Below are 57671 nucleotides of genomic sequence, written 5' to 3'. Positions count from 1 at the left end.
CATGGCATGGTAACGAGCCATCAATCCAATTAAGCAAGCTTGTTCGGGCAAGCCTAACTCAGCGCGAACAGTGACTCTTGCTTCAACTGATGGTGTGAAGAGCAAGGTATCAACGCCATTGGGAATTACACAGCTATTGCTCTTGGAATAACCTAATGCTTCGTGCTGGATCTTACTAATTTTAGAAACATGAACAACATTAGTATCTAGCTTTGATAGGTAAGCACACAATCTAATAATTACTGCTGTCAATTTTTTTTCAAAGGCTAATGAATAAATTGAACATTGAATACACCAGACAATAGGCATCTTTTGCTCGCAGAAAATACTAGCCACCTGTGCTGCCAGATTCGCATGATACATCCAGCCTTGAACTATATCAGGATTGAGTTGACGCACTAAGCGAATTAATTGCTTCATCGCTGATAGTGCAGGTGTCCCTGCGTTCATCCCAATAGTATAGACAGGTATGCCCAAAGCTTGAATGCGATCGCCCACCGTGCCATTATCCATCAATGAGACGACTACCGGAGTAAAGCGTTCTCGGCTCATCCTAGACAGGAGCTGATAAAGCATCATTTGAGCGCCGCCGATAGAGAGATCAGTAATGATGTAAACGATTTTCATAACTTGCATCTAGCTTGAATATTAAAAGCTAGCTTACTTCTCAGTATCATGACAGCAACTGGCAACCATCATGGAAACGTAATGCTTCTCTAAACGTTCTAACTGACAATACTAAAGTTAAAATAAGAAAAAGCACAACTTATTGCTATGTTTACATTATCAGGTGAATGAGGATTTATAGCTATCGCTCTTCTGTCAGACTCAGAAAATTACGTTCAAAGCAAAAGCCTAAGAGCTTTTTCACATAACGATTTGAGTGATGAGTTTCTATCAGAAACTCGAAAATGTAAACCAATTGGAAACTCCGCTTCTATAAGGGTTACAGCGTTTGCGATAGCGAAGCGCTGATCACCTAAAGTGACAGAAGATCTATACTTTGCGGTGTTGCTCTAAATCAGTAAATTCAGTTGTTTTTTATTTACTTGTTTTGATTCTAAATTTGAAAGTAACAAAAAAGAATAAGAACAAAAATATTAAAATTATAAGATTGTAAATTACCAACTTAGGCATACCACTTACTGAGTAAGAACCTAAAACAAATATTGTATACGCATAAAATGCAGAAAATCCTTTGTCAATTTCTATAATGGATTTAAAAAATAAATCTACTACTCTAAAAATATAACCTAATGTAAATGCAGTGAGCATAACACCTGGTACAGACAAGCTATACATTCCAAAAGCAATAATTCCAGGTGGCACACCCCAAGTCAATACAGGTATTTCAGGGTAGTAATCATAATACATAGAAGTATTTAAGCGATGAACTTCAAGACCTGTTGTAATATTTAGTCTTGAAGGAAGTAAATCACTAATTCCTGTATAAAAATCTCTAAAAAATAACAAAGGATAGCTACGCTCTATACTTAACTGAAGCGAAATCTGTCCCGAAACAAAGTAGTCTACAGATTTCAAATATAGATTAGTTGAACTATCTTTTAAAAATGTTTCATATTGACCTTGCCCAAGTGAACCAGAAAGTAGAGCCGAGGCTATTCTGAATGGTACCGCAAGAATTCCTTCACTTTGGAATACTCTATAAGCAAGAATAAACACTTCATCAAGGATAGGCAATCCCAAAAAAACAATTGCTAAGAATAGAAATAAATACGTTAGATAGAGTTTATTCTTTTTAATACTGAATGTAAAGTAAAAAATTAATCCTAGACCAATAAACTTTAGCTTTGATACTGAAATGAATAAATTACTAACTATAATAACTACCAAAGGAATCAATAAGAGAAAAATCAATTCTGTTTTTGTTTTACGTTTTTTGTAAAGATAATATATGAGGGGAATGAATGCTAAATCTATAAATCTTCCAACGAAAGCAAACTTACCGACCATATCGTCGCTAAGAAGACCTGCCCGGTTAAGATCTAAATTATATATAAATGATGAAAAACCTCCGAATTCTTGAATATAAACTAGTAAAGAAATCAGTGATAGTAAAGATAAAAAGTAAGACGCTACTCTATATACAGCTATTCCATTAAACTTGCGGATAGAGAGTTTCACTAACTTTTGTAAGCCACCTCGGTAAGCCACACCTCCAATAAAAGCGAGTATGAATATCAGTGTTGTAAAAAAAGAAGAAAAACTCACGAACCTTGAGGCTGGAGTCAAGTGAATTTCAATTCCAGATTCATACATTTTACTCCCAAAAAGAATAATATTTATGGGAACAAATATATATGTTATTAGAATTTGTAGCGCGAAAAAGTTTTCAATATTCCAAAAGTTATTCCTGATTTTTAGGCATACATAACTTGAATAAGCTAAGAATAATAAACAGTATGAAAGAAGCAGCATATCCACTTATCTATCCAAAGAAAAATTACTAGGAGACTGCTCTAAACTAGACACTACATTTTGAATTAGTTTATTACAGTTAAACTCTAAAAGAATTCTTGAACGATTTTTTAACTTGAGGACAGGATTTTTGTATTGCTGTTCTTTTATCAAGCTCCTCCATCCTGCTACCAGCGCTTCGGAATTCCCCGGTGGTACGACTATACCCACATTTTCAACAATCCATGCTGAGTCGCCTACATCTGTTACCACGCAAGGCACACCACAAGCCATTGCTTCGCCAATGACATTAGCAAATCCTTCTCCATAAGCAGAAGAAGAACAAAGAATATCGAGAGCATTATATACCGCAGACATATCTACACGTCTTCCCGCCCAGATTACCTTTTCAGAAATATCTAGCTGAACAGTTAATTGATAGAGTTCCTGCGTGTAATCCTCCAAGCCACTACCCACACAGACAAAGCTCACATCTTGTCTGTCTTTGCATAGTAGAGCTGCTGCCTTTAGAAAAGTAGGATGGTCTTTCATTGGAGCTAGTCGCCCTACTAGACCAATTAAAATAGTATTTTCCGAAAGACACCATTCTGCCCGTACCTTTTGCCTTGCTTCTATGTCTAGATTAAAGCGTTCAGTATCAATGCCATTAGGAATAACGATCATCTTATGAGCGGGAAAGACATGCTCTAAATAGTAAGAATGACCTGCTTTAGAATTCACAATAATCAGGTCAGCAAACCGAGAAAGAAAGCATTCCCAAGGGAAGAGTATACGTGATAGCCAATCAGAATGGCTTAAATCCATATTAGATACTCGCACACCCCAAACTATTTGGGGTGTCCTCAAAAAAGGTTTGAGAAAAATAGTCAGTAAATTTGCTGTTTCTAGATAACCATGAAGTACATCAGGCTTTATGAGCTTTAGATGATGAACAAGACGCCAAAAGAAGGAAAACAAATCCCAGCGTCCTTGCTTTTCTAAACAGATCAGACGAATACCACTATCCTTTAGCTCTGGCTCGAAAAATCCATCTGGATAAAAGTATAAAATTGTAATATCGAAGCCTTCTTTTTTGAGAGTTTTGGCAAGAGTAACTAGTTGTTTTTGGGCACCACCACAACGAAGAGATTCGATTAGAAAAGCGATTTTTCTCATTGCTTGACAAAAACGAACTGATTATTTCCCAAACTCCCTAAAGTAGTGAGCAAGTTTTTCAACATAAATCCTCTGTCCTGGTAGAACTTGAAGATTTCTTCCGGTTTGGCTACCTCATAGGGATAGCCGCCTAGCCAATCATACCAATCATAGATTATGGACATTCCTCTTGATTTTTTATACTCTTTGTAGCGTAATATTGGGTTTCTAAGCTTCACAAGATCTATAGCTAAACCCATAAGAATGAAATAGGAGATGAACAACATAGACACTAAAGTTCTGCCGACAATCCCAGAACAATAAAATTGCTTAACTTTGAGCCAACGCCTAGATGCACTACCCTGGTCGTTATAAATAGCAAGGCACAACTGCCCTCCATCAACTACTGGTAAGCTGGCATTGTCCAGTGCTTGCCACATTGCACCCGTATGGTGAAGTACTCCCCAAGAATAAACGATGTCAAACTGGCGTAATGATTTGATGTAATCGATGTTTAGTACTGACCCTTGTTCAATAGTCCAGTTGGAATCTTCAGGAAAGTATCGCCCTTTGAGTTCTTGCGTACAAGCTACTGATTGAGGATCGTAGTCAAAGGAATGGACTTTTGCCCCCAATCGACGTGCAGCAAGAGAGAACAAACCACTGCCAGAACCGATATCAAGAAAGCTTTTACCTTGTAAATTCTCTACCTCCAACATTTCTTGGAGAGATTTCTCAGCTTCGGCAATGCGCTCATCATTAAGGACTGATAAAAAGCGCTTCCAATTTTCACCAAACTGAAAGCGATCGCCCTGCTTTACTTCCTCTTCAAAGGTGATTTTCATAACTCTATGTCCATTAATACAGATTGCTAATTTTTTCTCACAAAGATGGCTTTTGCCTGAAAATTCCTAACAAGAAAGGGAAGCAAGGGAAATTTCCTGGTTAGGGAATAAAGGTATCCTGTTGAGTTAGGGTGATGTTTAATTAAAAGTTCTTCAACGAAAACTACATCTTGAAAATGGTTAGTGAAATGCTTTTTTACTTCTGCGGGAGAGGGATAATTAGTTTCTTTATTAAGATATTCAAAATTAAGGTTAGCAACGGTTCTAAAGTCCAGCCCTTGTTGAAATTGATTTCTTATCCCCAATAAAGCCCAAAACAATAAATAATTATATCCTTGAAAAGCTCCTGCAAGCGGTACGAATACATGACCTTCAATTATTCGATACTTGGGAGGAAAGAAGTGCAAACTACAACCACCCGGTTTTAAAACTCGCTTAATCTCTCCCAAAGCTTCTGAAAAATTTTGCACATGCTCAAATACTTGATCACTGAAGACAAAATCAAATGTATTATCATCAAAAGGAATTCTATAGTTGTTTAGATCCAACTTGTGAAAACTACTAGAGATGGAAGGACTTGTTTCCTCGTGCTGCAATAAATTTTGAATTTTAGTATACGAGTCTTTTATATCAACACCAAAGGTATTTAAGCCGTGCTTTCTATAGTGATAAACCAAGTATCCCGAACCACAACCAAAGTCCAAAATCATTGATTCAGAGTTAAAGTTTACTCCTAAATCGCTCAATATATTTTGGTGGTATTCAAAACGCTCTTCACTTTCCTTAACTTCCTGCTCGAAAGTGCTTATCATAACCTCTCCTCAACAACTTGAGCCAAAAGTTTTTCCCAGATGCTCATTACCTTTTCTAAGCTAAACCGTTCTACCACTTCTGGCGCACGGCTAGATAGACGTTTCCGTTCTCCCTCATCAGACATTAGGCGATCCATGGCTGCGGTTAGCGCTTCTACATCTTGGTTCGGCACTAGGATACCATCTACACCATCCCGAATAATCTCCCTTGGTCCACTAGGGCAATCACTGGAAATAACGGGAACTCCACAGGCCATTGCTTCACAGAGTGCATTGGGAAAACCCTCAAAGCGAGAAGACATGACAAAAATCTCGGCTTGCATGAGAACTTCATATGGATTCCTCACTACTCCAGGAAGATGAACCCGACTAGACAATCCTAAGCTTTCACGGAGAGATTCAAGTTCTGTGCGTAATTCTCCTTCTCCCAGAATTGTCAAAGTCCATTCAGGATAATGGTCTTTTAGACGAGCAAAGGCTTGTAGTAAAAGGTCAAAGCCTTTCTGCCTTGTAAGACGCCCCATAGCGAAAAGCGATCGCCCAACCCATAGCCCGCCTGATGTATTCTTTCTCCTGGTGGGGAATACAACCGGGTTAGGAATGATACACGCACGTTTTTGCTGCCCTGATGAGAAATAAGTTAATGCGCCTTGAGTTTGAACGACAAGGTGATCGGCGAAGGGATAAGTCCATCGGCGTAACTGTTCCCAAATTCTACCGATGGAATACAAGGCTGGATCGATACGCTCTGAGACTATCACAGGGATTTTCAGCGATCGCTTTCCCCAAGGGGGTTCCTGAAGGGTAATGGTTCCGAGGGAAAACCGTATAGCTAGCAAAGTCAGCACATTGACTTGATCCATAAAGCTAATGACAGCATCAGGATTACTGTTAGCGATCGCTGATTGTAGGATTTGAATACGTTTCAGATTCTTCCAGATGCCGACAAATAAGTTAGAGGATTCGCCAGCAATACTTAGGGGTATATGACAAACACGGGAATCTAGGTCATAAAATGGCGGTTTTGTTCCGTCATCAAAAGTCAAGATTGTAATTTTCCATTTCTTGGCAACCCAGTAGTTAGCCATAATGGACATCACTCTTTCTGCACCACCGGAGGATAGGGAAGAGATGACTAATGTTAACCGCATTTATTTTGGCAACTAATAAAACCTTACTTACAAACTTTTTTTATTACACTAGAGCTAGAACTTACCAACATATTCCAGCCCCCATGGTTTCACGTTTAAATCACGTCCTAGAAGCCGCTTTACAAAATTTTTGCTATTTTGCGGTAAAAGATCTTTTAGTTTATTTATAGTTACCTCTTCCACCTTTTCTGTTGTACTCGCATTTCCCATTTTTCCCCCTTCAACTTGCCCCGAAAACTCACCTTGCTGTGGAAGTTTGTCAATGCTTGAGGTGCTTGTCTTCTGAGCTGAGAAATATACAGCGATAGGCTGATTATGAATCACATTTGGATAAGACTGTTGAAAATCCCACTTCCAGCAGTCGCACTTGCTGTTGTAGTTATTCTGGAAGTTCGAGCGCTTGACCTCCAAAAGAAAACCTTCCAAATTGGTAAACCCATTAACTCCGTAGTAATCATAAAACAGGGTAGGACTAAACTGATAAAATCCATGACCCAGGCAATTCGAGCCTGGACTGATATGGATAACTGTACCACCAGGCTTCAGCATACAGTTCACGTTCTGTAATGCCTGCTTCACATCAAACACATGCTCTAATGTTCCGCCATCTATAATCAATCCAAACTTCTGTGCAATGTCATTTTGGACGCTAAAATTTAAGTCCGCTACATAGTCTGCATTTTCATAGTGGGATACATCCAGAGCAAAAACGGACAAGCCTCCAAGAGACTGGAAAACTATGCGATCACTGGTAAACTTGGACATTGAATCTGTTGTATCAATCCAATTGGGTATGTTTGTCGTCAACGGTTGATTTGGGTCAATTGGTTGAGGCTCAATTCCTTCGGATATTAGGATTTCTCGTACTTGTTCATAGGTGGCATAAACAGCCTGACGACCAAGTGTTAATACAGGCCCTTGAAAGGGCTTAAGTTTATGTTGGCGAGCCAGAAGTCGAATATATGATTGAGTCAGACCCATCAGGTATCTCTCCTATGTCAAAATTTCGGGTAAAAGCCCTAGAACGAACTTACTGTTATTAGAGTGGACATATGCACTCCACCTACTACGAAAAGATTAAATCTTTTTGTTCTATCTACCCATTTCCCCTGTCTGTTTTCAAGTCAGCAGATAAACTCAAGAATTAGAGCGATGGACTATCACTCTCAGGCTGATGCCATTTTGCACGAAAGCGAAACCAAATAATTGTGGTCCACGGAAGGGCTAATATTGAAATCACAAACAAGTATGCTGCCGCTGCCCCTGTAGCCCCAAAGCGACTGCCTAATCCCCACACAAGGCAACCAATTGCTACGCTGGAAACCACGCTGGAAACCACCAATGGCTCTTTCTTGTGAGCCCGTAGATAAGCGGCTTGACATTGTATGAGCTGCATCAGAATTGTCGCTAATAAGAACAGGCTTGTAGGCACTGAGCCAAGCAGCCGCTCGGCTAGCGGCACTTGCAAGAGATGCAGACCGTATACCAAAAGCCAAACGAGTATGCTGCCCCCAGTGACAACGACCATCGACACAAGCGAAACCCTCCGCCAGAAACGATCCAAAGCAGCATAGTCTTTCTTGGCAATCAGCATACCAAAACGCGGCACTTTCGGGTAAACCCACGCAAGGGCTATCCCTTGAATCACGTTCACTATCTGCCAGCTCATCCCCATCTTTCCTGCTACGGCTGCACCGTGATAGTGGAACATGACTGGGGTAAACAACGAGTAGGCAAAGTAATTGACTACTCCCTGAAGCGCCAACCGCCACTGCATAGGCCAGATTTCACTTTTCCAATGAATACGAACTCCTGTTGCAGGTTGGAAGAAAGGTTTGAAGAAACGCCGATAGCGTACCAAGAGCAGGTAAAGGTCACACAATAAGCTCACCCCAGAGGAGGCAACTGTCGCCCATAGCTCCCCGCCCAAGGTAATGGTTAACCACAACGCCAGGTTACTCAGTATCGATTGGATCAGCCTGAATTTGTTGATTGTCTCTACCTGATTGCATCCTTCTAAAAGGGAATTAAACGGCAATCCCCACAACAGTAGACCAGTCAGAAACACCAGCACCAACCAAGGTGCTTGCCACTGAATATCGGCAACGGGGGTTTGCGAAAAGAAAACAAGGCCAATCGTCCCTATCCCGACTACAAAAACGGCACTGACAACTGCATACCACCTAAAAACCAATTGCCCTAAACTGACTAGCCGTGATAATGCTTGGGGATTACCCACAATGTAGCCAGCACTATCCAACCCTAGGTGCGCCCATTCGTGGCTAGCCACGTTGATGATGACCAGATATAAGGCTAATTCGACGAAAGACTGGAGTGCTAGCAGACTGGAAAAAGTGTAGTAGAAGCCTTGGACATCAAGCGAAAAATAGCGTGTGAGCAGCAGAATGCTAATTGGTCCAGCCAGCAACTGCCAGCCCCGATTCAGCAACACAAAGAGAACTGCCCGGTCAATCTCCAGCTTCTGCAATAACCGACGCAAATCAGCTATCATTTCGCTCCCAAACGCTCCAAACAAATTTGGGCGGCGTGTTCCGGTGAGCAATATTTCTCGACATATTGCCGGGAGAGCAATCCAACACGCTCTCGTTCTGCTGGATCAAGTACAAGGCGTTGCAGTTGAGCGCAAACTTCTTCAGGAGTGACAGCTTGACAGATAGGCGCAGGAACTCCTATCCGTTTCTCCATAATTTCAGGTCTACCATTTGCGATGATGGGCCGACCCGTTGCCATTGCATCCAAACCTGCCATTCCAATCACGCTCAACCCAAACTGCTCAAAGATGATATCTGCTTGTTTGTACTCAGCCCACACCCCAAGTTGACTCATTTCCTCTAACCATGTAACTTGTTCAGCAAAACCTTCTTCTTCAATCAAGTGCATGGTTTCTGCGACATGCATTCCCTTTTTAACCAAGCGGATATCGAGTGGGATGTGAGTGGTTCGTGCAAATAATCCCAATCCACGAATCATAATGTCTGAGCCTTTGTAGTCTAGTTCGCTAGTGCCTAGTGCTAATGGCTTCTTCCAGGTCAACCGCGTAGCACAGAAAGTCCGCAGGGGTTGGTTATGAGGCAGGGGTTCTGGATGGATTTTCTCCAAGTCCGTCATCAGGAAGAATATCCACTGCGAATCCTGAATGCCGATTTCCTTAAGTAAGGCATCTCCCTTAGGAATCAGACCTGGTCCAACATAATTGATGGTTGTGGCAGAACGGATACCGGCGCGTTGTGCAGAAACCAGCCGGGTGTACACATATTTTCTCCACATACGCCGTAGAAAAACGGGCTTTCGATGAACTGCTGTGACAAGCTCATCTATGGTTTGAAGATTCCCATAATATTCCAAGTCAGATCCTGTCAATAAAATAACTGCTGGACGGTCAATATGTAATAACAAAGAAGGACCAAGACCATTTAAGATGACAGCATCACAATTTTTGAGCAAGCTGATGATTTTGGCTCGTTTGGGAGTGGGAAACGCAAAATCCCATAGGCTTACAGGGCTTACATCATAAACCCACTCAGGGTAAGGCAAGGTAATATCGTCGTAACGATACTCCGGGCGATACAACCGCTCAGGGCTATCTACAATAAAAAGAATTTCATGCCCCATCCGGCGCAAGGCTCGCGCCAGAATGAAGGGATAGTTGTTAGTATTGCCCAAAAATCCAATTTTCATTCAGCGGTGATTAAATGGGTGGTTTTACTTCTTACTACCTTGAAAAGCTTTGTCAGTAGAATGGGTCAGTAGATTTTCACTGATTTCACGACCCTTTGTAACCACAAGCCGTAGGATTTGACAGATTTTGCTAAGTTCGTCTGCCCCAATAGCTGCGCCTGTAGGCAGAATTAGTACCCGTTTTGTAAGTTTTTCAGTTTCGGGTAACAGCAGCCCCGCGTGAGGAAAGTAAGAACGGTAAGGTTCCATGCGGTGACAGCCTGGATAAAAATATCTCCGAGCTAAGATATTTTCAGCCCACAGAATTTTTATTAGATCATTCCGGCTGACTTTGGTAATGGCTTCATCAATTTCCAACACGATGTATTGGTAGTTGCACTGCTCATTTTCGTTATAAGCGAACAGATGCACTCCTGGTAAGCCAGCCAGTTCACGCTGATACTGTTTGTAGTTGCGATGGTTGTTCGCTACAAATTCGTTGATAGTCTCAAGCCCAGTCAGCCCCATGGCAGCGGAGATCTCGTTCATTTTGCCATTCGTGCCAACATAGATGACGTTGTCATACCCAGCAAAGCCAAAGTTTTTCATCAAGCGAACTTTAGTCGCTAGTTCATCATTGTTGGTTACGACTGCGCCCCCCTCGAAGGTGTTGAGAAATTTGGTTGCATGAAAGCTGAATACTTCGGCTTCACCAAAGTTCCCAATCATTGTTCCTTTGTAGGAGCAACCAAACGCATGGGATGCATCAAACATTAACTTCAGGTTGTGCTTCTGGGCAATCTCTGTCAAAGTCTCCACTTCACAAGGCTGACCCCATAAATGCACTCCAATAATGCCGCTTGTGCGGGGCGTGATCATGGCTTCTAGTCGCCAAGGGTTGAGAGTGTGAGTTTGAGGGTCAACATCACAAAAGACAGGTGTAATCTCTTGCCACTGGAGTGCATGGGCTGTAGCAATGAAAGTAAACGAAGGTACGATTACCTCACCTGTAAGTCCTGTAGCTCTAATTGCAATCTCCAGTGCTACAGTTCCACTGCACATAGCAATGCAATGCTTAACACCCAGTCTTTCAGAGACTTGCCGCTCAAATTCCTGGACATAAGGACCATTATTGGATAGCCACTTTCTATCCAGCAAATCGTTGATGCGCTCTAGGAGGCGATCGCGATTTCCAATATTGGGGCGTCCTACGTGGATCTTTTCGCTAAATGCAGGTCTGCCACCGAAGATAGCTAGTTCCTCTAAATTTGATTTCATCATGTTTAACTGTAAACGCCCCAATAGTTCATAAAGCCTTTTTTAAAATAAAACCCCTCAGCGCTGTTGAGTAAATTCTGATCAAACAGCCTCTGCACCAAGTCCCCATTTCTTCTAAACCAAAACCACATCCTTGAGGGAACATGATAAATTGATGCATCGTAACCCCAATCCTCAAAAAGTATTTGCATACTTTTATTAGTAAAAAATGAACAATGTGGAGGGAGTAAGTAAAACCAGTCTGGAGTTCCTGGAATTACCTCATTTACTAAAGTGTGAATTACTAAGACCCCTTCATCTGACACTAAACTATTAATGGAATCTAAAGTTTCTCTTTCCCGAATATGTTCAAAAACGGAAGTATTGATAACAACACTATATTGTTGAGTCTGTAACTCAGTATCCTTCAAGTAGCTTGGGTTCTGCTTCATATAACGATCATATTTGAGAGTAGGCAGGTGATTTTTTTCAAGAAGACTTGCCAGGTTGCCATCTCCACATCCATAATCAACCCAGGCTTTAGACTTTGGCAATATATCTAAAGCCGCTAATTCAGTTAGTGAAACAACCTGAGCCTGTAATCTTTCAAACCACCGAGGATCATCCGGATTATACTCCTGATTTTGATATGAAGAATGATAATCTACATTCAGAACTTCCCATTCATCATTTGACATATCATAATGGGTTTTAGACAAGACGAAGCCACAATTTTTGCATCTCCAATAGTCAACCCTTTCAAGTCTATATTGACCCTGGAAATCCTTAGAGAAATAGGGTAGAGTCGGTGAGTTACAGATTAAACAATCATGCTTTAATCTCATTGTTCACCCCATATTGAAAACCTTGTAAAAACATTTCTTCTATCAAGCCACTCTCCTTTGTTTGCTTAAGTAGTAATCTAAGCAACGTTGGGAGTAACCTCGTATAACCAGCTCCTCTAAAAACTTTTCAATTGGATAAAGTTCTTCACTTAATGTTACGCTTCCAGAAGATGTATCGTATAAGGCGAAATTTAATGTATTGATATATTTACGATTTTGACCAATACTTCCGCAATTGATAATAATTTTATCTGAGCGTTCAATCTTGAACTGATGATGGGTATGACCGATAATATAATTGCGTGTAACGTCTATATCAGAATCCATATATATTTTCTTGTTTTCTACCGTATGTGTACATAGAAATGAACCAATTTCATAAGCTTTAGTAAGGTTAGTGATCAGATCTCTTCGAGAGAAAAACTGAATAGATTTATCAAAAAATTCTTGCACTAGGGGTAATTCATGCTCAATGGATTCAACACCGAGAAAAAGTTTTTCATGATTTCCTTCAATCAGTATGAGTTCCGGCAATGAATAAATTAGTTCAAGGCACTCATCATTCCAAGGTCCATAATTTACCACATCCCCTAAACAAACATAAGCATCCGAACGATTTTTAGTACACTCCACGAACTTTTCGAGAGCTGGGAGATTGCCATGTATATCACTAAAGATTGCTATCAACACTTAACGCTTGCTCCATCTGCTTTCGCAACTTAGCTAGTCCATCTTTTAATGAAAGAGGAGAATAATTCCATGTTTTAGCAGCCTTTTCTATAGATAATGCGGGAAAGCTGGCTGGTATAGAATCAAGAGGTGGTTTAACATCGATAGGCACCTCTTTCTCCGGGAAGGTATCAACTACTGCTTGAGCCAATTCGATTACTGAATAAGCACGACCTGAACCCACATTGTAAATTCCAGAATCGCCACTTGTTAAGGCAGCTACGGCGAGTTGTACTACATCTGATACATATACAAAATCGTAAGTAGGTATACCACCATCCCAAACTTGGAGGGGTAATCTTTCAAGTACGCATTTCATAAAACGATAGACTACTGCCTTCTCTGGCATACCAAAACCATAGCAGGAAGCCACTCGTAACGTGATGGCTGGTAAGTTGTTGAGATACCTCAGGTGTTCTAAATACAATTCACCTACCAGCTTGCTTGTAAGGTAGTAAGTTGCTCTTTTTGCAGGATATAAAGGAGCATTCTCTGAAACTGGTGCTTCCGAATACTGATGCGCTTGCCCTGAGGAGAAGAAAATAAATCGACGGCTATACCGTTCAACGGCAAACTCTGCTATACGCAACGTTAGCAGACTGTTTACCTGCAAACATCTTTCTGCGTACTCTGAGTCTTCATAGTTAGGAGGAATATAAGCTGCTAGATGACAAACTGCATCAACTTGTGATACAGCATTACGAATAAAAGTCAAATCATTGATATCGCCCTGAATCACTTGCAATGCATCAGATTCGAGGTGTTTCGGCAAAATTCGCTCATGGACTAATGCCAGTACTTCCCAACCATCATCCAAAAGAGCGCTGACTAAGTAACGACCAACAAAACCAGCAGCCCCCGTAACTAAAACTCGCCCATGAGTATTAGCTACTGAACTCCTCATAACCGACTCCCATTGCTGCTAATTGTGCCATGATCTTGAAGCTCCATAATGCGAGCGTTTTCAACTACAAGTTCTTTCCAGTAACGGAGGATAGAGACTTCCCGAATTTCATAAGTTGGAAGCTTTCCGTACAATAAGTAATCAGCAATCATCAATGGTTCATTGAAGCCAGCCAAAGTTCGGCTATATGTTGTCCCTGAACAGCGAGCGTTTATTTCAAAGATGTAAGGTTCTCCATCTTTTACTCGTAGCTGAAAATTACAGGAACCGAAGGGTTTGAGTACTTCAGCCACATCTTTGATATAAGTATTTATGTATGAGTCGTTAACGACAAAAGCTTTATAAGTATCCCCCTCTCGCAGTATCCTTCTCATGACAATCGAGCCATAGCAACGACCTTCAAAATTAACGGTTCCACAAGTATATTCATCTCCTTCTATGTATTCCTGGGCAACATAGTTATTCAAATCAAGAGAGGAGAGTTTTAAAGACAGCTCCGATCCATTAGAAATAACAAAGACTCCTTTTGAACGAGCTCCACCTTTCCTCGGTTTTATAATTATTGGAAAAGGTAAGTAGTGAGTAATATTATCAGATAAAGGAAATGTCAATGGGGCTTTAAAGCCAGAATTGGTTAGAAACTGATAAGTTTGTAGCTTGTCGTCAGCTATTTCAACTATTTCGGGTGGGCTGACAATCGGTATTATTCCCATCTCTCGGAACTTATGAGCTTCTCTAGAGAGTACAAGCAACTCGGCATCAAGACCAGGAAAAATTAAAGAGCAATTGTTGCTTTGGCAAATCTCTATCAACCTTTCTATGTATCCAGGAGCAGAAACATATGGCACACTGTAGGCTTTGGTGACTGCGTACAGACCCGTACCTAATAGTTCTCCATCAACTCCGATTACAGTATAGGGAGTATCTTGTAAGCTCTTTATGATACTTTGCCCAACACCACCACCAACACCAGTAACTAGAGCTACCGTCATATTTCCTCCTTCCATAACAGCACTGCAGCCACCAGGGCAATACCAACACTCTCACATTCAAAAGAGTATACAAGTGTTTAGGGCAAGGCTTGGAAATCGCGATCGCGACTGGCTAAGCTGTACTGTATGCTAACTCTAGTCTCAGCTACTGGAGGGGAAGTAATTGGCACAACATACTAAACATCGGTTAATTGAGAACGAAGATTTAGCTCCCTTAATAGAAATCATCCAATTTCTCAGTCGCAACTGGAAATTTTTAGGGTTGGTAACTGTTGCCCTATCGGCGATTGCGATCGCACACTCATGGCTCAGTCCTAAACAATACCAGAAACAGTTAACTCTGTCAGTCAAACCCTCCTCTATCCCTCTGTCAGTTCAACCATTCCCAGCAATAGATGTTCATCAAACCGGAGCCTTGGCAGTCGAGTTTTTAGAGAGTTTTCACGCAGACGAGATTAGTGCTACCGCTCAATACAATGCCGAGACACAGAACATTGCTCTAAACTTGCAGTCTCCAAATGCAAGTTCTCTGAACACCGTTGCTCCCAAAGTCGTTAGCCAACTAAACACAAAGTTTCAACAACCCCTGAGCCAGACACTGGCAAGTAGCCTAATGGTTACTGAACTACAGCTAAGCCGACAAAAGCAGACTTTAGCCCAATTCCAGCAATTTGCTGCTGAAATTCCACCCACCAGTACACCAAAACTACAGGCGCTGGAGGCACAGCAGGCTAACTCTGTTGCCACCATTGCTGCCTTACAGTTTGACAAACACTTCCTACAGCAGGGTCAGAAAAATTTGGCTGACTTGACTGCAAAAGTTATGCCAGTGCAGATTTTGAGCGAATCTGAAGTACAGCAGCCGCGCTCTTCAGGGCAGCAGGTGGTCATCGCTGTGATTGGTAGCTTCATTGCCGCTGTTGTCGCTGTTATCATCCGCAACCAAATCCCACAGTTGAAAAGTGTATTATCAAAAGGGCAAATTGATAGGGACACAGATCTTTAAGCAAGGATTATGATAGACGATTGCCGCCAATGTTTGCTGGGATAAGTCTTCTATGCCCAAGCAAGTTACATTCCCCTCTGTCAACCGACTGGGGCAACTAACCCTGGATGGTCTTATTGCCTGGTTGGCTTGTAGTCTCGCCTTCGTGATTCGCTTTGACGGAGACATTGCAGAAACTCACCAATCCTTGGCATGGATTCTGCCTCTGGTTGCTATTCCCGGTCGTCTCCTCGTCCAAAGAGGCTTTGGCTTGTACCAACAAGTCTGGCGTCTGTTTGGTCTCAAAGATGCCGTCTCCCTTTTCCATGCCGTCACCCTTTATTCCCTTCTCGTTTTAGTTGTTACCCGCGTAATTATTCCCTACGTTCAGCCGCTTTGGGGAATTCCTCTAGGCGTAGCAGTAATTGACTGGAGTTTGTGCCTGCTAGGGATGGTTGGCTTACGCTATGCTCGTCGGTCGTCAGTTCAGCGCTATCTAATCCGCCGTCCCCGTTCGCGTCATTCTGAACGACGTTCTCAGGTTCTCCTGGTAGGAGCAGGTAGGGCAGGTTCCCTAATTGTCCAAGAAGTTCGGCAAAACCCCCAAGTCAATTGGGAGATTGTCGGATTTGTCGATGACGATCCAACGAAGGTAGGCCGAAAAGTCGAGGGGGTGCCAGTTCTCGGATCTTCTTCTGAGATGGTCGCGATCGCTCAACGCCTGAATGCCGATGAAGTGTTGATTTCTATGCCTTCTGCTAAGGCGGCACAAATCCGTGAATTAGTCAACTTAGCGCATGGCACGTCTTTGAAGCTGAAAGTTTTACCCGGACATTCAGAGATTTTGTGCGATCGCAATCTCACTCCCCAAGCTAGGGAAATTCAAATCCAGGATATTCTGGGACGCCCTGAAATTAAATTGGACTTCGCAGATGAATTTAATTCACAATTTCCTTCAGCGCGATCGCAAATCCAAGCACGTACTGTCCTCGTCACTGGTGCAGGCGGTACCATCGGCTCGGAAATTTGTCGTCAGTTGGCTCGTCTGGAACCTAAACAGCTACTACTACTAGGGCGCGGCGAGAACAGCATCTTTAATATTGAGCAGGAATTAAGGCGAGACTTTCCCCATTTGATAGTCACTCCCCTCATTGCCGATATTCGCCATCAAGCTCGTATCGAACGGATATTCAAGGATTGGAAACCAGAAATTATTTTTCATGCCGCTGCTCATAAGCACGTCCCCCTGATGCAGCATAACCCCACAGAAGCCCTTGAGAACAACGCCCTTGCTTCGGCTCACCTGGCGACGTTGGCTGATGCCTGTGGGGTTGAAACCTTTGTACTTATTTCTACCGACAAAGCCGTTGATCCCTCTAGCTTTATGGGTCTGAGTAAGCGCTTGGCTGAACTAATGGTCAAGGCACATGCCGCCAAAAGTAAAACCCGCTTTCTCGTCGTGCGCTTCGGCAATGTTCTGGGCAGCCGTGGCAGCGTCGTACCGATTTTTCAAGAGCAAATCGCCAGAGGTGGCCCCGTCACTGTTACCGACCAAGCCATGACCCGTTACTTTATGACCACTCCTGAAGCCGCTCAACTGGTGATTCAAGGTGTAGCCGTAGGGCGATCGGGTCAAACCTTAATTTTAGATATGGGTCAGCCAGTTAAGATTTTTGACTTAGCAGAACAAATGGTCTACTTAGCGGGTTTTACTCCAGACGTTGATATCCCCATCCAGATTACGGGCTTGCGTCCTGGAGAGAAGTTGCACGAGTCTTTGGTATGCTCTACTGAAAACGTTATCCCCACAGAACATCCCAAAATTCTGGCTGTATTAGGTCAACTCCCGTCACCAGAAGCGCTGTCAGAAACGATCACCAAGCTCTCGGAAGCTACCAACAGCGACCTACCCCCCCAAAAACTCTGGACTTTGGCTAAGTACTACACAGCTATCCTAGAAGTCTCGAACAAAATTGATAGTTCTCTAAATCAATTGGCATAGTCTGAACAGATAGATAGAAATAAACCTAACCTTCTGTTTCCTCTACTCTTTATAAAACTTTAAATACTCGTATTAAGTTATCCGTAAAAACTAACTCAAAGTCTTGAGGATTCTTAGTAACCCATTCAATAAAATTTGCAGAATAGTAGCGTTGGGTTCTCGCATGATCTATACGCCAATGACCCAGTACAGCACCCACCCAACTATGCAATTCTTCGGTTTGAACATAAAGAATCACATAACATATTTTTTTACTCTTTATTGAATTACGAAAGCTAGAGTAATCTATTGTATCATTATCAGATACAGTAGAATCTACTGATGGCACATTATCTAGTTTAATATCTCTACGGTTTGTAACTATATAGAAATATCCAGTTCCCACTAAATAAGTATTGACATACGAATCACTCAGAACATAACTCATAATCGGAAGGTAGGCTGGATTGGGGTAGGGATCGACACAGCTTTTCGGCGTATGTAATCGCAGGTATTCAATAGTTGGTTGTAAATTTGAGCCATCGAGCCTTGGATCGACTTTTAGTCCTAAATGCCTCACCTTTCCATATACTGGATATCCTGGAATCCCGGACAATGAAAATAGAATTAAAATCACTATGTACGGCAATATTTTATTTTTCAATAAAATATTTGCTTTAACCATCAAAACGTTATCTATTTTGCGAATTTTATTATGCAAATCTTGAATAAAAATTACAATAAAAATCCAATATATAGAACCGTAAATTAATCGAGAAAAAACATCTGTAGGGATAAAGCGGAGTAAAACCTCAATTGACAGTGGATTATAAAGAATAACAATTGACCATATACATAAGCCTGCCATAATATCGAGATTTCTATTTGGAGAGTTGAATAATAATATTAAGGCGGCACTGAGTATGGCAAACCAACCTAATCCCCCAAGCATTAAATTCAAATGCTGGAATTGAAGTAAATTTATGTTCAATCCAAATAGTTTATAGTAGCTAATCAAAGGAGACGCTATGTTTTCAGAAAGCACCTCTCTTTTAAAGAGTATAAAAACAGAAACAGTTATTACCATAATAGTAACAAGTGCCATAATATTCCTAAAACGGGGAGTAATACCTTTGTAACGAAAGAGCAACAAAGTAATACAAATCCCGACCATTCCATTGAGTTGCAAAAGTGTTTCCTGAGGATGATTTTGCCAACAAAAAGCGAGTAGTGGCGGTAATAAAAATAAGTATCGCCATTCTTCTTTTGAAAAAGTAGAAATAATTAGTATTAAACCTTCCAGAAAGATGATATAGGCTAATAATGTGCCAGCAAGTACAGTATATCGGTAAAAGCTAATAGCATTATAACCAAAAAAGCCTAGAGACATTAGACCTCCAAGCTGACTCAAAATAGTATTATTAGTAAGTATTTTAGTGATGCGAATAAATTGCCAAAATAGTATTCCTTGTAAAACTGGAGAGAGGAACAATAATCCTGTTCTATTGCCAAAACTAAGACCAGAAGGTTGTAATAACCAATGTTCAAAGAAGTAAACGAACCGAGAAGAGTAGTAACTATCTGAATAAATATAATTCATCCAACGTGCTTTTTCCCAACTCTGAATAAAAGCCAAATGGTCTACTGGATCAGAAGGAAATTCTAGATAGGGCCCAACATATATCATTGCTCCGATAAAGACACCCACTAGCAGCAGCGTCCACGGATCAAGGGGCAAGTCTATACGTTGTCGTTGCCATACCGATGCATGAGGATTAGAGAGGTACCATACTCCAGCCAGAGTTGGAACAAGCAGAGCTATACCCGTGTAAAATAGGCGTACTGATTCTACAGGGGCAGACATCCAACGCCCGATCATGTAAATAATTAAGTAAATACACCAACCCCAGCCAAAACAGGGTAGGTACTTGAAGGCGAAAAAGGAACGCCGTGTTAGTAGCAAGTTGACCCAGTGGTTGAGCAAAATAACAGATATAAAAAAGCCAAGAAACTGCAAGACAAAAAACATAAGCATTTATACTACATTTGATAGAGTATTAGTATATTGGCAGTTATGACCAGTATTTGCTGATATGTTGGAGTTTGTGAGTGGCTGCCCGATTTGTGGTATTTTTGGCAGTGATGTGTGATGAGTGAACTTGCAATTTCGTTGAAGAATATCTCGAAGTGTTTTAAACGATATGAGCATCCTGTAGATCGGTTAAAGGAAATTTTATTACCGGGCAAAAGCAGAACCAATGAATTTTGGGCGCTGCGGGATATCAACTTGGAGATTCCGAAGGGACAAACCCTAGGGATCGTGGGGCGAAATGGTTCTGGAAAGAGTACACTACTACAAATTATCGTAAAGACTCTAACGCCAACCACAGGTGAGGTGGAGGTCAATGGTCGGGTTTCAGCACTGCTAGAACTGGGAAGTGGGTTTAACCCAGAGTTTACAGGACGTCAGAATGTCTTTTTTAACGGCCAATTGTTGGGTCTGTCTCCGAAAGAAATTGAAACAAAGTTTGAGCAGATTGTCGGCTTTGCAGACATTGGAGATTTTATCGAACAACCCGTTAAGACTTATTCAAGCGGGATGTTTGTGCGTCTAGCCTTCGCCGTAGCCACAAGTGTGGAGCCTGATATTTTGGTGGTAGATGAGGCGCTATCCGTTGGTGATGAAGCTTTTCAGCGTAAATGTTTTGCTCGGCTTCAATTAATTCAGGAGCAGGGAGGAACAATTTTGTTTGTTTCCCATTCAGCAGCTTCAGTGATACAGCTTTGCACTACTGCGATTTTAATAGATCATGGAGAATTGCTTCTGTCAGCCAATCCTAAGTTAGTGCTTTCCAATTATCACAAGTTAATTTATGCCCCGGCAGAGCAAGTAGAGTTTTTGCGCCAAGAAGTCCGCCGAATGAATCATAAAAGTACAGTCACTGATAATGGAAAGCTAAATAGCCTGGGAACCAAGACTTCTAGTAGCCACGCACAGAAGCAATCTGCACTTTATGACCCGAACATGATTCCTAAGAGTACCATTTCCTACTTATCTTGCGGGGCAGAAATTGAGCAGCCTCACATTACTACCCTCGAAGGGGAAATGGTCAATATCCTGAGTAAACGCCATGAGTATATTTACACCTACCGTGTTAAATTTTCTAAGACAGCTTACAAAGTCAGGTTTGGAATGGTGATTAAAACGGTGAGTGGTGTGGAGGTAAGCGGAGGCTTATCACATACACCAGGTAGCGGCATTGAATATGTAGCCAAGGGTCAAATAATTGACGTAGAGTTTAGATTTTGTTGTCTGCTTCGACCGGGGGTATATTTTTTAAATTCAGGAGTAGTCGGAACGACGGATACAACAGAAATTTTTTTAGATCGCAAAATTGACATCTCCATGTTTAGGGTACAGCCAGACCCAGATATGGAAGATCTGGGATATGGATTAGTAGAGCTTTGTGCTAAACCAAGTTTTTTATTCTGTAATTTTGTAGAGACATAAAATAAAGTTTATTTCAATAATTTATCAGATTAGAGATTAAGCAATTGAAGAAAGTTAGACAGCTCAGTTTTAAGAATGGATACAAAAGATAATTTGAAGGAATTGTATCAACCCAGCACTAGGTCTTTGACCCACAGAGATCTGGTTGGGGGACTGTGGGATGAAGTTGGAAAACTCCAGTTCGATTTTCTACTCCAGCAAGGGTTACAGCCCAACATGAAGCTTCTGGATGTTGGTTGTGGATGCTTGAGAGGTGGGTTACATTTCATTCGCTATCTAAATGCGGGAAATTACTATGGAATAGATAGTAATGAGTCCTTAGTAAATGCTGGATACGAAATCGAGCTAGGTTTGACTAAACTCAAAGAAAAAATGCCAAGAGCAAATTTGTTGATAAATGAGCAGTTTCAAGCTGGTCTATTAGGAGTCGATTTTGATTGTGCGATCGCACAATCAGTATTCACGCATTTACCCATGACTTCTATCAACCTTTGTTTTCTTGAACTAGCAAAGTGCGTGAAGCAGGGAGGGAAATTTTATGCGAGTTTTTTTGAAGTTACGCCCGAAGAAGATATTGACAACGCAATCATGCATCAACCGGGCGGAATAATAACTTATCGTGATAAAGATCCTTATCACTACCGAGCACAAGATTTTTTAAAGTCTATTGAAGATTTGCCATGGAAAATGTTTTCTTATGGAGACTGGCAACATCCGAGAGGGCAAAAGATGTTAGAGTTTGTCAAACAATAGAGCCAGGTAGTACTGTCTTAGCTGGGTTAACGCTTCTAATTTTTGAAAGTATTCATTCAGAACTATGCAAACTCACGATACCAAGCAAAGCATTTTTGTAATCACCGGAATGCATCGTTCTGGCACCTCTCTCACAGCCTCATTACTCCAGAGCACGGGGGTGGATATTGGTCAAAGACTCATGCCACCAGCTGAAGGCAACGTAAAAGGTTACTTTGAAAATCTGGATTTCACAGATTTTCATGAAGATATTTTTGCTTCTCAAGGGATTAGTAAAGCAGGTTGGACGGTAGAGAAACAAATCCAAGTACCAGAGCAATTTTTAGAGAGAGCTAAATTTCTGATTCAGGGAAATTTATCTAGGAAGATTTGGGGATGGAAAGACCCGCGAACAACGCTTTTCCTAGATTACTGGGCAAATTTAATTCCTGAAGCAAATTTTTTATTGATATACCGTGCGCCATGGGAAGTAATTGACTCCCTGTATCGACGACGGAATGTGGGAGATGAAGCATTTGATTTTAATCCTAACTTTGCCCTACAAGTTTGGCTAAATTATAATCAAGAACTTCTGAAATTTTGTGAGCGCATTCCAGAGCGTTGCCTTTTAATTAGTATTTATAGCATTGCACATGATCCGACTTTTTTAATACAAGCCATCAAAGACAAGTTTGGAATTGCTCTAAATTATCCAGCTTCGGATATCTATGATGATTCATTATTGAATACACAGGCATATCGATCGCATCGACCTATCCTAATTAAGCATTACTTTCCTCAAGTATGGGAACTTTACCAGGAACTTAATGCTAAGGCAGAGGTGCCTGAGGGTTTTTCTTCTTCACTTGTTAATCAACTCTCGCATATACCCTCTTATGAAGCCTGGGTGCTTCAGGATTGGCTAGATCTTCGGAGATTAGAAAAAGAATCTTTTAAGCTACGGAATCATTTAGAGCAGTCTCAGGAGGAACTTGATCGCCATCGCTCCCAACTACAACAAACAATACAACAGAATCAGGCGGAACGGGAGCGAACGCATGTTGAGTTAACGCAATCTCAATCCCAACTACAACAGACTCAATCCCAACTACAACAGACTCAATCCCAACTACAACAGGTGCTAGTTGAACTGGAGCAATCAAAAACTCTGATTCTTGCAATGGAGAGCAGTAAGTTTTGGAAGATGCGAATAGCTTGGTTTTGGCTAAAGCAAGTATTCGGTGTAACAGAGAATTCTAAGCAGTCGTTTAACCGCTCATTGTCTAGAGCAAAAAAGCTACTTTATCTCCTAAAAAATAAAGGCTTAAAGTATACAATTACTAGACTATCTAGAAAAGTCTATTTAAAGCTTGATGATGGCTCAGCCAATATTGAAGTCTTACCAGAAACCTATCAAGGATGGCTCCAAAAAAACTTTCCCAGAGAATCTGACTTGCGAAAGATGGCTGAGACAGTGGAAGTTTTTACTAATAAGCCAGTTATTAGTGTAATCATGCCGGTTTTTAATACTCCGGAGCGTTTTTTACGAGAAGCGATTGAGTCGGTTCTCACTCAGGTTTATCCTTATTGGGAGTTATGTATTGCAGATGATGCATCAACTCAGCCTCACGTCAGGGCTGTTTTGGAAGAATATAGAGCAAAAGATAGCCGAATTAAAGTAGCTTTCAGAGAGCAAAATGGACATATTGCTCAAGCTTCTAACTCGGCTATAGAATTAGCAACTGGTGAGTTTTTATCTCTCCTAGATCATGATGACTTACTTACACCAGATGCTTTGTATGAGGTAGCCCTTCTGTTGAATCGGCACCCTGAAGCAGATATGATTTATTCGGATGAAGACAAGGTTGACGAACATAATCAATTCTGCCTCCCCTTCTTTAAGCCAGATTGGTGTCCTGACTCCTTCTTGTCTCGGATGTACACCTGCCATCTGGGAACTTATAGGCGATCGCTAGTAACAGAAATAGGAGGCTTTAGAGTAGGTTATGAAGGTAGCCAAGACTATGACCTCGTCTTGAGAGTTACTGAAAAAACTGAAAAAATATTCCATATTCCTAAAATTCTTTACCACTGGAGAGTTCATCCTGAATCAGCTTCTAGTGGTGCTGAAGCCAAGCCGTATGCCTATATAGCAGCAGAAAAAGCTCTTACAGATGCTCTTTCTAGAAGGGGCGAAAAAGGAGTGATTTCTGGAACACCAGGGTACTTAGGGCTATATGTTACTCGATATAAAATAGAAAATCACAAGCTTGTAAGTATCATTATTCCAACTAAAGATTTAGGAGAAACTTTAAATAAATGCTTGAAATCTATTTTTGAGAAAAGTGTCTATCCAAACTATGAAGTTATTGTTATAGATAATGGCAGCACAGAAGACTACACAGCTAAAGTCATTAACTTATGGGAGACTCAGGAACCATCTCGCTTTAGATATTACAAACTTGATATTCCTTTTAATTTTTCTAAGATTAATAACTACGCTGTTCTCCAAGCGAAAGGTGAATATATACTTTTACTAAATAATGATATAGAAGTAATAACCCCAGACTGGATTGATGCCATGGTAGAGCAAGCTCAACGACCCTCCATTGGAGCAGTTGGCGGACTTCTCTTGTATCCAGACAACTCCATACAACATGCAGGAATTGTATTAGGTATTGGTGGTGTTGCCAGTCATAGCCACAAAAAATTGCCCTCGATTTATCCAGGATATGGAGGTCAGGTAATAACTATCAACAATTATTCAGCAATTACCGGAGCGTGTTTAATGTGTAGACGGGAAGTGTACGAACGTGTTGGTGGATTTGAAGAGAAATTAGCCGTTGCTTATAATGATGTAGATTTTTGCCTCAAGTTAGTAGAGAAAGGATACAGGAATATATATCTTCCCCACGTCGTTTTATATCATCATGAGTCAAAAAGTAGAGGACATGAGGATACTCCTGAAAAACTTGCCCGGTTAGCAAAAGAGGCAGAGTATATGCAGACTAAGTGGAGCAAAATTCTTAAAGATGACCCTTGCTATAATCCCAATTTAACCCGATCAAGTGATGATTACAGGATAAATATATAGCTGAAATCCTAGAAAAGAATTTCATCAAGTACATCGAGCCGCAAAAATAGTATAGCTCAACTAAAAGGAAGCTTAATATGACATCTATTTTAGGAAATTTAACAAACAAGCTCAATTTCTTAGCAAAACCAAACAAACTAAAAGATACAGGAAGTCCTTCCTTATCAGGAACTTCATTACGGCAGCAAATTGCTTCTCAATATCTAACGGGTTCTGGAATTGAGATTGGGGCTTTACATTCACCTCTTGAAATTCCTTCTGATGTTGAAATCCGCTACTTGGATCGAATGCCAGTTGAGCAATTAAGAAAACAATACCCAGAGTTAGCAGAACACAAACTTGTAGAACTCGATCTCATTGATGATGGTGAAACCTTAGCCTCTATTCCAGATGCATCACTAGACTTTGTGATTTCCAATCACATGATTGAGCATTGTCAAAATCCAATAGCTTCTCTGGAAAATTGGATAAGGGTTTTGAAGACCGATGGCATTTTGTATATGGCTGTGCCAGATAAGCGATATACCTTTGATTGCGATCGTCCTATCACCTCCTTAGAACACCTGATTCGAGACTACACGGAAGGAGCTGAGTGGTCAAAGTACTCTCACTTTGAGGAGTGGAATCGTTTAGTTAATAAGGTTCCTAACAGTGATGTTGCTGTACGAACTAAACGTCTTATTGACATGAACTACAGTATTCATTTTCATGTATGGACTCCAATGGAATTTATAGAAATGCTTGTATACTGCAAAAAATATTTGTCTTTCTTAATAGAAATTGAATTACTGCAAAAAAATGGAATGGAGTTTATTGTAGTTTTAAGAAAAAGAGTTAGTGAATAACTGAATTTATACAGATTTAATCATTACTACAAAAACTTATTCTTGTTTGCTTTTACTGCAAAGTTACCTAAGCATTTGTTAATTTCTTTTAGTTAAAAGCAATGGATAACTTAAAGATCGATCTGGGTTGTGGGTTGAGGAAGAAAGAAGGAACTCTAGGCATTGATTTTCAAGCCTATCCAGGTGTTGACTATGTTTTAAACATTCAAACAGACCCTCTACCATTTCCTGATAAAAGCGTTAAATACGTTCACTCATCTCATTTTTTAGAACATATTCAAAACCCAATAAACATTTTTCAAGAAATCAGCCGTGTTTGTGCTGATGGTGCTCAGCTAGAGTTTTGGACTCCGTATGGTTGGTCAAATCCAGCGTTTATATTTGATCATAAATTATTTTATAATGAAGATCATTATTTACATTTGTGCGTTTGGTATTTTGATGTATGGGAAAAGGCACTAAATGCTAGATGGCTACTAAAAGAAATTATTTATGTTATTGATTCTTCAGTTTTGGTAGAACTTTATCGTAATCAAATTAGCTTAGATTTTGCATTAAAGTACTATAAAGGCTGTGTCGTTGAGTTTGGAGTAGTTATCGAAGTTCATCATGACTATAAAGGCGAAAATTTTCAGCCTATAAGGACATTTGCATTGGCTCGCTCTTCTAAGAGATATCCTGTGCAATCGACGGATAATAGTTTTAATTCTATAGAGATAGAGCAAGCTATTAATTGGTTTACAGCAACTGAACACGAACGAGTTCGGTTTCATACTCAGAATCTTCAACTAGAACTGGAGCAATTACAGTCCCTACCTACGGATACTCGTGCGAAAATAGAGCAATTACAAATCCAACTTCAGCACCATCAAACAGAGCTACAACAGTCACGAGATTTGATTAACGCAATGCAATCAAGTAAGTTTTGGCAATTGCGTAATGGTTGGTTTAAGTTTAAAAAGTTGGTAGGTAAAAAATGAGCATACTAGATCAATACGTTACATCTGCCCATACTCCACAGGCTGCGCTTGATATCTTTAAAGGAGAGTGGTCGTCGAAACTACCTGAACCTTTAGTAGGGCTGGAGGCTGGCTCCATTCCCTTATTTGAGGATGGCCGTATTGAATGGGCTGTGGCTCAACTAGGTGGCGTTGAAGGGAAAACTGTGATTGAATTAGGTCCTCTAGAAGCAGGGCATAGTTATATGCTTGAACGTCTAGGAGCAGAATCAATCCTATCAGTCGAAGCCAATAGCCATGCGTACTTAAAGTGTTTGATAGTTAAAGAGTTATTAGATCTAAAGCGTGTACGCTTTGTGTACGGAGATTGTATAGAATATCTACGAAGCAACCGAACAAAGTTTGACGTTTGTATTGCTAGTGGCATACTTTATCATATGCGTAACCCGGTTGAATTGATTGCACTTGCCGCTCAGGCATCCGATCAGATTTTTCTTTGGACTCACTACTACGACAAGGCAATTATCTCTAAAAACCCCAGCTTGGCGCACAAATTCCCTAGCAGTAAACAAGTAGAGCATTGTGGATTTCGGCATACGCTTTATTCCCAAGAGTACAAAGTGGCACTAAATTGGGGTGGCTTCTGCGGGGGCAGTGAGGCATCTAGTAATTGGCTCAGCCGCGACGATATCCTAGGGAGCCTTAAGCATTTTGGTCTAAATAACATTGAGATTAATTTTGACCATCCTGACCATCCCAATGGGCCTAGCTTTGCCTTAGTTGCAACTCGGTAGTTGCTGATTTTTACTCTCTCAATTTAAGTGGGATGTAAATATAGAAGATGTTTTAGATTCAAACAACTACTATCCCAATAGACAAAATAATTAAACTTTAGTTCAAAGGTAATTGGTGCGATCGCTTTCCCGAAAATACTAGGTTTTTTATCAACACCATTTTAAATGAGTGAAGGGCAAAAGCTACTATGGTGACCAAAAAAGCACTAGTTACTGGATTAACCGGGCAAGACGGTTCTTACCTGGCTGAACTTCTTTTAGATAAAGGTTATCAAGTCTTTGGTCTAGTACGTCGCTCTAGCTCTAGCCATTTCGGGCGCATTAGCCACTTCTCCAACAATATCCAAATCCTCTCCGGTGATTTACTCGACCAATGCTCCTTGATGGATGCCCTCAGCGAAGCCCAACCTGACGAAATTTATAACCTTGCCTCCCAAAGCTACGTTCCCATCTCTTGGAGTCAACCCGCCCTAACTGCCGAATATACGGCTATTGGTGTTTCTCGCTTATTAGAATCGATTCGTCGCTGCAAGCCTGATGCTAAGTTTTACCAGGCTTCCAGCAGTGAAGTGTTTGGTCAACCGGATGAATCACCGCAAACTGAACGTACTGCCTTCCGCCCTCGTAATCCTTATGGTGTTGCCAAAGCCTACGCTCACTGGATGACGGTCAACTATCGCCAGCAGTACAATCTCTATAACTGCTGCGGTATCACCTATACTCATGAATCTCCCCGTCGGGGTACAGAATTTGTCTTTCGGAAAATTACTCGTGGGGCGGCTTTAATTAAGCTGGGTTTGGCGAATGAACTAAAACTCGGTAACCTTGATGCTCGCCGCGACTGGTGCTATGCCAAAGATGCCGTCTACGCTATGTGGTTGATGCTTCAGCAAGAGCAACCTGATGACTACATTATTGCAAGTGGTACAACTCATTCTGTGAGGGAACTTGTCGAGTGTGCTTTCAACTGCATTGGCTTGAACTGGCAAGATTATGTCTCTGTTGACCCTGCCTTCTACCGTCCTGATGAAGCTGTGGAGTTAGTGGGTTCTATTAATAAAGCTCAGAAAAATTTAGGTTGGCAACCGCAGTATTCTTTTGAGCAATTGGTTGAATTGCTAGTTGACCACGATCTCAAGGAAATAACAGAACGAGGCATTTCTCACTAAACTCTTCTAGAGTACAAGATGACTTAATCCTTGTACTTGTTCGCTGCTAATGACTGCAAAATCGAGCTAATGTGATTTACTTGCTGATCGTTAATTATTATTCAACTGATTTTATTGCTCGATTAATTCGCTCTCTTCCCTGTAGCCAAACTATTCGGTATCAAATTGTTATTGTTAATAACTCTCCAAACGACGATGCTCTACAAGAATTGAAAGATGATAGGATTCTAATTTTAGAAGCAAAAGCTAATCTAGGTTTTGGCAAAGCCTGCAATCTCGGACTTAACTGGATTTATGCTCAAGATCCAAATGCGATCGCATGGATTATTAATCCCGATACTTACCTGCCAGAAAATACTCTAGAAAAGGTTCCTGGCTTATTTGAAGCTTATCCAGTTTCGATTCTCGGTAACCTAATCTATACACCCACAGGTGAGGTTTGGTTTGCTGGAGGGCAATTTATCCCTAATCAAGGAGCTATCCTTTCGACTAACTTGCTAGGTTCTCAATTAGAGGCTACCTGTGTATCTTCTGATTGGGTAAGTGGATGTAGTCTTCTCCTTAATCTCCGACTCTTTCCTGAATGCCCCCAGTTTGACCCGGCATACTTTCTATACTACGAAGACTTTGATTTTTGTCGTCGTTATGCAATGATGGGTCATCAAATTGCGATTACTAATCAGCTTAGTATAGTGCATCAACCCTCTTCAATTGCCGATCGCAACATTGTTAAAAAATTTCAGCATAGTACCTATAGTTACTTGCTAACTCTAGAACGGTACACCAAAAAAGAAGTTTTTCTGTGGCGATTTCTCCGGCTCACGCTCCACGCCCTGATCTTATTAGTGATAAAACCGCAAACGGCTTTTGGTAAACTGGCGGGCGTATTGAGCTATTTAGGGAGAGTAAAACACACTTGTTGAACTCAGTTTTAGTCAATCTGTCATTCCTCTTTTCTAAACCCACTGGAATTAGCACTTATGCCGCTAATCTCTTCCCTTATTTACAACCCATTAACCCAACTCTTTTAATTTCACCCGTTGGGCATCAGTGTCAACCAGAAGCCTCTAACTTTACCTGCTACTCTGTACCAGACGGTATGACTCCTGAACAAGGTACAAAAGGGCATCTGCGCCGCCTTCTATGGACTCAGCTACGACTCCCACAAATCTATAAACAATTGGGTTCGCCGCTTCTGTTTTCTCCCCTTCCAGAAGCACCCCTATTTAACAACTGCCGCTACATCGTCACCGTCCACGACCTCATCCCGTTGCGCTTTCCCCGGCGCGGTTCTCCTCTCACGACCTATTTCCGCTACTATATCCCCCAAGTTCTCACCCAAGCGCAACACATCCTTTGTGACTCCCAGGCTACTGCCAAGGACATCACCAACTTTTACAACATCCCTGCTGATAAAATTACGCCTGTTCTCCTCGCCTACAACCCCAAAGACTTCCGCTTTCTCAACTTACCTACCAGCAATTATTTTCTCTATATTGGACGCCACGACCCTTACAAAAATTTGCCGCGCCTGATCGATGCCTTTGCTGGTTTGCACAAGCAGGAGTGTGAACTGTGGATTGCTGGTTCCCCAGATGGGCGCTATACACCACTACTCCAGGAACAAGTAAACCATTTAGGACTAACTGAGAGAGTAAAGTTTCTTGACTACGTTCCTTACGAGCAATTGCCGATAATTATCAACCAGGCGATCGCACTCGTTTTTCCTAGTCTTTGGGAAGGGTTTGGACTGCCTGTACTCGAAGCCATGGCTTGTGGCACACCCGTAATTACATCCAACCTCTCCTCTTTACCGGAAGTTGCTGGTGATGCTGCCCTCCCCGTCAATCCTTACAACACGGGAGAAATCACGGAAGCGATGCAAGCCATAGTCACGGATTCAACGTTGCGATCGCATTTACGAACCCTGAGTCTGAATCGCGCCAGTCAGTTTAGCTGGGAAAAAACAGGACTTGCCACGATGGAAGTCTTACAACAATACCTTTGATTTTGCTCGATGTTGTCAACGCTGCCAAAGCACCAGAACCACTCCACAGACAATGAAAGCCAAACCAATAAGACGAGTTCCAGGAATGGGTTCGTGAAACGCGAAGTGAGCGAGTAGGACAGTAAAGATGTAGATTAGAGCAGCGGAAGGGCCAGCAACGCTGAGCTTAACACGGGTAAGCAACAGAATATAAGCGATCGCTCCCAGAGCATAGCAAACCAGACCAGCTAACAACTCTGGCGTAATGATGATACTCAAAACATGACTAACTAAATTACCAGAGTTAACCTTCCCCAGTTTCAATGCTCCTGCCTTCAGGAAAAATTGCCCTGATACACTAGCAATTATTGAAACAACTAATAAACCAAACTCTTGAGGGGTCACAGATAAATCCTTATGCGAGTCGCTCAGTTGAATAATTTACCGCTAACTTGTAGACAACGGCGAAAGAAGCTAAATAACCTGTAGAAACCGAAGTCATACAAGCTGTAGCTACTATATTCAGCTTTGCGATCGCATTTATGCACCCTGAGTCTGAACCGCACTAGTCAGTTTAATTAGGAAAAAGCAGGATAAGCCACTGTTGACACTCCCTAAGCGATACCTGTTGCAACCTACAACATCTTTTCCAGAAACTGCTTAGCACGAGCGCACTGCGGATTGCCAAAGAAGTCACTAGGAGGTGAATCTTCCGCCAACCGTCCACCGTCGAGAAACAAAATGCGATCGGCAACTTCCCGCGCAAATCCCATCTCGTGGGTGACAATCGCCATTGTAATACCCGTTTTTGTGAGGTCTTTCATAACCTCTAGCACCTCTTTTACCATTTCAGGGTCAAGTGCTGAGGTCGGCTCATCAAACAACATGATATCTGGCTTCATTGCCAAGGAACGTGCGATCGCTACCCGTTGTTTCTGTCCTCCCGACAACTTCGAGGGATAAACATCCGCTTTCTCTGCTAACCCCACTTTTGCCAGTAGTTCCAACCCTTCTTTCCGTGCCTCATCATCAGAAATATGCTTCACCTTAGTGGGTGCATACATCACATTTTTGAGTACGGTCATATGAGGAAACAGATGGAAATGTTGAAACACCATGCCGACATTTTGGCGAATCTTCATGATGTTGGTTTTCGGCGCAGTGATGTCTACTCCATCAATGTAAATCTTCCCAGCCGTTGGCACTTCTAACAAGTTCAGGCAACGAAGAAATGTTGACTTACCAGAACCCGAAGGCCCAATAACCGCTACAACTTGCCCTCTCTTAATATCTGTAGAAATATCTTGTAGAACCTTAAGCTCTCCAAAGGATTTAAACAAATGCTCGACTTTCACAGCCACGTTGCTGTTTCCGTTTGAGTGCGTAACCTGATCAACTGCTACGTTGTAATTTTCGTTCGAGTGCATATCCCCCCCAGGTCAAGCTCATGACCATCAAATAGTAAACAATGCCAGCAAACAGCAACGGTTCAAAATAGATATATTTTTCTGCTCCCACAATTTGCGCTCTGCGTAATAAGTCAGCGACCCCAATTGTAGAAACCAACGCTGAATCCTTAAGCAGAGCGATACTTTCATTCACCAAAGCTGGCAAAATGTTTTTTATCGCTTGTGGCAATATGATGTCTGACATCATTGGTTTATAAGGAACACCCAACGACAAAGCCGCTTCTCGTTGTCCTTTATCTACGGCAAGAATTCCTCCTCTAATTGTTTCAGAAATGTAAGCCCCTGAGTTGAGAGTAAATGTAATCACACCTGCCAACAAAGCTGGAATATCGTAGCCAGTTAGCTGAGGTGTTGCATAATAGACAATGGCAATTTGTAGCAGTAGGGGTGTGCCTCTGAATATAGACGTGTAGACGTTTGCAAACCAAGTCAGAGGTTTGATCGTAGAAATCTTAAACAAAGACAGTATTGTGCCCCAAATAAATCCTAGTAATGCCGACAGTGCCGTGAATAGTAGCGTTACTCGTATTCCATCAATGATGTAGGGAATACTCGGCATTATCGCCGCCAAAGGAAAATTACTATTGCTGGCTGCACTACTAGTTGCATTACCCGTGCTTTCTTCTTTTCCTTGATTTTCAAACCACTTGGTTATTAGCTTGTCAATCTCACCGCTATCTTTCATCTCCTTGAGAACGCGGTTAAAATCATCGACTCGCTCTGAACCTTTAGGAAAAGCAATAGCAGAACCCGCTGCTTCTTCCGGATTGGGAAGGGTATTGAATTCTAGATCTGGATTAGATGCGACAAATCCTTTGGCGATTGTGTCTTCAATAATGGCGGCATCAATTCGATTCGCCTTAATCTCTTGGATTAGTTCACTGGTTTTATTAAGAGGTTTTACAGTGACACCCTGAACTTTTTCAGCTATTTTGCCAGCTTCTTTCTCTTGAATTGAACCAAGTTGTACACCGATTTTTTTTCCAGCTAAATCTTCTGGTGTCTTCAGGTTACTGCCTGTTTGGCTAACAATCGTATTTTTAGCTTCGTAGTAAATTTCAGAGAAATCAACATTTTTTTTGCGCTCTTCTGTCGGTGTCATACCTGCCATAGCAAAGTCAGCACGACGTGACTGTAGGGCAGGAATGATGCCATTGAAGTCTGTATCTCTTATTTCCAGTTCAAAGTTAAGCTCTTCGGCAATTTTTTTGGCAATGTCTATGTCAAAACCGATAATGTCATTTTTGCCAGTGGCAGTGTCTCGAAACTCATAAGGTGGATAATCTGCTGAAGTAACCATTGTTAATTTTTCTGGGTTACCTCCTGACTGTTGGGCTATGGCATGGTCAAATCTTCCATAGCCAGCAAGAAGATTCATTGCAAGTACAGCAATGAATGAGATGGTGAATAACCATCCAAATTTTTTTATGCGAAACACTTCTGTTTCCCCAGTCAATAATGGATGAACGCTTAGAATTTAAAAGCAGCTAAGGCGAGACGACTCACTTGTGTCCTAAATAACAATTACCAATCTAATAACTGTAAATGCTATACCCCTAAGGATGTATTTTATTTGACGCAGTAGGTAAAGTGAGACAAATATATTAGCTAATAAAGTTATAAAAAACAGTAAGTTTTGATACGAACTGTTAAGTCCAGAGATTGTCTTATAGGTTATCGCTGAAGTTAGCCAGAATTAGGTGTGGTTGGGCGGCTGCAAGATTTTACATTAACGCGAACCAATCTACTTTGGTCAATGGCTCATCAGACGCGATCGCATCCGACATTCAACTAAAGATTACATACTTCTAACACTGCCTAGGCGAGTAAACATCCACTAGCTAGGAAACAAACCACTCACTATGATGCGGCTAATAAGTGAGAAGTCTATTTCAAAAACCAAGCGGAAAATCCCGCTCCGCTTCGTCTTAGTAGTGCCATTCGTCCTGCAAATCTTTGTTGCGGTGGGACTCACAGGATGGCTATCACTACTCAATGGGCAAAAAGACGTCAACGACATTGCTACCCAGTTAAGAAATGAAGTCACAGCTCGGATTTTACAACATGTCACTACATACATAGAGACACCGCAGATAGTAGCTCAAATTAACGCCGATGCCGTCCGTTTAGGCGAGTTGAATTTACAGGATTCCAGCCGTCTGGAACGGCACTTCTGGCACCAAATGCAGTTGTTTAAGTCTCTGCGTCCCATTGCTTTTGGGAATGAACAGGGAGAAATTCGTTCAGTCGATCGCCTTGATGATGGCAGCTTAGTGATTCGAGTCGTGGATAAGTCTACTGGCGGTAGCTATCACACCTATGCCACGGATAACTACGGGAATCGCACCAAACTAATTAAAGTTAAAAAAACCTTCGATCCTCGAAATCGCCCCTGGTATAAAGCGGCTGTGAAAGCCCAAAAACTGACTTGGAGCGATATTTACCCATATTTTTCCTCATCGTCACTAGCTATCAGTGCTGCCCGACCTTTTTACGACGACAGGACAGGCACCTTGCTTGGAGTCACTAACGCAACACTATCCCTCTCCCAAGTTAGCGACTTTTTGCAGAACCTAAAAATTGGTCGTTCTGGACAGACGTTTATCATGGAGCGCTCCGGAGACTTAGTTGCCTGTTCATCGCTCCAGCAGCCCCTTATCCTCAGTAAAGACGGAGCAAAGGAGAAATGGAGACGGATTCAAGCGAGCGAAAGCAACAATCGTCTCACTCATCTCACAGCACAGTATTTGATAAAACACTTTGGCGACCTTAGCAAAATCAATAATAGTCAGCAGCTTGACTTCAAAATTGGCAGCAAGCGGCAATTTATACAAGTGACACCGTTTGCTGACGCTCATGGGTTAGATTGGCTCGTTGTGGTGGTCGTTCCAGAAGACGATTTCATGCAGCAAATCAATGCCAACACCCGTACCACTATCCTCCTATGTCTGGGGGCATTGGTGCTGGCTACCGTACTCGGAATCCTTACCTCTAGATGGATTACTCGTCCCATTCTCCATTTAAGTAAAGCATCTAGTGCGTTAGCAAAACGGGCTGCCACCTCAGATTTTGCCAGTAGCCCATTAGAGCAAAAAGTTGAGGTAAAAGGCATCAATGAACTGGAGCTTCTGGCTCAATCTTTTAATCAAATGGCGCAGCAGTTGCAAGAGTCATTTGCTGCGCTTGAAAAAACAAACGCCGAGCTAGAAATGCGAGTCGAAGAACGAACGGCCGAACTAAGGGAAGCAAAAGTTGCTGCTGATACAGCTAACCACGCCAAGAGCGAATTCCTTGCTAACATGAGCCATGAACTTCGTACTCCTCTTAATGGGATTTTGGGATACGCACAAATCTTGGAACGCGATAAAGATATAACCTCAAAGCAAAAAGATGCTATCCAAATTATTCAGCAATGTGGCTCACATCTACTCACCCTGATTAACGATATTTTAGACCTCTCCAAGATTGAAGCAAGGAGAATGGAACTCTACCCAAGAGACTTTCATTTTCCTTCCTTCCTTCAGGAAGTTGCAGAAATCTGCTGCATCCGAGCCGAACAAAAAAAAATTGCATTTAGTTACCAAGTCTTAAATCAACTCCCTACTGTCGTTCATGCTGATGACAAACGACTGCGGCAAGTTTTGATTAACCTCTTGGGCAATGCTATTAAGTTTACTGACAAAGGCGAGGTGAATTTCAAAGTTGGCATTCTAGAGAGTAGAGAAAACTTTATTCAATCTAATTCTTTAAGCCAAACTTTTAAAATTCATTTTCAAATCGAAGATACTGGTGTTGGAATGACACCAGAGCAATTAGAAAGAATATTTTTGCCGTTTGAGCAAGTGGGCGACAGGTCACGTCGGGCAGAAGGCACTGGATTAGGATTGGCAATTACAAAAAAGATTGTTCAGATGATGGGAGGCAAACTACAAGTAAAAAGTGTCTTAGGTGTGGGGAGTAGTTTTTGGCTAAATTTAGAGATACCTAAAGCATTACAAGATGTTAAACCAGTTCCTATAGATTTATCAAAAAATATCGTTGGTTTTAAAGGTAGAGAACGGAAAATATTAGTTGTAGACGATCGATGGGAGAACCGCTCATTTCTCATTAATCTACTAGAACCAATTGGATTTAAACTAATGCAAGCAAGTAATGGAGAGGAAGGTTTAGATAAAGCCGCAACATTTCAACCCGACCTAATTATTACCGATGTACTGATGCCAGTAATGGATGGCTTTGAGATGACGCGACATCTCCGAAAGTTACCAGAATTTAAAGATACGATTTTGATTGCTTCTTCTGCCAACCTGTCCAACTGTAAGCGGCAAAATAGTCTAGAAGCAGGTTGCGACAACTTTATCCCCAAGCCGATTCAAGCAGAAGATTTATTAAACAAAATACAAAATTATTTGAAACTGGAATGGGTTTATGCAGCAAACGAGCAAGTAGAACTTCAGAATCATAAATTTCTTAATAGTTTTTCATCCCACGCGCAGGCTCCAGAACCTGTGGTGGAACCACCAGAAGAACTTGTCGCTCTGCTAAAAGCTGCTCAAATTGGTGACATTGAAGGCATTGAACAAGAAGCAAACAGGCTCAAACGATTGGATAATAAATATATATCATTTGCCACTAAGTTGCTGCAATTAGCTCAAAAGTTTGAAGAAAAAGAAATTCTGAAGTTAGTCAAACGGCATATCTCACATAACCAAAAATGAATATAGCAAAACAAGATGTCATTTTGATCGTGGATGATAACTCGACTAACCTCAAGATGCTGTTCAGTTTTTTTAAAGAGTCCGGCTTCAAAGTTTTAGTGGCTAATGATGGTGAAAGTGCCCTTGAAAAGCTGCAAGAGGTTTCACCAGATCTTATATTGTTGGATGTGATGATGCCCGCAATGGATGGATTTGAAACCTGCCAGCGTTTAAAAGCATCAGTAGCAACCAAGGACATCCCTGTAATTTTTATGACGGTTCTTTCTGAGACAGTTGATAAACTCAAAGGTCTATCTCTGGGAGCAGTCGATTACATCACCAAACCGTTTCAACAAGAGGAGGTATTAGCCAGAGTGAGGCTGCACCTCAAGATGAGAAAATTGACCCAAACACTTGAAGATCAAAATGTACTTCTCAAACAGGAAATCGAAGCACGCATTCAGGCTGAAGCCGAGTTGCAGAAGCTCACACAGGAGTTAGAGCAACGAGTGGAAGATCGAACGGCTGAACTTACACACACTCTGTACAACCTTCAACAGACTCAAGTTCAGCTAGTAGAAAGTGAAGCACTTCTGCGTACCGTAGTTACCAATGCACCAATTATTTTGTATGCCCTAAATAGCGAAGGTGTGATTACCCTTTTAGAAGGTAAAGGACTGGAAGCGTTGGGACAAAAGTCAGGTCAATTTATTGGACAATCTGCCTTTGAACTCTATCGCAACTACCCTGAGGTACTAGAAGATCTCCGTCGTGGACTTGCTGGCAAACAGAGTTCATGCATTACACAGATAGGTGACGTGGTATATGACAATCAAGCAACACCATTACGAGATAAAAATGAACAAATTATCGGTCTAATTGGTGTTGCGACTGATATTACTCAGTTCAAGCAAGCACAGGATGCATTGAGCCTTTCGGAAAAGCGATTTCGCCTAGCTGTCGATCACTTTCCTGATACGTTTGTTATCTACGACGCTAATCGGCGATTCCAATTTGTTAATGCACACGGAGTTAGGATAGGTGGGCTACCGGAGTCGGCACTAATTGGTCACACTGATGAGGAGATACATCCACCAGAGATTACAAATGCGTATCTACCCCATCTGCTAAGGGCTGTAGAAACACGTACCTCACAGACGGCAGAATGTACAATCACTTTACCAACTGTTGGTAAAGTTACATTCATCGTTATCTATGTTCCACTACTAGATGAACGGGGAGAAATTTATCAAATTTTAGGGATTACGCATAATATTACAGAACAGAAGATTGCTGAGGAAAAACTTAAAGAAAACCATGAATTTCTCCAGACTGTACTTGATACCAATCCAAATTTAATTTTTGTCAAAGACAGTCAGGGCAAGCTTGTACTCGGCAATCAAGCCTTTGCTGATTTTGTAGGAGTAAATGCAGAAAAACTACAGGGAACTACGGATGCTGAGTTGTATCCTAATCAAGAAGATGTACAGCGATTTATTGCTCAAGACCAGGAAGTATTCACGACTTTAAAGCAGAAATTTATTACAGAAGAGCTTTGCCATACCCGGACAGGTGAAATCCAGTGGTTTCAAACGATTAAAAAACCGATTTTTTCCAGTGATAACCAAGTTGCTCAAGTTCTTGGGGTTGCTACTAATATCACAGAACGGAAACTTGCAGAGATACAAATTCAAGAATCATTACGAGAAAAAGAAGTCTTACTCCAAGAAATTCATCATCGGGTCAAAAATAACTTACAGGTAATTTTAAGTCTGCTCGACCTGCAATCTCAGCACATAGAGGAACAAGCAACACTAGAAATTTTCCGAGAAAGCTGTAGCCGTGTTAGATCTATGGCACTTGTTCACGAAACTTTTTATAAATCTCAACGTTTTACCAAAATCAATTTTGCCGAATACATTCAAGATTTAACAAGCTACTTATTTGCAACCTACGGAGTGAATGTAGAAGCGATAAAGTTAAAGCTAGATCTTGATGAGGTGAATCTGAATATTGATACAGCAATTCCTTGTGGTTTGATTGTCAATGAGTTAGTTTCAAATGCCTTAAAATACGCTTTTTCCTCGCCTAAAGGAATAATTTATATTGCTCTTGATTCGGACGAAAAGTATCATACGCTTACTGTCAAAGATAATGGGGTAGGATTACCTCTGGGTTTTAACATCCGGGCTGTCAAGTCACTAGGACTTCAGCTAGTAAGTGTATTAACCACTCAACTTGAGGGAACCCTTGAACTAGACCGTACTCAAGGTACAGAATTTCGGATAAGATTCCCTAAAATTATTGACGTAAAGTAACTCGCTCTGCCGTTCTCTCGATACAGTTCTGAAAGCAGGGGGAGAGTGTTTGCGAATGGGTTATGAGAAGCATTTCTCAGGCACAGCCAGTACATCGGACATAATTTGTCACAGTCGCTAGCTACAATTACTACAATTATTAAAGAGAGCTTTTCGACGCAAATCTACTGTGTTCGGGATGTTCCCCTGCTTGCTCAAGGAATGCTGTTATGCCTTTGCCAATTGTTGCTGTTATTGGACGCCCAAATGTGGGCAAATCTACCCTGGTCAATCGTTTGGCGGGCGTGACCGATGCAATCGTGCATGACGAGCCAGGGGTGACACGCGATCGCACCTATCGTTCTGCCTTCTGGCAAGACCGTGAGTTCCTCGTTGTTGATACGGGTGGTTTGGTTTTTGATGATGATACCGAATTTTTGCCTTTAATTCGGGAACAAGCCATGGCAGCGCTAGCCGAAGCCAGTGCTGCTATATTTGTTGTCGATGGTCAGGAGGGACTAGCGGTGGCGGATGAAGCGATCGCAGAATGGCTGCGTCAACAATCAGTGCCCGTTCTCCTCGCTGTCAACAAATGTGAATCGCCACAACAGGGTTTGATCCAAGCCGCTGAGTTTTGGGAACTGGGTTTAGGCGAACCCTACCCTGTCTCTGGGATTCATGGTGGTGGTACTGGCGAACTGCTTGATGAGTTGATTTCTTACCTGCCAACTGTCGATGCACTGCCAGAAACTCCAGAAATTAAAGTTGCAATTGTTGGACGCCCAAATGTTGGTAAGTCTAGCTTGTTAAACGCCCTCACTGGCGAAAATCGCTCGATTGTCAGTCCAATTTCTGGTACAACCCGCGATGCCATTGATATGGTTGTTAAGCGTGCTGGTAACTCAGAAAATGGAGATGAGGCAAAAACGTATCGCCTGATTGACACAGCGGGAATTCGTAAAAAGAAAAACGTTGAATACGGGCCAGAATTCTTCGGGATTAATCGCGCCTTCAAAGCGATTCGCCGTTCAGATATCGTTTTACTGGTGATTGATGCCATTGATGGTGTCACCGAACAAGACCAAAAACTCGCTGGTCGAATTGCAGAGGAAGGACGTGCCGCTGTTATCGTAGTCAACAAGTGGGATGCAGTGGATAAAGATTCCTACACAATCTACGAACACGAAAAACTCGTCAAAGATCGGCTGAGTTTTATCGACTGGGCAGAAATGATTTTTACCAGCGCTATAACTGGCAAGCGGGTAGAAAAGATTCTCGATTTGGTTGACACGGCATTTGAACAACACCAGCGTCGCGTGCCGACTGCAGTCATTAATGAAGTGCTACAAGACGCTGTGAGCTGGCACAGCCCCCCGACTAGCCGCAGTGGACGCCAAGGCAAAATTTACTACGGTACTCAGGTAAAGAGCCAACCGCCAACCATTGCTCTATTTGTCAATGACCCAACCCGGTTTAACGACAACTACCGCCGCTACGTTGAGCGTCAGTTTCGCCAACAGTTAGGCTTTACAGGAACACCCTTGCGTTTGCTGTGGCGCGGCAAGAAAGTCCGTGAGGTTGGAGATGCCCATATCAGTGCCAACCGAGCCACTCGCGTTTAAGATCAGTCAGAGGTCAGGAGTCAGCAGCAATAGACAACTGACAATTGAGAACTGACAAAGGACAAAAATGGATTTATTGCGATCGCTACCGATAGGGCTATACCTGGAACAACCAGTAACCTGGCTGCATTACTTGGACTCTAGGGTAAAGTTTATCTGGCTAACGAGCTTTCTCGTGGCTCCTATTTTGGCGAATCCCTACTGGCGCATATCACTAGTCGTTCTCTTGATTCTCCTCACCCTCTCAGCCGCTATTCCCTTGCGGGTGTGGCGTCAACAAATGGGTTGGCTGCTAACCCTCGCTTTTTTTGTCTTCGTTCTAACAGCAATTACTCCTGAAGCTCTTTCTATTAATCATCAGCCACGGCTACCCCAAAGCGAGATTATCCTCCCGCAACCTACCGACTATAACTATGTCGTCTTCAACCGTGGCCCTGTTACAGTCACTCGTCGGTCTTTGGATCTGGCTGTCCGAGTCAGTACACTTCTATTTACCCTGATCTACAGCACCAACCTCTTCCTACTAACAACAGCACCGGAAGAAATCACTGCCGGATTAGAAAGCTTAATGCGACCTTTACGGCGGATGAATGTACCCGTAACTGAAATTGCCCTAACCTTAACCCTTTCTTTGCGGTTTATTCCCCTAGTGCTTGAAGAAGTCCAGAATTTAGCTCGTTCTGTAAGCACTCGTGCGATTAACTGGAAAAAGTTAGGTATCCGTAAAAGCCTTCAGGTTTGGTTAATGGTATCAGAACGATTGCTCGAAAATCTTCTGTTGCGAGCCGATCAAATTGCCAGTGCAATGACAGTACGCGGCTTTACCAGTCCCAATGAACATCGAGTGCAGTGGCATCAACTGCGGCTACGATGGGGCGATTGGGTGGCGCTAGGGGGTCTAGTTGTATTTTGGGGAGTTGGGTTGGTTTGGGTTGGAATAATTTAGTTGTTGGTTGTTGGTTGTTGGTTATTAGTCGCTAAAGTAGCGATTCAGATATCAATTGCAAACTGGTTGTTTTTCCCAATTCCCAATTCCCAATGCCTAATCCCCAATCCCCTCTTTTGGAGTTGGCTTGGCTGGTACTGGATCATACCCGCCTGGATGAAAAGGATGACAGCGTGATATGCGTCGCACTGCAAGCCAACTACCGCGCCAGGAACCAAATCGTTCAATGGCTTGGATAGCATAGCTTGAACAAGTTGGTTGAAATCGACAGACTGGTGGAAATAGAGGAGAAATTAAAGCTCGGTAGCCCTTAATTAACCAAATGAGTAAAATCTTCATTTTGGGAACCAAATCTAGATACAGTGATAAAGAGGTTTTATATTCCGTTTCCCGATAGTCCTTGTTTCACTCTATATCTTGGTTAGAATCAATCCCAGATTTATGGCTCCAGGTTGGTATTGTTGTACTGGTTCTGGGTGTCGTTGTGCTGTTAGCAGAAACAATCTATCGCCGTGTCTCTGCGAATTCAGAACTGGTGCGAAAGGTTGTTCACATTAGTACGGGCAATATAATTTTGCTGGCTTGGTGGCTAAAACTACCGACTTGGGTAGGCATCTGGGCTTCAGTCATTGCTGGTGCGATCGCGCTTTTGTCCTTTTACATCCCTTTTTTGCCCGGTATCAACAGCGTCGGGCGCAAAAGCTTGGGTACATTCTTCTACGCTATCAGTATCGGCATTCTCATTGCCTGGTTTTGGCCGACACAACACTACCAGTATGCCGCTATTGGTATTTTAGTAATGACTTGGGGAGATGGGCTTGCCGCCCTAATTGGTCAGAAATTTGGTCAACATACTTACGAAGTTTGGGGAATCAAAAAAAGTTGGGAAGGCTCTCTAACGATGGCTTTAACTAGCTTTTTCGTTAGCAGCCTGATTCTTTTTGGTGTTCAAGGCAACATCTGGCAGACGTGGCTAATACCTGTTGCGATCGCCTTAGTTGCTACAGGTTTAGAAGCCTTCTCTAAATTAGGCATTGATAATCTTACCGTTCCGCTTGGTAGCGCTGCTATAGCCTTTTACTTAAGTCAACATCTACTATGACGCTACTTATTAAATCTTGGCTTACTCCCTAAATTGAAAAGTACTGAATTAAAGAGGACAGTTATTAAACTGTACCTCTTATAACTACACATAAACCCCTGTAAACTGCCACGTATTTAATTTGTAGTAAGCACTCAGGGGAAAAAGGTTAAAGGTTTTTCCCTTTTACCTTTCTCCTTTCCCCTAAAGTCTGTGCCATTCCCTCTAGATTAGATAGATAAATAATGTAATCTTTAATATTTTTTATCTACAGGTGAAGTTTTAGTAAATATTTAGTCCGGATAATGCCTACAAAGCCCTGTAACATTGACGGAGGCAGAAGGGATATGTTTACGTGGAAACAGGTGCGTCTCGATAGATATGGTGTGAGTTTTGTGAGGCGAATCTATGCGTTTTCATAGCATTGCTATTTGTACTTTAATGGTTCTCCTGGCTGGAGGTCTGTCAGCCCAAGCCAGTAACAATCCAATTTCTGAAGGTTCTACTCAAGAACCCATTGCCCAAGACGATAGTGTTGTAACCCCTACTGTTACAGCAAGCAAAATTGAACCGATTGCCCAAGCAGACAAGTTGGAAGAGCAAAATCTTTCACAGTCAGTTGCAATCAACTCTAACGAAGAATCTCCCTTAGAGCCTTCTTTATCTACTCAGAATTCACAAGTAGTGGCTGGTAGGCAAGTCCAGGTAGTCGCAGAAGCCTCAAAGGTTGAAGCACTTAACCCAGATAAGGCAGCTAGCGAGTCATTGAATCCTGATGCTGACCTATCTGCGTCATCGGCACAACCCCCATCAGCAACCGTATCCACGGCTGAGGCACTTCGTTCGGATGACGTTATTGCCCAGTCATCAAGCAATAACACCAGCCAGTTGCTTGCAGATGCACAACCGGAAGCTGGTGCTACCTGTATTGCACAAGCCGTCGTTCCTCCGACCTTAGGGGATGGCTCAACGCCCTCTCAGCTAGCTCAACGCTCAGAGCGTCAGTGCCCACGTCCCCAACCTATCCCTCAAATCGTTGTGCCAGAACCCTATGAAGAATATGGCGCTTCACCTGCATTGAGCATCTATATCCCTGTTGGCTATGGCGCAGACAACAACACCGTCTTTCTCAGTGGCAGCTATCAAGAAAGCGTGCGAGAAGATGAGGGTTCTGTTGGCGCAGGTGGTATCGGAATTGGGATTGGTGATGCGACTGAAGCGGTCGGCTTAGAGCTATCGTATGCTCTAGAAACCGCCGAAGAAGAGGATTTTGGTGAAGGTGGCTTTAATGCCAAGCTACATCGTCGATTCGGACGAGATGCGTCCATTGCTCTAGGCTGGAATGGCTTTTTGAATATTGGTCGCAACGACTTTGAACAATCCAAGTATGGAGTACTTACCAAAGTCTTCCGCACCCAAGAGTCTCTTGACCAATTCTTCAGCCGTGTGGCGGTAACAGTTGGTGTTGGAGATGGACAGTTCCGGTCAAACGGAGCGGTTGACGCGGGTGATAATAATATCAACGTTTTTGGGAACGTTGCTGTCCGGGTTGTCCGACCTGTGAGTTTTATCGCTGAGTGGACAGGACAAGATTTAGCTTTGGGTCTTTCCATCGCACCCTTCAAAAACATTCCCTTCGTAATTACTCCAGCTGTGCGCGATTTGGCGGGTGCGGGTGACGAAGCGCGATTTGTCTTAGGCGCTGGCACAGCATTTCGGTTTTAAGTAGGAGGAGTACATCGAATGCACGTAATTAAATCTATTGGTTGGGTTGTTGGTCTATCTTTGGTTGCCGGAGTGATCAGTACTGCGCCTGCTCGCGCTGACAGCTACTCTGACATTACAGGAACCAACATCTGGAACAACACAGCCCCCATCTTTGAGACAGATACTGAGCTACCTGACGGCTTAATCGCAAATATCACACGGGTTAACCGGGAGTCTGAGCAAGCCTTTGATGCTTGCAATAATGCGATCGCACTAGCTGAACAAAATACCCCAACGATCCGTCGATATGCTCGACAGCCTGGGACAGAAACGGCTGCCCTTCCCGCCGCCTGTCGGCAGCTAGAAGCCTTAAGAGCAGAAGCCGACAATTTGAGACGTACTGTCGAAGACGTGGAACGTTCACGGTCAAATCCCGCTCTTTTAACTTGGTAGAAAATCGGGGTGTAAGTAGCCAAACAACCCTGTAGTGAGGAAAAGTGATAAAACAATGAACCAGATCAAGCGTAGGAGCCAGTTCGTCACTGGAATTCAGTTCCTAACGGGAGCAATCGCAGCCGGACTCGTCGGTTCCTTAGCTGCACCCGTGCAAGCACAAGACTCCTTTGGGAATCAAGTTGTTCAGTTCCCGGTAGATACAACAGTCGAATTTGAATTCATCGCATCCCACGGAGCCTACCAATCAAGCATTGGCATCGTCAATCTAGATACAAATCAACCCGTTGCCGTCCTCTTTAGCGAAACTAAGCCTTATGACACGGCTGGCACAGGACAGCCTCAGCCTTCCTCTCCTGGACAAAACAACATTGGCACATCTGTCGATTTTCTTGGGACAATTCAGGGGGGAACGGTACGAGATCAGTTCACCGAGTTCACCTTTGAAGCCAATACTCGCTATGGCTTCTACCTAGAGTCTATTAGCGCCACTGGGCAAACTCGCCGTACTGTTTTGTCCACAAGTGACTTAGCCGCTATCTTTGATGGAGCCTTGGATGCTGGTAATCGTGGCGGCATTACTGGCACCCGTATTGCTTGGGATGATGATGGTTTACCCAGACCTGGAAAAGACAGTGACTTTGATGATTTCGTAATCGAAGCGGGTGGTTATTTAGTCACTGCCCCTTGCCCACCGCTCAGGTAAAAGTGCGATCACGCTTTTAATTGACAATATAAACTTATCGGCAAAAGGGTAAAAGGAAAAGCAATTATACGCTTACCTTTACCCTTTTTTTGATAACCAATTTCCCTAATTTATGACAAAAGTAGTAGTTCGCTAGAAACACTTAGATTACACAAAAGCTTTCCCATTCTTAGACAAGAAAGCATCTTAATTTAAGACAACATTTTTGTAAAATATCCCTCTTTAAGCCCAACAGGGCGCAAACTTTTCATTACTTAATAAAAACGATTGAGGTCGCACAAATAGGGTTTTTTATGAGCATCCTCCAGAAGGCGTAAATTCTAATAAAAAAACTCAGCTAATACACCTCTAGAGATAGATTTGAACAAATTGGAGAAAGAAGAAGCTACTTCCGTAGCGAAATTTACGAACTGAGTTTACTAAGTCGCATAGGTTAATAGCTTAACAAACGAAATAATTCTTTGTGTGCCAAACAAGACAGAGTAATGGTGCATGAATGTGATGGCTGTAACTATACAGACTCGTTAAGCTTATGACAAACGCAGATAAGAAAAACAAACTTAATCCAATTGAAAAATCAAAAGCCCAAAAAGATCCTTTACAGCTAAGGCAAGAGCTAGAGCATTTTGCTCAAATCGGCTGGGAGGCGATGGATGAATTTGATCGCAATTTTGGGCTGAAATGGTTGGGTTTTTTCTATCGCACCGTTACTCCTGGCAAATTTATGCTGCGGATGCGGATGCCTAATGGTGTTTTAACCAGTCATCAAATGCGGGTACTGGCTGACATTGTGCAGCGTTACTGTCAAGCAGCAGGCTTTCAAGATCAGGGCAATGCCGATATAACCACTCGACAAAATATCCAACTGCGCGGTATTCGGATTGAGAATATAGCCGATATTATCGACCGTTTAGGCAAAGCCGGAATGACGAGTGTCCAGTCTGGGATGGACAATGTTCGCAACATTACGGGAGATGCACTAGCTGGTTTAGATGCAGATGAGTTGATTGATACGCGGGGATTGGTTTTCAATGTCCAAGACATGATTACCAACAACGGCGAAGGAAATCCGGCGCTTTCTAACCTACCCCGGAAGTTCAACATTGCAATTACAGGTGGTCGAGATAACTCTGTCCATGCCGAAATCAACGACCTTGCCTTTATTCCTGCCTACAAAGATGGCTACCTCGGCTTCAATGTTATCGTCGGTGGTTTCTTCTCAGCTAAGCGTGTAGCGGCGGCAATTCCCATGAATGTATGGGTACCGCCTGAGGATGTGGTTGCTTTGAGCAAAGCGATTTTGGAAGTCTTTAGCGACCACGGTTACAGAGGCAATCGTCAGAAGACACGCTTAATGTATCTGATTGAAGAGTGGGGACTCGAAAAGTTTCGGGACATGGTAGAAAAGCAGTTGGGTTATTCTCTGCAAGAAGCCGCACCGAAAGACGAAATCGATTGGGAGAAACGTGACCACATTGGTATTCACAAGCAAAAACAACCCGGCTTAAACTACGTCGGTTTGCACATTCCTATCGGTCGCTTGTATGCGCCGGAGATGTTTGAACTTGCTCGAATGGCTGACGTTTATGGCAGTGGAGAACTTCGTTTCACCGTTGAGCAAAACCTAATTATTCCGAATATTCCTGATTCTCGTTTAGATGCCTTTCTCGCAGAACCACTTCTCCAAGAGCGTTTCTCAATTAATCCTGACCCCCTAGAACGGGCGCTAGTCTCTTGCACAGGTGCTGAATTTTGTGGTTTTGCGATTATTGAGACGAAAAACCGTGCCCTCGCAATGATTAAGGAATTGGAAAAGGAGTTATCTCTACCGCGTCCAGTACGAATTCACTGGACAGGTTGCCCTAATTCCTGTGGTCAACCTCAAGTTGCTGATATTGGTCTAATGGGTACAAAAGCCCGTAAGGATGGGGAAATGGTAGAAGCCGTCGATATTTGGATGGGTGGAAAAGTAGGTAAAGATGCTCACTTGGGCAGCATGGTGATGGAAAAGATTCCCTGCGATGACCTAAAGCCGCTTTTGCGAGAACTGCTGATGGATCATTTTGGGGCAAGTCCTCGGCAGCAGGCAGTGGCGGCGGCTGTCTAAATAGTGGTGCATTTTTTGGAGAACTCTACACTCGTATTGCAGGTTGAATTTCATCCCTCTTTACGGGTTAAAAGTTGTGATTGCCTTTGCCAACCCCAAGGCGCGATCGCATTTGTTCCATTTAATTAGAGGAGTATAACGTGGCTGGAATTTGGTCATTCAGCGGTCGGTACCGCATCTTGCACCTGACCTGGTTCGCTTTTTTTCTCACCTTTGTGATCTGGTTTAATTTTGCCCCCTTTGCTACGGCGGTAAAAGACGACTTAGGACTTAATGAAGGTCAACTAAGAACGCTTGCTATCTGTAATGTTGCCCTTACTGTTCCGGCACGGATTATTGTGGGTATGGTTCTAGACCGCTTTGGTCCTCGGATTACCTACTCATGCCTCCTGGTTTATGCGGCGATTCCTTGTTTTGCCTTTGCTTTAGCCCAAAACTTTAGCCAGTTAGTCTACAGTCGCTTGGCTTTGAGTATTGTCGGGTGTGGGTTTGTAATTGGTATCCGGATGGTGGCGGAGTGGTTTCCCTCCAGAGAAATTGGTTTAGCAGAAGGTATCTATGGCGGTTGGGGAAACTTTGGTTCTGCGGGGGCGGCATTTACTTTACCGACGATTGCGGCAGCAACCGCTTTCCTGGCGGCGGGTCAAGTGAACTGGCGATTTGCGATCGCATTTACCGGAATTATTGCTGCTGTCTATGGCATAGTCTACTTCTTCAACGTTCAAGATACGCCTCCCGGTAAGGTTTATGAACGACCTGAAAGTAGCGCGGGGATGGAAGTTACAACTCAAAAAGATTTCTGGTTTCTGCTGCTGATGAACATCCCCTTAGTCGGGATTTTAGGTGTGATTGCTTGGCGCTTAAACAAAGTCAACTTCATTAACGCGACTCAGCTATACATCATCTGGTTTTTGCTGGTGTGTTTATATGCTTTCCAGACTTACAACATTTGGAAGGCGAACCAGGCATTGATGACAGGGAGAAAACGCTATCCTCCTGAAGACCGCTATCGGTTTTCCCAAGTGGCAACTTGTGAGATGGCTTACTTTGCTTGTTTCGGTTCGGAACTCGCTGTTGTTTCCATGCTTCCTACGTTTTTTCAACGGAGTTTTGGACTAACAGCCGCACTGGCAGGGGCAGTGGCGGGAACTTATGCCTTCATGAATTTGGTTGCCCGTCCGGGAGGTGGCTTCCTTTCTGACAAAATCGGCAGCCGGAAGTGGACATTATCGGCAACGCTGGCAGGTACCGGAATCGGTTATCTCGTATTTAGCAGTCTAGGTGGCAATATTGCCCTTGCTGTTGTTGTACTGATGACGATGGTTGCCTCCTTCTTTGTGATGGCAGCAGAAGGGGCAACTTACGCGATTGTTCCTTTGATTAAACGGCGAGTGACGGGTCAGATTGCTGGAAATGTCGGGGCTTTCGGGAATGTGGGAGCGGTGGCTTACCTGACTATCTACAGTCTTTTACCGCAGGGGGCTGTGGGAGACAAAATCTTTTTCCAGATGCTAGGGGTTGTTGGCTTGATTGCTGCAAGCCTTTGCGCGTTCATTCTTAAGGAACCTGAAGGCTCTCATGACGCAGAAGAAGTAGAAATGGCAGCATCAGCCCCACCAGCACTAGCAGAAAGACAAGAGCGATGAGAGTCCAATTCCCCTTAATCCAGCAATCTACCAGGAACTTAAGTTCCCACATCACATCGCTAAAGACCATTTCAATTGGCTGAAATCCTTCTAATTCTGATACCAAGTTGCATTCAAATAGAATTCCTGGGTACAAGCTATCCGCTCAAAGCTCACCACTGACTGCAACTTGGGATGAACTCCTGAATTCTTCTTGGTCATCCGATAGGCAACTACGACGAGATAACGGCTTATGACTGATTCAATAAAAACAGTCTGTCCATACTGCGGCGTGGGCTGTGGATTGGAGGTTTTGCCTCCAGCGCAACGCGGTCACGCCACAAACCGTGACAGCCAGGGGACTCCAATCTGGAAGGTAAAAGGCGATCGCAACCATCCCTCAAGTCAAGGTATGGTTTGTGTTAAAGGAGCTACGGTTACTGAATCCATCAATAAAGACCGACTTCTTTACCCAATGGTTCGTGACTCGCTTGATGAGCCGTTTCGACGGGCAAGTTGGGACGAAGCCTTTGAGCGTGTTGTCAGTCGTATCCAAACCGTTTGTGCTACCTCTGGCGCAGACGCTTTGTGCTTCTATGGTTCCGGTCAACACCTTACAGAGGATTACTACCTCGCCCAAAAACTCTTCAGAGGTTTCCTCGGCACCAATAACTTTGATACCAACTCCCGCTTATGCATGGCTTCCGCCACAAAGGGGTATATTAACAGCCTGGGTTCCGATGGGCCCCCCTGTTGCTATGAAGATTTAGAACTAACGGACTGTGCGTTTATTGTCGGCTCCAACGCGGCTGAGTGTCATCCGATTATCTTCAACCGCTTCCAGAAACACCACAAAAAGAACCGCCATGTCAAACTGATTGTGGTCGATCCCCGTCGCACCACGACGGCTGAGGCAGCAGATTTACATTTAGCGATTCAACCCGGTACAGATATTGATTTATTCAATGGCATTGCCCATCTACTATTGCGTTGGGGCAAGTTTAATACAGACTTTATTGAAGATTGTACAAGCCAGTTTTCGGCTTTAACTGAAGTAATCCAGCACTACCCACCCCAGTTAGTCGCAAAAGCCTGCGGGATTTCCGTTCGTGAACTCGAAACCGCCGCACGTTATTGGGCAGAGTCAGAGCGAGTTCTCTCAATGTGGACAATGGGTTTGAACCAGTCCTCAGAAGGCACGGCAAAGGTATGCAGTCTGATTAATTTACATCTGATGACCGCTCAGATTGGCAAGCCTGGTGCTGGACCATTTTCTCTCACAGGACAGCCAAACGCGATGGGAGGACGGGAAGTTGGGGGATTATGTCACCTGTTACCGGGTTACCGTTACGTCACCAATTCTCAGCATCGAGCAGAAGTTGAGCAGTTTTGGGGTATTCCCTCAGGGCAAATTTCACCGTATCCCGGTCGCACAGCTTGGGAGACTATTACGGGTTTGGAAACAGGAGATGTGGGGTTTCTTTGGATTGCGGCGACTAATCCAGCGGTGAGTATGCCGGATTTGGAGCGCACGAAAGCGGCTTTACTGCGATCGCCTTTTACGGTATACCAAGACGCTTACTACCCCACGGAAACCGCTGCTTATGCTCATGTCCTACTCCCTGCTGCTCAGTGGGGCGAGAAAACGGGGACGATGACTAACTCTGAGCGGATGGTCACCCTTGCAAGCGCTTTCCGTACCCCGCCGGGAATGGCAAAGGCAGATTGGGAGATTTTTGCCGAAGTGGGTCGTCGCTTAGGCTTTACTGAACAGTTTACGTTTAGTAACTCTGCTGAAGTTTACGCCGAATTTGTGCAATTAACACGCGATCGCATCTGTGACCATAGTGGCATTAGCCATGAGCGTCTGAAAACGGAAGGCCCCATTCAGTGGCCCTGTCCTGAAAAAGGCAGTCGGGATTCAAAAGCCAAAAGGCTTTATACCAATCTACAATTCCCAACACCAGATGGACGCGCTCGCTTTGTTGCCTATCATTCCAAAGGCTTGGCTGAACCACCCAATCCAGAATATCCCTTTGTTCTAACTAGTGGCAGACTCTACGGACACTGGCATACTCTAACGCGGACAGGTCGAATTGATAAAATTCAACAGATGCATCCCCAGCCCTTTATTGAGATTCATCCTCGTGATGCCAAGCAATTGGGGATTCATGAGAATGATTGGGTGGAAGTGCGATCTCGTCGGGGATTTTCTCGATTTCCCGCTACTATTACCAAGGCAATTACCCCTGGTACAGTCTTTGTCCCAATGCACTGGGGCGGACTTTGGGCAGATAAAGCTGAAGCGAATGCCCTGACTCACCCCGTATCCTGTCCAGAGTCGCAGCAACCGGAATTAAAAGCTTGTGCGGTGCAACTGGTGCCAATTTCTGCTGAATTGGTTGATTCTGAGTATCGCCTCGAACCTAGTCAATTCCAGCCTATCTCTCCACCTGTATCAGTTTAATACGGCTAGTTAAGTTGAGAAGATTTCATGTCGTCAACGACTCCGACTCAAGTAAGCACGTCTACTCCTGATAATTCTGATGAACTACCAAGCCAACCGAATAGCGGGGATGAGCTTAGCTATCAGCAAATGATTCTCTGTGCCGTAGTTATTGGCATCGCCGGAGGATTAGTTGCCACAGCTTATTACTATGTGCTGGAAGCCAGCCTACATTTTGTCTGGCACACACTTCCAGACTTTCTCGAACCCTACTTTCCCGCCAAGTTTCCCTCCTGGAATTACCTCTGGATTGCCACTACTATTGGTGGCTTGTTAGTGGGTGTCACACTTTACTTTATGGGGCTTCCAGGTGAAGTTGCCTTTGTCGTTGATCAGGTACATGATCCAGGTCGCATTTCTCTACGCCAAACCCCAGCGATGATTGTTGCTTCACTCGTTTCAATTGCCGCCGGTGGCAGTGCAGGTCCCGAAGCGCCACTTGTGCAAATTAATGGTAGTTTTGGCGGCTGGCTGGGTAAGAAGCTTAAGCTTACTCTCACAACAACTCGTGTCCTGACGTTCTGCGGAATGAGTGCGGCATTGGGGGCATTCTTTGGTGCGCCCCTTGGTGGTGCACTGTTTGCTCTAGAAATTCCTCATCGTCGAGGACTGGAATATTATGAAGCGATCATCCCAGCCGTGCTTGCAGCAATTTTGAGCTTTTTTGTGTTTCGTTTCAATACTGGGTTGACGATCGGTGGAATGTATCACTTTGCCGCGATTCCTCCACTCTCGCTGACAAATTTAGTGCAGGGGGCAGTACTTGGGGCAGTAGGGGCATTGATTGCTGTTATTTTTATTGTTTTGTTCCGCGTTGTTGGGCAATTGAGTGAGTATCTTGAACACCGCCGGATTCTACTTGCCACTCTCGGAGGCTTATCGATTGGGTTGATTGCTTTAGTCTTTCCCCAAACACTATTTTTCGGCGAAAAAGAGATTCAAACCATTGTCCAGACAGGTTCTACGTTTGGGATGACGATGTTGCTAATGATCGCAGGCGCTAAAATGCTAGCGGTCTGTTGTACCTTACACTCCGGGTTTCGGGGAGGATTCATCTTCCCACTTTTTTACATTGGTGCAGCAGTTGGCTTGGCGATTTCTTTAGCTGTTCCCCAGATTCATCCAACAATTGGCATGATCTGCCTGATGGCGGCGGTGAATGTTGCAGTGACGAAAACACCTGTCAGTACCACTGTAATTCTTAGCGTACTTTCTGACACCGCGATGGTACCTGTGATTGTCATTGCCAGTTTTACGAGTTTTCTGTTGACCACCCAAGTATCGCTGATTAAGACTCAGCGATCGCGTAGTTTCATTCCGGCAGATAAGGGTATTCCTATCCAGATCACTCCTGAATCAGCTTCAGCTTAAACCCACTGCTGAAGTCAGAAAAACCTTTATCTAGAAATAGAGACGTGCCAAGGCACGTCTTTATTTGTTCTAATCATGCTCTCCAAAAGTCCCCCACAAACCTTCCTGTGTAAGACTTGTCTCAGCTTGAGGTTGTATCTGTTCCAAGTTAAGACCATACATGATAGGGATTAGCCCTACCGCAAAGGAACTAAAAAGAATCAGGAGAACCGCTGTCAATGGATCTGGATCTTGGCTTACTAAGGCTTCCACTCTCGCCTCAGCTTTCTTTGATCGACATAAATCAGATGTTCTGGTGCGTCTAGCTTCGTGCATACTCATATCAAAATGTTGGACTGAACTAGATCAGCTATGGCATCCTCCTCAAAGTCATGCCTCCTGAGCTAGCAGCCACCCTCCCTCTGTGTCATCTAATTTCATGCTACATAAAATTTACTTAACCGTAGCGAAATTTACAGAATATTTTTCAAAAAGTATTCTATTACACAGATTTTTGTACAACCCACGAAATTCGCCGTCACGGACAAAGTGGTAAGAGAAAACCCCCAACCTAGAATAGGCGGGGGTTTAAATTATCAGGGTGCATCTACCACTTCTCTATTCCTAGGAAGGCAATAGCTATCCGGGTAAATTTGAAAAAAAGGAATTGCTCGAAAGAAAGCTTGCTCCAACAACCTCCTCTACCTCCCTGCTATTTTCCGCTTAGATGAGTACCAATAACACCTTGTGCAGGGGGACTGGGGGCAGAGCGCCGCCCCCAGTGGGGGGTTTGGGGGGCAACGTCCCCCAATCTGGGTTTGATCGCAGACGACTATTTTTCGCTTAAGTCAGCGCCATTCAGCTTAAGATGCTAATAACTCCCGGATGCCGTTGATAAACATCGTTTTACCGCCATAGGATGGGTGTCGCACCTTCTGACAGGCGAGTCCCATCGTTTTAAGTGTTGATTCCGCAATATTTCCGACAGCGATAATGATTTTGATATCAAATAGCTGGATTAACTCTTCTAAAAAGACTTTGCCCATCATAGCTATTTCAGTTTTTGTTGGCTTGCGGTTAGACAAGGGGTTTTCCTCTTGGAAAGGATGAAACGGAACTGCATTCCAAATCAAAGGAATATACAAACCTTTTACTAGGGTTTCCCAAACAATGCTGGCGCTAGCTTCCTTCCAAAGTTTTTCAAATTCATCAGTTTTTTGATACCCCCAACGCTCTCCAAATAAGCCAATCGGCTCCAGTCCGTTTAACAAAATATATTCACTAGTAAACGGTACACCTGTTAAGCGACATCCTCGATATCCAGAGGCTTCTCCAACCAGTAGCATCTTAGGCTTCAAATTTGCCATCTGTTGGAGATAGAGAAATAAGTTGTTTCTCCTTATCGAATTTACATTGAGTTCATAGGAGTATTGATTAAATAAGTTACTTGATGATTTGAAACTTGCTAGCTCTTCAATAAAATTATTGATTACATCGTTCATAGCTTTGACGAAATTAATCTAACAATACCTAAATAGGCTGTTTTAAATGAGAAAGCCCCTCCCCTGCATATTACATTCGAGTCTTTTCAGCTAATATATCAAGGCACAAGTGAACCGCAACAACATAGGGAAACACCGGTGTAAGTCCGGGGCTGTGCGGCAGCTGTAAAGGTCGGTGAGCGATGTTGAGGCTCGGTTTCTTGCCTTACCTCAAGTCGTGCCACCTTAAGCCAGAACGCCTATATGTTGCCTATCCACTCTATTTCCCGCCTTGCACGGGAAGGGAGCTTTGAAGTTAATGCCTACTTTCAATTCAACCGATTTCAGCACTGAGCCACTATTGTTGCCACCACTCCCTCTGCAACGCCCGTTGTTGATGATTGGTCATGGTACTAGAGACGAGGAAGGGCGTCAGACTTTTCTAGATTTTGCCAAAGTTTATCAAGCCTTGGACTCCTCGCGACCCGTTGTGCCTTGTTTTCTAGAACTGACGGCGCCAACAATTCAGGAAGGGGTAGACCAGTGTGTGGAACAGGGTTATACCGAACTCTCTGCCTTACCAATTCTGCTATTTGCCGCACGGCACAATAAGTTTGATGTCACCAATGAGTTAGATCGGGCAAGAGTAAGGCATCCACAGGTGAGGTTTCACTACGGGCGTCATTTTGGGATTACTCCAGGAATCTTGGATTTATGGCGCGATCGCATGAGCAAACTTGACCAGCCTCTCAGCGACTCCGAATCCCAAGAACAGTTCAAAATCCACAATCGACAGGACACAGTATTACTATTCGTCGGTCGGGGTTCCAGCGACCCTGATGCCAATGGTGATGTCTATAAAATGGCTCGAATGCTCTGGGAAGGAAGCGGTTACAAAACCGTTGAAACTTGCTTTATTGGCATTACCCATCCTCGATTGGAAGAAGGCTTCCGTCGTGCGCGACTCTATGAACCGAAGCGGATTATTGTTCTGCCGTACTTCCTCTTTACTGGCAGTTTAGTCAAAAAGATTTTTGATATTACTGCCCAGCAGCAAGAGCAATATCCAGAAATTTCGATGACGTGTTTGCCAGAAATGGGGATTCAACCTCAGTTACTCTCAATTTTGCGAGATCGGGAAATTGAGACGCAACTCGGACAGGTGCAAATGAATTGTGAGATGTGCAAATTCCGGCAGGCTGCCGTTAGTAAGGGTGTTACCCACGGACATTCTCATGATCATGCTGATGATCATGGACATCACCATCATCACGGACACTCTCACGAGGCGACAGACCCCTATGCTGATTTAGAACACTACCACGAACGAATCTGGCAAGCACCTTAAGCTAGTATCATTTGGCTTAAGGTAAAAGTAATAGTTCATACCAAACCTTTTTGAGTCGTAGAGACGTTCCGCCGGAACGTCTCTGCTTTGTTTTATGGGTTAGGTGCATCCTAAATGTGCAAATACATTCTTGTGGGCTAGGCGACACGCCCCGTATTAGGGCGGGCATCCTGCCCACCTCACAAGAAAATACTATTTATTTATGTATGCATTGGGATGCACCTGTATGGGTTTGGCTTGTCGCCGTTATTGATGAATTTAAAAGCTTATTCAGTTAAGACAATGTATTAGTTATTTTCAATAAAATTATGCCTTTGCCTATAATTTTATTTACAATTCAAAAATCATTGAAGCTGAGCTAACTTTCTTGTCTGAACTTTCAGAACTTACAGATGATGAACGATTCAGGCAGTCTCTTGCTGGGGTAATTTATAGCCTCAATGATTTATCCGATACGGTCAATTTGCAAAGGCGATATCTTAAACTTCGTTATGATGCGGAGTAGCAGTTAATTCGGCTTTTGTTTACCCCCCTAACCCCCCTTAAAAAGGGGGGAACAAGATGTGGAAAGGAATATGGCTTCCCAAGAATATAGGTTAATTCTTATATTTCTTGCTTATGAAGGGAGGTTAGGGCGGTTAACAAAGGCTGAGGGTTAGTTGAGCTAAATAAGCTTGGTTGGGAGAGAATGCGATCGCTTTTATACTTGAACTACAAAGGTAAACCAGCACAAACGGTTATGGTACAAGTCATTCAAGCAAGCGAACTCACTCTGCATGATGTTAAAGAGAAATTTAACCTTCAGCAGGTAGACGATGAGCTATTTTTTCAGGAGTGGCAGGGGGATTTGCCATCTTTGACGGAGGCTGAGAAGGAATGGCTAGATCGAGTGAAGGCTAATTTTCTTTATTTGGCAGAGTACCCCATGCATGAAGAGATTGTGAAAATGGTGGTGCTGTCTCCTTTGTTATCGCTGGCTGGTTTTTATAGTTATCCGTTTCGTCCTGTTGCGGAAAAGCAGGTGGAAATCGTTGTTGAGGATAAAGAGGAAATCGTGCGGGGGAGGATTGATGTGCTGGTTTTACATCAACAATTGTGGGTAACGACGATTGAATCGAAACGTAAACGGTTTAACGTCTTGGAAGCGCTACCGCAAACGTTATTTTATATGATGGGAAGTCCTAATACGGATAAACCTACGTTTGGTTTTCTGAGTAATGGTAGTGAGTTTCTTTTCCTGAAGCTCATCAAACAAAATACTCCACAATATGCTTTGTCTTCTCGGTTGTTCTCACTCATCAATCGAGGGAACGATCTATATAGTGCATCCCGGCAGAAGTAACTAACCACTTCAGCCCGGTACTGGGTAACCCTTGAACTTCCATTGAAATGGTTTAGCCATCGTTCGGTTAAAGTAGTCGATGAAAGCCAGA

General features: G+C 43.0%; 47 protein-coding genes (1 of these 47 running past the window's edge). 26 read left to right on the top strand and 21 right to left on the bottom strand.

Translation table 11 applies throughout. From position 1 onward, the window contains the following. From H6F98_RS14000 to H6F98_RS13935, 14 genes are all read right to left on the bottom strand, one after another. Positions 1 to 627: the 5' portion of a glycosyltransferase gene (locus H6F98_RS14000; protein WP_192219311.1), read on the bottom strand. 516 nt of this gene lie to the left of the window's left edge; the window shows 627 of its 1143 coding nt (coding positions 1-627); its start codon is at positions 625 to 627; its stop codon lies beyond the left edge, outside the window. Positions 628 to 1041: 414 nt separating this feature from the next. Beyond that, a complete protein-coding gene (locus H6F98_RS13995) occupies positions 1042 to 2280 on the bottom strand; it encodes a hypothetical protein (RefSeq protein ID WP_192219310.1) in 1239 nt (412 codons plus the stop codon). Positions 2281 to 2445: 165 nt separating this feature from the next. Further along, positions 2446 to 3594 (bottom strand): glycosyltransferase, encoded by a 1149-nt coding sequence (locus tag H6F98_RS13990; RefSeq protein WP_192219309.1) that lies wholly within the window; start codon positions 3592 to 3594, stop codon positions 2446 to 2448. Further along, positions 3591 to 4418 carry a bifunctional 2-polyprenyl-6-hydroxyphenol methylase/3-demethylubiquinol 3-O-methyltransferase UbiG gene (locus H6F98_RS13985; protein ID WP_192219308.1) on the bottom strand — a complete coding sequence of 276 codons (828 nt, stop codon included), beginning with the start codon at positions 4416 to 4418 and terminating at the stop codon, positions 3591 to 3593. The genes H6F98_RS13990 and H6F98_RS13985 overlap by 4 nt, the downstream gene beginning before the upstream one ends. Positions 4419 to 4444: 26 nt before the next feature. Beyond that, positions 4445 to 5230, bottom strand: coding sequence for a class I SAM-dependent methyltransferase (locus H6F98_RS13980; protein WP_192219307.1), 786 nt, complete (start codon positions 5228 to 5230; stop codon positions 4445 to 4447). Beyond that, positions 5227 to 6381, bottom strand: a complete 1155-nt coding sequence (locus tag H6F98_RS13975; protein ID WP_192219306.1) for a glycosyltransferase family 4 protein — start codon at positions 6379 to 6381, stop codon at positions 5227 to 5229. Before H6F98_RS13975 ends, H6F98_RS13980 begins: the two co-directional genes overlap by 4 nt. Positions 6382 to 6435: 54 nt before the next feature. After that, positions 6436 to 7362 carry a class I SAM-dependent methyltransferase gene (locus tag H6F98_RS13970; protein WP_192219305.1) on the bottom strand — a complete coding sequence of 309 codons (927 nt, stop codon included), beginning with the start codon at positions 7360 to 7362 and terminating at the stop codon, positions 6436 to 6438. Positions 7363 to 7525: 163 nt separating this feature from the next. Next, positions 7526 to 8893 carry a hypothetical protein gene (locus tag H6F98_RS13965; RefSeq protein WP_192219304.1) on the bottom strand — a complete coding sequence of 456 codons (1368 nt, stop codon included), beginning with the start codon at positions 8891 to 8893 and terminating at the stop codon, positions 7526 to 7528. After that, positions 8890 to 10080 (bottom strand): glycosyltransferase family 4 protein, encoded by a 1191-nt coding sequence (locus tag H6F98_RS13960; RefSeq protein ID WP_192219303.1) that lies wholly within the window; start codon positions 10078 to 10080, stop codon positions 8890 to 8892. The genes H6F98_RS13965 and H6F98_RS13960 overlap by 4 nt, the downstream gene beginning before the upstream one ends. Before the next feature lie 24 nt (positions 10081 to 10104). Next, the gene (locus H6F98_RS13955; RefSeq protein ID WP_199348472.1) at positions 10105 to 11340 is read right to left on the bottom strand and encodes a DegT/DnrJ/EryC1/StrS family aminotransferase; all 1236 of its coding nucleotides are present in this window, start codon (positions 11338 to 11340) and stop codon (positions 10105 to 10107) included. A 2-nt stretch (positions 11341 to 11342) separates the two neighbouring features. Further along, positions 11343 to 12014: a class I SAM-dependent methyltransferase gene (locus H6F98_RS13950; protein WP_192219302.1), complete on the bottom strand. Its 672-nt coding sequence runs from the start codon at positions 12012 to 12014 to the stop codon at positions 11343 to 11345. A 189-nt stretch (positions 12015 to 12203) separates the two neighbouring features. Continuing rightward, complete coding sequence (locus H6F98_RS13945; RefSeq protein WP_192219301.1) at positions 12204 to 12851, bottom strand: metallophosphoesterase; 648 nt, start codon at positions 12849 to 12851, stop codon at positions 12204 to 12206. Beyond that, a complete protein-coding gene (locus H6F98_RS13940; protein ID WP_192219300.1) occupies positions 12832 to 13794 on the bottom strand; it encodes an NAD(P)-dependent oxidoreductase in 963 nt (320 codons plus the stop codon). The genes H6F98_RS13945 and H6F98_RS13940 overlap by 20 nt, the downstream gene beginning before the upstream one ends. Continuing rightward, the gene (locus H6F98_RS13935) at positions 13791 to 14786 is read right to left on the bottom strand and encodes an ATP-grasp domain-containing protein (RefSeq protein WP_206759652.1); all 996 of its coding nucleotides are present in this window, start codon (positions 14784 to 14786) and stop codon (positions 13791 to 13793) included. The genes H6F98_RS13940 and H6F98_RS13935 overlap by 4 nt, the downstream gene beginning before the upstream one ends. Before the next feature lie 163 nt (positions 14787 to 14949). Here H6F98_RS13935 and H6F98_RS13930 point away from each other — a divergent pair, with 163 nt between their 5' ends. Further along, complete coding sequence (locus H6F98_RS13930; protein ID WP_192219298.1) at positions 14950 to 15792, top strand: hypothetical protein; 843 nt, start codon at positions 14950 to 14952, stop codon at positions 15790 to 15792. A gap of 52 nt (positions 15793 to 15844) precedes the next feature. Beyond that, the gene (locus H6F98_RS13925; RefSeq protein WP_192219297.1) at positions 15845 to 17773 is read left to right on the top strand and encodes a nucleoside-diphosphate sugar epimerase/dehydratase; all 1929 of its coding nucleotides are present in this window, start codon (positions 15845 to 15847) and stop codon (positions 17771 to 17773) included. A 49-nt stretch (positions 17774 to 17822) separates the two neighbouring features. Here H6F98_RS13925 and H6F98_RS13920 read toward each other — a convergent pair whose 3' ends face one another. Further along, positions 17823 to 19616, bottom strand: a complete 1794-nt coding sequence (locus tag H6F98_RS13920) for a hypothetical protein (protein ID WP_192219296.1) — start codon at positions 19614 to 19616, stop codon at positions 17823 to 17825. Positions 19617 to 19901: 285 nt separating this feature from the next. Here H6F98_RS13920 and H6F98_RS13915 point away from each other — a divergent pair, with 285 nt between their 5' ends. From H6F98_RS13915 to H6F98_RS13875, 9 genes are all read left to right on the top strand, one after another. Continuing rightward, positions 19902 to 21263: an ABC transporter ATP-binding protein gene (locus tag H6F98_RS13915; RefSeq protein ID WP_192219295.1), complete on the top strand. Its 1362-nt coding sequence runs from the start codon at positions 19902 to 19904 to the stop codon at positions 21261 to 21263. Positions 21264 to 21338: 75 nt separating this feature from the next. Further along, complete coding sequence (locus H6F98_RS13910; protein WP_192219294.1) at positions 21339 to 22016, top strand: class I SAM-dependent methyltransferase; 678 nt, start codon at positions 21339 to 21341, stop codon at positions 22014 to 22016. A gap of 64 nt (positions 22017 to 22080) precedes the next feature. Continuing rightward, positions 22081 to 25089 (top strand): glycosyltransferase, encoded by a 3009-nt coding sequence (locus tag H6F98_RS13905; RefSeq protein ID WP_192219293.1) that lies wholly within the window; start codon positions 22081 to 22083, stop codon positions 25087 to 25089. A 77-nt stretch (positions 25090 to 25166) separates the two neighbouring features. After that, positions 25167 to 25934: a class I SAM-dependent methyltransferase gene (locus H6F98_RS13900; protein ID WP_192219292.1), complete on the top strand. Its 768-nt coding sequence runs from the start codon at positions 25167 to 25169 to the stop codon at positions 25932 to 25934. Positions 25935 to 26035: 101 nt separating this feature from the next. Further along, on the top strand, positions 26036 to 26914 hold the full coding sequence (locus tag H6F98_RS13895; protein ID WP_192219291.1) for a methyltransferase domain-containing protein: 879 nt from the start codon (positions 26036 to 26038) through the stop codon (positions 26912 to 26914). Beyond that, positions 26911 to 27687 (top strand): bifunctional 2-polyprenyl-6-hydroxyphenol methylase/3-demethylubiquinol 3-O-methyltransferase UbiG, encoded by a 777-nt coding sequence (locus H6F98_RS13890; RefSeq protein WP_192219290.1) that lies wholly within the window; start codon positions 26911 to 26913, stop codon positions 27685 to 27687. Before H6F98_RS13895 ends, H6F98_RS13890 begins: the two co-directional genes overlap by 4 nt. Positions 27688 to 27875: 188 nt before the next feature. Next, positions 27876 to 28856 (top strand): GDP-mannose 4,6-dehydratase, encoded by a 981-nt coding sequence (locus tag H6F98_RS13885; protein WP_199348470.1) that lies wholly within the window; start codon positions 27876 to 27878, stop codon positions 28854 to 28856. Positions 28857 to 28927: 71 nt separating this feature from the next. Next, complete coding sequence (locus tag H6F98_RS13880) at positions 28928 to 29779, top strand: glycosyltransferase (protein WP_192219289.1); 852 nt, start codon at positions 28928 to 28930, stop codon at positions 29777 to 29779. Further along, positions 29773 to 30864, top strand: coding sequence for a glycosyltransferase family 1 protein (locus H6F98_RS13875; protein ID WP_192219288.1), 1092 nt, complete (start codon positions 29773 to 29775; stop codon positions 30862 to 30864). The genes H6F98_RS13880 and H6F98_RS13875 overlap by 7 nt, the downstream gene beginning before the upstream one ends. Positions 30865 to 30879: 15 nt before the next feature. Here the strand turns inward: H6F98_RS13875 and H6F98_RS13870 are convergent, their stop codons facing one another. The 3 genes from H6F98_RS13870 to H6F98_RS13860 all read right to left on the bottom strand — a co-directional run bounded on the left by H6F98_RS13870 (position 30880) and on the right by H6F98_RS13860 (position 33750). Beyond that, positions 30880 to 31248, bottom strand: a complete 369-nt coding sequence (locus H6F98_RS13870) for an EamA family transporter (protein WP_192219287.1) — start codon at positions 31246 to 31248, stop codon at positions 30880 to 30882. A 230-nt stretch (positions 31249 to 31478) separates the two neighbouring features. Then, complete coding sequence (locus H6F98_RS13865) at positions 31479 to 32270, bottom strand: amino acid ABC transporter ATP-binding protein (RefSeq protein WP_192219286.1); 792 nt, start codon at positions 32268 to 32270, stop codon at positions 31479 to 31481. Next, complete coding sequence (locus tag H6F98_RS13860) at positions 32236 to 33750, bottom strand: ABC transporter substrate-binding protein/permease (RefSeq protein WP_313929871.1); 1515 nt, start codon at positions 33748 to 33750, stop codon at positions 32236 to 32238. Before H6F98_RS13860 ends, H6F98_RS13865 begins: the two co-directional genes overlap by 35 nt. Positions 33751 to 34174: 424 nt before the next feature. On the opposite strand from H6F98_RS13860, the gene H6F98_RS13855 reads away from it, so the two are divergent. The 4 genes from H6F98_RS13855 (at position 34175) to H6F98_RS13840 (ending at position 41874) form a co-directional block, all read left to right on the top strand. Next, complete coding sequence (locus H6F98_RS13855; protein WP_192219285.1) at positions 34175 to 37030, top strand: hybrid sensor histidine kinase/response regulator; 2856 nt, start codon at positions 34175 to 34177, stop codon at positions 37028 to 37030. Further along, on the top strand, positions 37027 to 39327 hold the full coding sequence (locus H6F98_RS34600; RefSeq protein ID WP_192219284.1) for a PAS domain-containing protein: 2301 nt from the start codon (positions 37027 to 37029) through the stop codon (positions 39325 to 39327). Before H6F98_RS13855 ends, H6F98_RS34600 begins: the two co-directional genes overlap by 4 nt. A gap of 209 nt (positions 39328 to 39536) precedes the next feature. Further along, on the top strand, positions 39537 to 40928 hold the full coding sequence (gene der, locus H6F98_RS13845; RefSeq protein ID WP_192219283.1) for a ribosome biogenesis GTPase Der: 1392 nt from the start codon (positions 39537 to 39539) through the stop codon (positions 40926 to 40928). A 67-nt stretch (positions 40929 to 40995) separates the two neighbouring features. Continuing rightward, positions 40996 to 41874 (top strand): energy-coupling factor transporter transmembrane protein EcfT, encoded by an 879-nt coding sequence (locus H6F98_RS13840; protein WP_192219282.1) that lies wholly within the window; start codon positions 40996 to 40998, stop codon positions 41872 to 41874. 96 nt (positions 41875 to 41970) lie between these two features. Here H6F98_RS13840 and yidD read toward each other — a convergent pair whose 3' ends face one another. Continuing rightward, positions 41971 to 42213: a membrane protein insertion efficiency factor YidD gene (yidD, locus tag H6F98_RS13835; protein ID WP_192219281.1), complete on the bottom strand. Its 243-nt coding sequence runs from the start codon at positions 42211 to 42213 to the stop codon at positions 41971 to 41973. Between the two features lie 61 nt (positions 42214 to 42274). On the opposite strand from yidD, the gene H6F98_RS13830 reads away from it, so the two are divergent. The 8 genes from H6F98_RS13830 (at position 42275) to H6F98_RS13795 (ending at position 53430) form a co-directional block, all read left to right on the top strand. Next, positions 42275 to 42976, top strand: coding sequence for a diacylglycerol/polyprenol kinase family protein (locus H6F98_RS13830; protein WP_192219280.1), 702 nt, complete (start codon positions 42275 to 42277; stop codon positions 42974 to 42976). 387 nt (positions 42977 to 43363) lie between these two features. Continuing rightward, positions 43364 to 44680, top strand: coding sequence for a hypothetical protein (locus tag H6F98_RS13825; RefSeq protein WP_192219279.1), 1317 nt, complete (start codon positions 43364 to 43366; stop codon positions 44678 to 44680). A gap of 18 nt (positions 44681 to 44698) precedes the next feature. After that, positions 44699 to 45115, top strand: coding sequence for a hypothetical protein (locus H6F98_RS13820; RefSeq protein WP_192219278.1), 417 nt, complete (start codon positions 44699 to 44701; stop codon positions 45113 to 45115). A 55-nt stretch (positions 45116 to 45170) separates the two neighbouring features. Beyond that, positions 45171 to 45821: a hypothetical protein gene (locus tag H6F98_RS13815; protein WP_192219277.1), complete on the top strand. Its 651-nt coding sequence runs from the start codon at positions 45171 to 45173 to the stop codon at positions 45819 to 45821. Positions 45822 to 46353: 532 nt separating this feature from the next. After that, positions 46354 to 47928: a ferredoxin--nitrite reductase gene (locus tag H6F98_RS13810; RefSeq protein WP_192219276.1), complete on the top strand. Its 1575-nt coding sequence runs from the start codon at positions 46354 to 46356 to the stop codon at positions 47926 to 47928. A gap of 140 nt (positions 47929 to 48068) precedes the next feature. Continuing rightward, positions 48069 to 49574: a NarK family nitrate/nitrite MFS transporter gene (locus H6F98_RS13805; protein ID WP_192219275.1), complete on the top strand. Its 1506-nt coding sequence runs from the start codon at positions 48069 to 48071 to the stop codon at positions 49572 to 49574. A 232-nt stretch (positions 49575 to 49806) separates the two neighbouring features. Beyond that, positions 49807 to 52020 carry a molybdopterin oxidoreductase family protein gene (locus tag H6F98_RS13800; protein ID WP_192219274.1) on the top strand — a complete coding sequence of 738 codons (2214 nt, stop codon included), beginning with the start codon at positions 49807 to 49809 and terminating at the stop codon, positions 52018 to 52020. Between the two features lie 27 nt (positions 52021 to 52047). Beyond that, the gene (locus tag H6F98_RS13795; protein WP_192219273.1) at positions 52048 to 53430 is read left to right on the top strand and encodes a chloride channel protein; all 1383 of its coding nucleotides are present in this window, start codon (positions 52048 to 52050) and stop codon (positions 53428 to 53430) included. Positions 53431 to 53499: 69 nt separating this feature from the next. Here H6F98_RS13795 and H6F98_RS13790 read toward each other — a convergent pair whose 3' ends face one another. Together H6F98_RS13790 and H6F98_RS13785 are read right to left on the bottom strand one after the other, a co-directional pair. Next, positions 53500 to 53751 (bottom strand): hypothetical protein, encoded by a 252-nt coding sequence (locus H6F98_RS13790; protein ID WP_192219272.1) that lies wholly within the window; start codon positions 53749 to 53751, stop codon positions 53500 to 53502. Between the two features lie 521 nt (positions 53752 to 54272). Next, positions 54273 to 54911 (bottom strand): uracil-DNA glycosylase, encoded by a 639-nt coding sequence (locus tag H6F98_RS13785; protein WP_192219271.1) that lies wholly within the window; start codon positions 54909 to 54911, stop codon positions 54273 to 54275. A 298-nt stretch (positions 54912 to 55209) separates the two neighbouring features. Here H6F98_RS13785 and H6F98_RS13780 point away from each other — a divergent pair, with 298 nt between their 5' ends. The 3 genes from H6F98_RS13780 (at position 55210) to H6F98_RS13770 (ending at position 57580) form a co-directional block, all read left to right on the top strand. Further along, positions 55210 to 56238 (top strand): sirohydrochlorin chelatase, encoded by a 1029-nt coding sequence (locus H6F98_RS13780; RefSeq protein WP_192219270.1) that lies wholly within the window; start codon positions 55210 to 55212, stop codon positions 56236 to 56238. 367 nt (positions 56239 to 56605) lie between these two features. Continuing rightward, complete coding sequence (locus tag H6F98_RS13775) at positions 56606 to 56743, top strand: hypothetical protein (protein WP_192219269.1); 138 nt, start codon at positions 56606 to 56608, stop codon at positions 56741 to 56743. A 183-nt stretch (positions 56744 to 56926) separates the two neighbouring features. Beyond that, complete coding sequence (locus H6F98_RS13770; protein WP_313929870.1) at positions 56927 to 57580, top strand: restriction endonuclease subunit R; 654 nt, start codon at positions 56927 to 56929, stop codon at positions 57578 to 57580. The last annotated feature ends 91 nt before the right edge of the window (positions 57581 to 57671 follow it).

This window comes from Microcoleus sp. FACHB-SPT15 (assembly GCF_014849525.1).
In the GTDB taxonomy this organism is placed as follows: Bacteria; Cyanobacteriota; Cyanobacteriia; order Cyanobacteriales; family Coleofasciculaceae; genus Symplocastrum; species Symplocastrum torsivum.
Note: the sequence above shows the minus strand (reverse complement) of the source record. Positions and strands in the feature narration are given on the sequence as shown.

What these genes read in the sequence shown, in the direction of transcription:
- H6F98_RS13995 (WP_192219310.1), bottom strand. Translation starts at nt 2,280, where the DNA reads ATGTATGAATCTGGAATTGAAATTCACTTGACTCCAGCCTCAAGGTTC.
- H6F98_RS13990 (WP_192219309.1), bottom strand. Translation starts at nt 3,594, where the DNA reads ATGAGAAAAATCGCTTTTCTAATCGAATCTCTTCGTTGTGGTGGTGCC.
- H6F98_RS13985 (WP_192219308.1), bottom strand. Translation starts at nt 4,418, where the DNA reads ATGAAAATCACCTTTGAAGAGGAAGTAAAGCAGGGCGATCGCTTTCAG.
- H6F98_RS13980 (WP_192219307.1), bottom strand. Translation starts at nt 5,230, where the DNA reads ATGATAAGCACTTTCGAGCAGGAAGTTAAGGAAAGTGAAGAGCGTTTT.
- H6F98_RS13975 (WP_192219306.1), bottom strand. Translation starts at nt 6,381, where the DNA reads ATGCGGTTAACATTAGTCATCTCTTCCCTATCCTCCGGTGGTGCAGAA.
- H6F98_RS13970 (WP_192219305.1), bottom strand. Translation starts at nt 7,362, where the DNA reads ATGGGTCTGACTCAATCATATATTCGACTTCTGGCTCGCCAACATAAA.
- H6F98_RS13965 (WP_192219304.1), bottom strand. Translation starts at nt 8,893, where the DNA reads ATGATAGCTGATTTGCGTCGGTTATTGCAGAAGCTGGAGATTGACCGG.
- H6F98_RS13960 (WP_192219303.1), bottom strand. Translation starts at nt 10,080, where the DNA reads ATGAAAATTGGATTTTTGGGCAATACTAACAACTATCCCTTCATTCTG.
- H6F98_RS13955 (WP_199348472.1), bottom strand. Translation starts at nt 11,340, where the DNA reads ATGATGAAATCAAATTTAGAGGAACTAGCTATCTTCGGTGGCAGACCT.
- H6F98_RS13950 (WP_192219302.1), bottom strand. Translation starts at nt 12,014, where the DNA reads ATGTCAAATGATGAATGGGAAGTTCTGAATGTAGATTATCATTCTTCA.
- H6F98_RS13940 (WP_192219300.1), bottom strand. Translation starts at nt 13,794, where the DNA reads ATGAGGAGTTCAGTAGCTAATACTCATGGGCGAGTTTTAGTTACGGGG.
- H6F98_RS13935 (WP_206759652.1), bottom strand. Translation starts at nt 14,786, where the DNA reads ATGACGGTAGCTCTAGTTACTGGTGTTGGTGGTGGTGTTGGGCAAAGT.
- H6F98_RS13925 (WP_192219297.1), top strand. Translation starts at nt 15,845, where the DNA reads ATGCCCAAGCAAGTTACATTCCCCTCTGTCAACCGACTGGGGCAACTA.
- H6F98_RS13920 (WP_192219296.1), bottom strand. Translation starts at nt 19,616, where the DNA reads ATGTCTGCCCCTGTAGAATCAGTACGCCTATTTTACACGGGTATAGCT.
- H6F98_RS13915 (WP_192219295.1), top strand. Translation starts at nt 19,902, where the DNA reads ATGAGTGAACTTGCAATTTCGTTGAAGAATATCTCGAAGTGTTTTAAA.
- H6F98_RS13910 (WP_192219294.1), top strand. Translation starts at nt 21,339, where the DNA reads ATGGATACAAAAGATAATTTGAAGGAATTGTATCAACCCAGCACTAGG.
- H6F98_RS13905 (WP_192219293.1), top strand. Translation starts at nt 22,081, where the DNA reads ATGCAAACTCACGATACCAAGCAAAGCATTTTTGTAATCACCGGAATG.
- H6F98_RS13900 (WP_192219292.1), top strand. Translation starts at nt 25,167, where the DNA reads ATGACATCTATTTTAGGAAATTTAACAAACAAGCTCAATTTCTTAGCA.
- H6F98_RS13895 (WP_192219291.1), top strand. Translation starts at nt 26,036, where the DNA reads ATGGATAACTTAAAGATCGATCTGGGTTGTGGGTTGAGGAAGAAAGAA.
- H6F98_RS13890 (WP_192219290.1), top strand. Translation starts at nt 26,911, where the DNA reads ATGAGCATACTAGATCAATACGTTACATCTGCCCATACTCCACAGGCT.
- H6F98_RS13885 (WP_199348470.1), top strand. Translation starts at nt 27,876, where the DNA reads ATGGTGACCAAAAAAGCACTAGTTACTGGATTAACCGGGCAAGACGGT.
- H6F98_RS13865 (WP_192219286.1), bottom strand. Translation starts at nt 32,270, where the DNA reads ATGCACTCGAACGAAAATTACAACGTAGCAGTTGATCAGGTTACGCAC.
- H6F98_RS13855 (WP_192219285.1), top strand. Translation starts at nt 34,175, where the DNA reads ATGATGCGGCTAATAAGTGAGAAGTCTATTTCAAAAACCAAGCGGAAA.
- H6F98_RS34600 (WP_192219284.1), top strand. Translation starts at nt 37,027, where the DNA reads ATGAATATAGCAAAACAAGATGTCATTTTGATCGTGGATGATAACTCG.
- der (WP_192219283.1), top strand. Translation starts at nt 39,537, where the DNA reads ATGCCTTTGCCAATTGTTGCTGTTATTGGACGCCCAAATGTGGGCAAA.
- H6F98_RS13840 (WP_192219282.1), top strand. Translation starts at nt 40,996, where the DNA reads ATGGATTTATTGCGATCGCTACCGATAGGGCTATACCTGGAACAACCA.
- yidD (WP_192219281.1), bottom strand. Translation starts at nt 42,213, where the DNA reads ATGAAGATTTTACTCATTTGGTTAATTAAGGGCTACCGAGCTTTAATT.
- H6F98_RS13825 (WP_192219279.1), top strand. Translation starts at nt 43,364, where the DNA reads ATGCGTTTTCATAGCATTGCTATTTGTACTTTAATGGTTCTCCTGGCT.
- H6F98_RS13820 (WP_192219278.1), top strand. Translation starts at nt 44,699, where the DNA reads ATGCACGTAATTAAATCTATTGGTTGGGTTGTTGGTCTATCTTTGGTT.
- H6F98_RS13815 (WP_192219277.1), top strand. Translation starts at nt 45,171, where the DNA reads ATGAACCAGATCAAGCGTAGGAGCCAGTTCGTCACTGGAATTCAGTTC.
- H6F98_RS13810 (WP_192219276.1), top strand. Translation starts at nt 46,354, where the DNA reads ATGACAAACGCAGATAAGAAAAACAAACTTAATCCAATTGAAAAATCA.
- H6F98_RS13800 (WP_192219274.1), top strand. Translation starts at nt 49,807, where the DNA reads ATGACTGATTCAATAAAAACAGTCTGTCCATACTGCGGCGTGGGCTGT.
- H6F98_RS13795 (WP_192219273.1), top strand. Translation starts at nt 52,048, where the DNA reads ATGTCGTCAACGACTCCGACTCAAGTAAGCACGTCTACTCCTGATAAT.
- H6F98_RS13790 (WP_192219272.1), bottom strand. Translation starts at nt 53,751, where the DNA reads ATGAGTATGCACGAAGCTAGACGCACCAGAACATCTGATTTATGTCGA.
- H6F98_RS13785 (WP_192219271.1), bottom strand. Translation starts at nt 54,911, where the DNA reads ATGAACGATGTAATCAATAATTTTATTGAAGAGCTAGCAAGTTTCAAA.
- H6F98_RS13780 (WP_192219270.1), top strand. Translation starts at nt 55,210, where the DNA reads ATGCCTACTTTCAATTCAACCGATTTCAGCACTGAGCCACTATTGTTG.
- H6F98_RS13770 (WP_313929870.1), top strand. Translation starts at nt 56,927, where the DNA reads ATGCGATCGCTTTTATACTTGAACTACAAAGGTAAACCAGCACAAACG.